General features: G+C 61.0%; 55 protein-coding genes and 1 pseudogene (1 of these 56 cut by a window edge). 39 read left to right on the plus strand and 17 right to left on the minus strand.

Going from position 1 to position 56,416, the window contains the following annotated elements; genetic code table 11:
* The coding region (locus EDC31_RS10035) for a DUF3363 domain-containing protein (RefSeq protein WP_132127027.1) at positions 1-348 on the plus strand (348 nt) is incomplete at its 5' end.
* A 180-nt stretch (positions 349-528) separates the two neighbouring features.
* Positions 529-942, plus strand: a complete 414-nt coding sequence (locus tag EDC31_RS10040) for a ribbon-helix-helix domain-containing protein (protein ID WP_456304091.1) — start codon at positions 529-531, stop codon at positions 940-942.
* A 366-nt stretch (positions 943-1,308) separates the two neighbouring features.
* Here EDC31_RS10040 and EDC31_RS10045 read toward each other — a convergent pair whose 3' ends face one another.
* From EDC31_RS10045 to EDC31_RS10055, 3 genes are all read right to left on the minus strand, one after another.
* Positions 1,309-1,758 (minus strand): phosphate-starvation-inducible PsiE family protein, encoded by a 450-nt coding sequence (locus EDC31_RS10045; RefSeq protein ID WP_042058427.1) that lies wholly within the window; start codon positions 1,756-1,758, stop codon positions 1,309-1,311.
* 149 nt (positions 1,759-1,907) lie between these two features.
* A complete protein-coding gene (locus EDC31_RS10050) occupies positions 1,908-3,830 on the minus strand; it encodes a potassium transporter Kup (RefSeq protein WP_052511878.1) in 1,923 nt (640 codons plus the stop codon).
* 91 nt (positions 3,831-3,921) lie between these two features.
* Positions 3,922-5,187, minus strand: a complete 1,266-nt coding sequence (locus EDC31_RS10055) for an outer membrane beta-barrel protein (protein ID WP_081797562.1) — start codon at positions 5,185-5,187, stop codon at positions 3,922-3,924.
* 362 nt (positions 5,188-5,549) lie between these two features.
* Here EDC31_RS10055 and EDC31_RS10060 point away from each other — a divergent pair, with 362 nt between their 5' ends.
* The 6 genes from EDC31_RS10060 to EDC31_RS10085 are packed head-to-tail and all read left to right on the plus strand — an operon-like array spanning position 5,550 to position 13,478.
* Positions 5,550-5,639 carry a K(+)-transporting ATPase subunit F gene (locus tag EDC31_RS10060; RefSeq protein ID WP_077813867.1) on the plus strand — a complete coding sequence of 30 codons (90 nt, stop codon included), beginning with the start codon at positions 5,550-5,552 and terminating at the stop codon, positions 5,637-5,639.
* Positions 5,640-5,642: 3 nt separating this feature from the next.
* On the plus strand, positions 5,643-7,349 hold the full coding sequence (gene kdpA, locus EDC31_RS10065; RefSeq protein WP_042058423.1) for a potassium-transporting ATPase subunit KdpA: 1,707 nt from the start codon (positions 5,643-5,645) through the stop codon (positions 7,347-7,349).
* Positions 7,350-7,382: 33 nt separating this feature from the next.
* A complete protein-coding gene (gene kdpB, locus EDC31_RS10070; RefSeq protein ID WP_042058420.1) occupies positions 7,383-9,482 on the plus strand; it encodes a potassium-transporting ATPase subunit KdpB in 2,100 nt (699 codons plus the stop codon).
* A gap of 13 nt (positions 9,483-9,495) precedes the next feature.
* Complete coding sequence (gene kdpC, locus EDC31_RS10075) at positions 9,496-10,110, plus strand: potassium-transporting ATPase subunit KdpC (RefSeq protein WP_042058417.1); 615 nt, start codon at positions 9,496-9,498, stop codon at positions 10,108-10,110.
* 3 nt (positions 10,111-10,113) lie between these two features.
* Positions 10,114-12,795 (plus strand): sensor histidine kinase, encoded by a 2,682-nt coding sequence (locus tag EDC31_RS10080; RefSeq protein ID WP_042058415.1) that lies wholly within the window; start codon positions 10,114-10,116, stop codon positions 12,793-12,795.
* A complete protein-coding gene (locus EDC31_RS10085) occupies positions 12,792-13,478 on the plus strand; it encodes a response regulator (protein ID WP_042058412.1) in 687 nt (228 codons plus the stop codon). Before EDC31_RS10080 ends, EDC31_RS10085 begins: the two co-directional genes overlap by 4 nt.
* 139 nt (positions 13,479-13,617) lie before the next feature.
* Here the strand turns inward: EDC31_RS10085 and EDC31_RS10090 are convergent, their stop codons facing one another.
* Both EDC31_RS10090 and EDC31_RS10095 read right to left on the minus strand, forming a co-directional pair.
* A complete protein-coding gene (locus EDC31_RS10090) occupies positions 13,618-15,312 on the minus strand; it encodes a recombinase family protein (protein WP_042058410.1) in 1,695 nt (564 codons plus the stop codon).
* A gap of 13 nt (positions 15,313-15,325) precedes the next feature.
* Positions 15,326-15,514 carry a hypothetical protein gene (locus EDC31_RS10095; RefSeq protein WP_042058432.1) on the minus strand — a complete coding sequence of 63 codons (189 nt, stop codon included), beginning with the start codon at positions 15,512-15,514 and terminating at the stop codon, positions 15,326-15,328.
* A gap of 241 nt (positions 15,515-15,755) precedes the next feature.
* Here EDC31_RS10095 and recD2 point away from each other — a divergent pair, with 241 nt between their 5' ends.
* Positions 15,756-17,942 (plus strand): SF1B family DNA helicase RecD2, encoded by a 2,187-nt coding sequence (gene recD2, locus EDC31_RS10100; RefSeq protein WP_132127029.1) that lies wholly within the window; start codon positions 15,756-15,758, stop codon positions 17,940-17,942.
* A 98-nt stretch (positions 17,943-18,040) separates the two neighbouring features.
* Here the strand turns inward: recD2 and EDC31_RS10105 are convergent, their stop codons facing one another.
* Both EDC31_RS10105 and EDC31_RS10110 read right to left on the minus strand, forming a co-directional pair.
* Entirely contained in the window at positions 18,041-20,155 is a 2,115-nt protein-coding gene (locus tag EDC31_RS10105; protein WP_081797785.1) for an AAA family ATPase, read from the minus strand.
* Positions 20,156-20,378: 223 nt separating this feature from the next.
* Positions 20,379-23,678, minus strand: coding sequence for a DEAD/DEAH box helicase (locus EDC31_RS10110; protein WP_042060798.1), 3,300 nt, complete (start codon positions 23,676-23,678; stop codon positions 20,379-20,381).
* A 318-nt stretch (positions 23,679-23,996) separates the two neighbouring features.
* Here EDC31_RS10110 and EDC31_RS10115 point away from each other — a divergent pair, with 318 nt between their 5' ends.
* The 4 genes from EDC31_RS10115 to EDC31_RS10130 all read left to right on the plus strand — a co-directional run bounded on the left by EDC31_RS10115 (position 23,997) and on the right by EDC31_RS10130 (position 26,071).
* Positions 23,997-24,677, plus strand: coding sequence for a DNA methyltransferase (locus EDC31_RS10115; protein WP_042062136.1), 681 nt, complete (start codon positions 23,997-23,999; stop codon positions 24,675-24,677).
* A gap of 153 nt (positions 24,678-24,830) precedes the next feature.
* Positions 24,831-25,124 carry a hypothetical protein gene (locus EDC31_RS10120; RefSeq protein ID WP_239641765.1) on the plus strand — a complete coding sequence of 98 codons (294 nt, stop codon included), beginning with the start codon at positions 24,831-24,833 and terminating at the stop codon, positions 25,122-25,124.
* Between the two features lie 393 nt (positions 25,125-25,517).
* Positions 25,518-25,757 (plus strand): hypothetical protein, encoded by a 240-nt coding sequence (locus EDC31_RS10125; RefSeq protein ID WP_243697800.1) that lies wholly within the window; start codon positions 25,518-25,520, stop codon positions 25,755-25,757.
* Positions 25,754-26,071 carry a DUF736 domain-containing protein gene (locus tag EDC31_RS10130; RefSeq protein WP_025861645.1) on the plus strand — a complete coding sequence of 106 codons (318 nt, stop codon included), beginning with the start codon at positions 25,754-25,756 and terminating at the stop codon, positions 26,069-26,071. Before EDC31_RS10125 ends, EDC31_RS10130 begins: the two co-directional genes overlap by 4 nt.
* 52 nt (positions 26,072-26,123) lie before the next feature.
* Here the strand turns inward: EDC31_RS10130 and EDC31_RS10135 are convergent, their stop codons facing one another.
* The gene (locus EDC31_RS10135) at positions 26,124-26,375 is read right to left on the minus strand and encodes a helix-turn-helix domain-containing protein (RefSeq protein ID WP_042062866.1); all 252 of its coding nucleotides are present in this window, start codon (positions 26,373-26,375) and stop codon (positions 26,124-26,126) included.
* Positions 26,376-26,645: 270 nt separating this feature from the next.
* Here EDC31_RS10135 and EDC31_RS10140 point away from each other — a divergent pair, with 270 nt between their 5' ends.
* The 12 genes and pseudogenes from EDC31_RS10140 to EDC31_RS10190 all read left to right on the plus strand — a co-directional run bounded on the left by EDC31_RS10140 (position 26,646) and on the right by EDC31_RS10190 (position 35,148).
* The gene (locus tag EDC31_RS10140; RefSeq protein WP_081797961.1) at positions 26,646-26,852 is read left to right on the plus strand and encodes a transcriptional regulator domain-containing protein; all 207 of its coding nucleotides are present in this window, start codon (positions 26,646-26,648) and stop codon (positions 26,850-26,852) included.
* Positions 26,853-26,910: 58 nt separating this feature from the next.
* Positions 26,911-27,432 carry a DUF2285 domain-containing protein gene (locus EDC31_RS10145; protein WP_239641779.1) on the plus strand — a complete coding sequence of 174 codons (522 nt, stop codon included), beginning with the start codon at positions 26,911-26,913 and terminating at the stop codon, positions 27,430-27,432.
* Between the two features lie 96 nt (positions 27,433-27,528).
* Positions 27,529-27,825 (plus strand): helix-turn-helix transcriptional regulator, encoded by a 297-nt coding sequence (locus EDC31_RS10150; RefSeq protein WP_012553482.1) that lies wholly within the window; start codon positions 27,529-27,531, stop codon positions 27,823-27,825.
* The gene (locus EDC31_RS10155) at positions 27,825-28,898 is read left to right on the plus strand and encodes a replication initiator protein A (RefSeq protein ID WP_243697802.1); all 1,074 of its coding nucleotides are present in this window, start codon (positions 27,825-27,827) and stop codon (positions 28,896-28,898) included. The genes EDC31_RS10150 and EDC31_RS10155 overlap by 1 nt, the downstream gene beginning before the upstream one ends.
* Positions 28,895-29,383 carry a DUF2840 domain-containing protein gene (locus tag EDC31_RS10160; RefSeq protein WP_042062872.1) on the plus strand — a complete coding sequence of 163 codons (489 nt, stop codon included), beginning with the start codon at positions 28,895-28,897 and terminating at the stop codon, positions 29,381-29,383. Before EDC31_RS10155 ends, EDC31_RS10160 begins: the two co-directional genes overlap by 4 nt.
* A gap of 17 nt (positions 29,384-29,400) precedes the next feature.
* A pseudogene (locus EDC31_RS18125) lies at positions 29,401-29,865 on the plus strand (DNA cytosine methyltransferase); the annotation flags it as partial.
* A gap of 22 nt (positions 29,866-29,887) precedes the next feature.
* Complete coding sequence (locus EDC31_RS18130) at positions 29,888-30,760, plus strand: hypothetical protein (RefSeq protein ID WP_243697803.1); 873 nt, start codon at positions 29,888-29,890, stop codon at positions 30,758-30,760.
* Positions 30,761-30,830: 70 nt separating this feature from the next.
* A complete protein-coding gene (locus tag EDC31_RS10170) occupies positions 30,831-31,460 on the plus strand; it encodes a S26 family signal peptidase (RefSeq protein ID WP_042062449.1) in 630 nt (209 codons plus the stop codon).
* Positions 31,461-31,518: 58 nt separating this feature from the next.
* Positions 31,519-31,860: a DUF736 domain-containing protein gene (locus EDC31_RS10175; RefSeq protein ID WP_042062451.1), complete on the plus strand. Its 342-nt coding sequence runs from the start codon at positions 31,519-31,521 to the stop codon at positions 31,858-31,860.
* Positions 31,857-32,528 (plus strand): lytic transglycosylase domain-containing protein, encoded by a 672-nt coding sequence (locus EDC31_RS10180; RefSeq protein ID WP_132127031.1) that lies wholly within the window; start codon positions 31,857-31,859, stop codon positions 32,526-32,528. Before EDC31_RS10175 ends, EDC31_RS10180 begins: the two co-directional genes overlap by 4 nt.
* Positions 32,529-32,721: 193 nt before the next feature.
* Positions 32,722-34,461, plus strand: a complete 1,740-nt coding sequence (locus EDC31_RS10185) for a relaxase/mobilization nuclease domain-containing protein (protein ID WP_042062332.1) — start codon at positions 32,722-32,724, stop codon at positions 34,459-34,461.
* 129 nt (positions 34,462-34,590) lie between these two features.
* On the plus strand, positions 34,591-35,148 hold the full coding sequence (locus EDC31_RS10190) for a flavin reductase family protein (RefSeq protein ID WP_042062330.1): 558 nt from the start codon (positions 34,591-34,593) through the stop codon (positions 35,146-35,148).
* Positions 35,149-35,159: 11 nt separating this feature from the next.
* Here the strand turns inward: EDC31_RS10190 and EDC31_RS10195 are convergent, their stop codons facing one another.
* On the minus strand, positions 35,160-35,591 hold the full coding sequence (locus tag EDC31_RS10195) for a hypothetical protein (protein WP_081797940.1): 432 nt from the start codon (positions 35,589-35,591) through the stop codon (positions 35,160-35,162).
* A 9-nt stretch (positions 35,592-35,600) separates the two neighbouring features.
* On the minus strand, positions 35,601-35,852 hold the full coding sequence (locus EDC31_RS10200; protein ID WP_042062328.1) for a type II toxin-antitoxin system Phd/YefM family antitoxin: 252 nt from the start codon (positions 35,850-35,852) through the stop codon (positions 35,601-35,603).
* A 188-nt stretch (positions 35,853-36,040) separates the two neighbouring features.
* On the opposite strand from EDC31_RS10200, the gene EDC31_RS10205 reads away from it, so the two are divergent.
* From EDC31_RS10205 to EDC31_RS10260, 12 genes are all read left to right on the plus strand, one after another.
* A complete protein-coding gene (locus EDC31_RS10205) occupies positions 36,041-38,038 on the plus strand; it encodes a conjugal transfer protein TraG (protein WP_042062339.1) in 1,998 nt (665 codons plus the stop codon).
* A gap of 7 nt (positions 38,039-38,045) precedes the next feature.
* Complete coding sequence (locus EDC31_RS10210; protein ID WP_042062325.1) at positions 38,046-38,477, plus strand: hypothetical protein; 432 nt, start codon at positions 38,046-38,048, stop codon at positions 38,475-38,477.
* 147 nt (positions 38,478-38,624) lie between these two features.
* Positions 38,625-39,629, plus strand: coding sequence for a P-type conjugative transfer ATPase TrbB (gene trbB, locus EDC31_RS10215; RefSeq protein ID WP_042062324.1), 1,005 nt, complete (start codon positions 38,625-38,627; stop codon positions 39,627-39,629).
* The gene (locus EDC31_RS10220; protein ID WP_186820010.1) at positions 39,626-39,994 is read left to right on the plus strand and encodes a TrbC/VirB2 family protein; all 369 of its coding nucleotides are present in this window, start codon (positions 39,626-39,628) and stop codon (positions 39,992-39,994) included. The genes trbB and EDC31_RS10220 overlap by 4 nt, the downstream gene beginning before the upstream one ends.
* Positions 39,994-40,272, plus strand: a complete 279-nt coding sequence (locus EDC31_RS10225) for a VirB3 family type IV secretion system protein (RefSeq protein WP_042062323.1) — start codon at positions 39,994-39,996, stop codon at positions 40,270-40,272. Before EDC31_RS10220 ends, EDC31_RS10225 begins: the two co-directional genes overlap by 1 nt.
* A gap of 11 nt (positions 40,273-40,283) precedes the next feature.
* The gene (gene trbE, locus EDC31_RS10230; RefSeq protein ID WP_132127032.1) at positions 40,284-42,719 is read left to right on the plus strand and encodes a conjugal transfer protein TrbE; all 2,436 of its coding nucleotides are present in this window, start codon (positions 40,284-40,286) and stop codon (positions 42,717-42,719) included.
* Entirely contained in the window at positions 42,716-43,519 is an 804-nt protein-coding gene (trbJ, locus tag EDC31_RS10235) for a P-type conjugative transfer protein TrbJ (RefSeq protein WP_132127033.1), read from the plus strand. The genes trbE and trbJ overlap by 4 nt, the downstream gene beginning before the upstream one ends.
* Before the next feature lie 5 nt (positions 43,520-43,524).
* The gene (gene trbL / locus EDC31_RS10240; RefSeq protein ID WP_042058531.1) at positions 43,525-44,943 is read left to right on the plus strand and encodes a P-type conjugative transfer protein TrbL; all 1,419 of its coding nucleotides are present in this window, start codon (positions 43,525-43,527) and stop codon (positions 44,941-44,943) included.
* Positions 44,943-45,626, plus strand: a complete 684-nt coding sequence (gene trbF / locus EDC31_RS10245; RefSeq protein WP_042058533.1) for a conjugal transfer protein TrbF — start codon at positions 44,943-44,945, stop codon at positions 45,624-45,626. Before trbL ends, trbF begins: the two co-directional genes overlap by 1 nt.
* Positions 45,623-46,624, plus strand: a complete 1,002-nt coding sequence (gene trbG, locus EDC31_RS10250; RefSeq protein ID WP_042058535.1) for a P-type conjugative transfer protein TrbG — start codon at positions 45,623-45,625, stop codon at positions 46,622-46,624. The genes trbF and trbG overlap by 4 nt, the downstream gene beginning before the upstream one ends.
* Positions 46,621-47,805: a TrbI/VirB10 family protein gene (locus EDC31_RS10255; protein WP_042058537.1), complete on the plus strand. Its 1,185-nt coding sequence runs from the start codon at positions 46,621-46,623 to the stop codon at positions 47,803-47,805. Before trbG ends, EDC31_RS10255 begins: the two co-directional genes overlap by 4 nt.
* Complete coding sequence (locus EDC31_RS10260) at positions 47,802-48,035, plus strand: DUF2274 domain-containing protein (RefSeq protein WP_042058539.1); 234 nt, start codon at positions 47,802-47,804, stop codon at positions 48,033-48,035. Before EDC31_RS10255 ends, EDC31_RS10260 begins: the two co-directional genes overlap by 4 nt.
* A gap of 2 nt (positions 48,036-48,037) precedes the next feature.
* Here the strand turns inward: EDC31_RS10260 and EDC31_RS10265 are convergent, their stop codons facing one another.
* From EDC31_RS10265 to EDC31_RS10285, 5 genes are all read right to left on the minus strand, one after another.
* Positions 48,038-48,952, minus strand: coding sequence for a LysR family transcriptional regulator (locus EDC31_RS10265; RefSeq protein ID WP_042058541.1), 915 nt, complete (start codon positions 48,950-48,952; stop codon positions 48,038-48,040).
* 46 nt (positions 48,953-48,998) lie between these two features.
* Positions 48,999-50,417, minus strand: coding sequence for an efflux transporter outer membrane subunit (locus tag EDC31_RS10270; RefSeq protein WP_042058543.1), 1,419 nt, complete (start codon positions 50,415-50,417; stop codon positions 48,999-49,001).
* Positions 50,414-51,967, minus strand: coding sequence for an MFS transporter (locus EDC31_RS10275; RefSeq protein WP_042058545.1), 1,554 nt, complete (start codon positions 51,965-51,967; stop codon positions 50,414-50,416). Before EDC31_RS10275 ends, EDC31_RS10270 begins: the two co-directional genes overlap by 4 nt.
* A complete protein-coding gene (locus EDC31_RS10280) occupies positions 51,964-53,043 on the minus strand; it encodes an HlyD family secretion protein (RefSeq protein WP_243697801.1) in 1,080 nt (359 codons plus the stop codon). The genes EDC31_RS10275 and EDC31_RS10280 overlap by 4 nt, the downstream gene beginning before the upstream one ends.
* Positions 53,044-53,106: 63 nt before the next feature.
* Positions 53,107-53,490 carry a carboxymuconolactone decarboxylase family protein gene (locus EDC31_RS10285; RefSeq protein WP_042058548.1) on the minus strand — a complete coding sequence of 128 codons (384 nt, stop codon included), beginning with the start codon at positions 53,488-53,490 and terminating at the stop codon, positions 53,107-53,109.
* A 178-nt stretch (positions 53,491-53,668) separates the two neighbouring features.
* Here EDC31_RS10285 and EDC31_RS10290 point away from each other — a divergent pair, with 178 nt between their 5' ends.
* On the plus strand, positions 53,669-54,436 hold the full coding sequence (locus EDC31_RS10290; protein WP_042058550.1) for a TetR/AcrR family transcriptional regulator: 768 nt from the start codon (positions 53,669-53,671) through the stop codon (positions 54,434-54,436).
* Here the strand turns inward: EDC31_RS10290 and EDC31_RS10295 are convergent.
* Both EDC31_RS10295 and EDC31_RS10300 read right to left on the minus strand, forming a co-directional pair.
* Positions 54,375-54,785, minus strand: a complete 411-nt coding sequence (locus tag EDC31_RS10295; RefSeq protein ID WP_186820009.1) for a GlcG/HbpS family heme-binding protein — start codon at positions 54,783-54,785, stop codon at positions 54,375-54,377. The genes EDC31_RS10290 and EDC31_RS10295 overlap by 62 nt on opposite strands.
* 122 nt (positions 54,786-54,907) lie before the next feature.
* The gene (locus tag EDC31_RS10300) at positions 54,908-55,786 is read right to left on the minus strand and encodes a LysR family transcriptional regulator (protein ID WP_042058552.1); all 879 of its coding nucleotides are present in this window, start codon (positions 55,784-55,786) and stop codon (positions 54,908-54,910) included.
* 101 nt (positions 55,787-55,887) lie between these two features.
* Between EDC31_RS10300 and EDC31_RS10305 the strand changes: the two genes are divergently transcribed.
* Positions 55,888-56,416, plus strand: the 5' portion of a protein-coding gene (locus EDC31_RS10305; protein ID WP_239641645.1) for a type 1 glutamine amidotransferase domain-containing protein. 275 nt of this gene lie beyond the right edge of the window; the window shows 529 of its 804 coding nt (coding positions 1-529); it begins with the start codon at positions 55,888-55,890; its stop codon lies beyond the right edge, outside the window.

Raw genomic sequence — 56,416 nt, forward strand, 5'->3', positions numbered from 1 at the left:
GACCGTGGGGATGCCAGCCTCACCCCGGAGGGCATGGTCCGCTATCGCAGGAACCTGCTGGCGACGCTGGAAGGGCGGGAGGTGGAACGGGTCGGACAGGTGATGGCCGAAAAGCGGGGGAAGTTATGGCGTCCGCTCGATCGCTTCGAGACCATTCAGGGCACGCTGAAAGGCCCGGTCGATCTGGCCAGCGGGCGCTTCGCGGTGCTGGAAAGCGGACATGAATTCTCGCTGGTGCCCTGGAGACCGGAGATCGGGAAACAGCGCCAGAAGGAGATGGCCATTTCCATGGACGAGCACGGTGGTATCTCGTGGGAGCTGGGTCGGGGCAGGGGGCTTGGCTTGTAGCAGGATGCCCCCGCGAGTCGTTTCGGAAGGCAGACAAACACCGACAAAAGCCGCCAATTTTACGCCAGGCTACGCCCCCGTACGATGCCGATCGAACAAGGGTTTGCGCCACAAAAATTCCGCGTCAATCTGTCATCGGACCTCCAGATCGGGAGCACGGCGATGGTCAGACGGCAGCGGATGAACGTATATTTCGAGCCGGGCCTGCTGAAGCAGGTCGAGGCGCTGGCCGAGCGCCGGAAAGTGTCGAAATCGGCGGTGATCGAGGCGGCGGTGCTGTCGCTCGTGTCCGGCGAGGACGATGGACGCCGGGATGCGGCCCTGTCGAAGCGCCTGGACCGGCTCGGGCGGCGGATCGACGATGTGGACGAGGCCGTCGCCGTGCTGGGGGAAGCGTTCGCGCTCTATACCCGTGCCTGGATGAGGCACCAGCTTCCCATCCCGGCGAACGAGAACGAGGCCGCGAAGGATCGGGGCGCGGAGATGTATGCCCGGTTCAACGAGGTATTGGTCCGGCGGCTGGCGAAGGGGCAGCGGTTCCTACATGATCGGGTAAGGGATGTCGCAGGGCAGAAAAGAGGAAACGATATGTAAATTGCTGCCAGCGCTCACGAGGCGTCCGCAAAATGATACCCGATAAGTTTCGCGACAGTTCCAGCGTGAGTTTGGGCGAGATCGTGATCCTCGCAGTTATTGACATGAAGGTTGGATAAAGGTGGGAGTTCGGTAAACTAGGCAATAGGCGATGCCCAGCGGCGATGCCACTAATAGGATCATTATCGCCTCCTAGCAGGAGCGTAGAAGCTTCGATCGACATTATCTGGTCTGAAAGATATTCCCCCGATGTCTGCGATCCATGATGCTGCACGCGGATATGCTCGATAATAATCCGTTCTCCATTTTGAGTCGCCAAGATCAGAGAACGGAACGAAAGCGTTTAGATTAGTGGACAGAATTAACTCAGAAATTGTCTGATTGCAAAGCAGGAGGCTGCGGTTGGTATCGAGGCTGTATAAACCAATAAACCAGGCCTAAGGAAAGAATGGCGGCGGAAAGGCCAAGCATTTCGTTGAAGTCGATTTCTTTTAGATCGAGAACGATAAACTTTCTGACGGTCGCCAATATGCCGATAAGGAGAATGGGCTCGATACGAATAATGCCATGCTGTTTTCCTGCTGACGGCGTAATAAATGATCTTTTGAATTCAAGTGCAATTAGAATTGTAAAGAACATTCCAAAAACTGCTTGAAGGTTCTCAGGTGTGGTCGAGTTTATTCCGCGATCGGCAAGAATTACTACGATCGACACGGTGAGATGAAGAAGGGAAACGCTCGCGATCAACATGATGATCGCGCTTAGTGTCGTCATCACACACTGTTCGAACAGATCAAAAATACGTTCTTTGAACATATTAGAAAAAATTCCTCTGATTTTCGACGGGAATACCTGCCTTTATTTCAGTCGAAGCAGGTCATGTTTCTCTTTAAATTTTTACTATATTTTCCATGCATCTTATTTTTTGTCGGTATACCGCGCCGTTTCATACGGCGCGGTGATCATCAGATACCGATACGGACGCCCAGTTCGACAACCCGATCGAGTGGTATACGCAAGAAGTCCGTGACGGGCGTTGCATTTCGCGTCATGAGAAGAAACAGCGCCATGCGCCAACGTGAGATCTGGGACGGCTGCGCACGGACCAGCAATTCACGCGACACGAAATAGGAGGCCTGCGGCAAGTCGAAACCGGTATCCCCAACCTGTAGTTGAGCAAGAGCCACCGGAAGATTCGGCATTTCCATGAAGCCATAACAAAGCATGACCCGATAAATGTTTGGCGCGATCTCGGTTACTTCGGCCCGCTGGTCGGGCGCCACCTGAGGAATGTTGACGTTCCTGACCGTGAGAAGAATAACGTGATCATGTAATACCTTGTTGTGTTTGAGATTATGAAGAAGCGATGTCGGAATGTATTCAGGATTTGCCGTCATGAACACACCCGTCCCTGGCACACGGATAATGCTCCGGGAATGAGGAAGACGCGCAATGAAAGTTCCTACCGGCATCGCATCATGCTGTTGCCGTGAGAGAACAAGGCTTCTCCCTTTTTTCCATGTGAACATCATCATGATCAAAACGGCTGCTAGCAGAACCGGCACCCATCCGCCTTCAATGATTTTCAGAGTGTTCGAGGCGAAAAAAATTCCGTCTATGATAAAGAAACCGCCGAACACGGTGATGGTCGCCCAAGCAGACCATTTGTACCGGTCTCGATAAACAACAGCAGCGAGAATACAGGTGCAGAGAAATGTGCCGGTTACGGCAATGCCATAGGCCGACGCCAGAGCCTCGGAACTACGGAACGCGATGACGAGAAGCAACGCGCCCACCATGAGCGAATGGTTGAGACCAGGCAGGTATATCTGGCTTTCTTCCGTGGGGTTTGTGTGCATGATCCGCATGCGCGGCACATAACCGAGTTGGATTAATTGTCGGCACAGGGAAAACCCTCCGGATATGCACGCCTGGCTGGCAATGACTGTGGCAATTGTCGATATGATGATCATAGGGATCTGAAGCCATTGCGGCCCCAGCAGAAAGAACGGATTGGAGATCGTTGCCGGATCAGAGATCAGCAATGCCCCTTGACCGAAATAATTGAGTGCCAGGCAGGGCAGGACAAAAAACAACCACGTTTCGCGAATGGGCCTGCGCCCAAAATGGCTCATATCGGCATAAAGGGCTTCGGCACCGGTCACGGCGAGGACTACGGAACCAAGGGCCAGGAACGACAGATAACCATGCCGGGCGATGAACATGATCGCATAGGTAGGTGAAAGTGCAAGCAGGATCGTAGGGTGGTGAAGGATGGCAAGAATGCCTAAAACCCCAATCATCAGAAACCAGAGTACCATCACCGGACCAAAAATGATGCCGATCTTGCCCGTGCCATGAAACTGGATCGAGAACAGTCCGATCAGAACGGCAATTGATAAAGGGACAACAAGATGGCTCGCGGCCGGAAACGAAACCTCGATGCCCTCGATTGCCGAGATGACCGAGACTGCTGGTGTAATGATGCCATCGCCAAAGAACAGGCAGGCCCCTATGACACCGATCATTCCAAGAAGCAGCTTGACGGATTTACGCTTCGCGTTCTGCTGCGCCAGAGACATCAGAGCGATAATGCCACCCTCGCCATTATAGTCGGCGCGCATGACAAGAATGACGTATTTTACCGTCACGACGAGCATGAGCGTCCAGAACAGGAGGCTTTCAACTCCCAGCACCTCGCTTGCGGAGATAGTTCCGTGATCCGATACGACTTGAGCTGTCGTGCGCAATGCATAAAGCGGGCTGGTACCGATGTCGCCGAACACGACCCCAAGCGCGCCTAATATCGCGGCAAAGCCGGCAGGACGAGCATCATGTCCCGCTGACCCCTTTCCGCCCTGAACGGCGACCGGTGCTGTTAAAGACACTATCTCATCTCCAGTAATATTGATTGATCAAGCCGAGTATTCCGTGCATGCTTTTTGATCTGTGCATCGCAGTGTGAAGAATTACCTGTCATTAAAAGCCGAGCACCGCATCTGCGCCAAAGGTGAACTGGCCTGTGTTGCGCAGGTCGTTGAAGGGCGTCGTGCCATTGAGGGAGCGATCGAAGCGTATTTCCGGGCGAATCTCGAACAGCTTGACGTGGTGTCCGAAGGCCGGATGCCAGTTCGCGCCGAGCGTGAGCGCGCCATAAGTCGTGGGTGGGGCAGACTGGGTATACGCGCTCTTGCCCAACGTGGCCCGGATATAGGAGGTGTCGCCAAGGAACGAGGTGACGAATAGGCCCGTATTATCGCGATAGATCTCGCCGCGATAGTTCAGCGTGAGGCTTGGTGTGATCTGATAGCTCACATAACTGACGAAGCTGTAAGCATCCGCGCGAAGGCCATCGTCATGCATATAGTTGAACTCGCCGGTCACGGAGAGCTTGTCGTTGATCTTGTACGTTCCGTTCAGGTCGTTCCAGAACCTCTGGGAAGAATTGGCCTGTTTGCCCAATGTCCGGATGGCGTCTTCCGGGCCGACGCGGCCGAGATAAGTAAAGGAAAATTTTCCGCCAAGCAGCCCGCTGCCATTGACGCCGAAATAGCCGGCTGCCGCGTGATTGTTGTCGCCTCCACCAAACGAGACCTGATTACCGGTATCGACACCGAAAAGCGCACTGAAATGGTCATCGACATGCCATTGGAACATCCCGCCGACATGTTCGAAGGTGGTGGAATACTGGGTCGTGTAGGATAGCGTGTAGAAGGGCCTCAGTGAGGGATCATAGGATTCCACACCCATTGGAGAAGTGAGGATACCTGCTTGCATATCCAGCCCGTGCCGGGTCAGCCAGGGCAGATGCAGGTCAAGATGCGCCTGGGGGAGGATGAACTGGTAGCGACTGGAAATCGCGTTCGAAGTAATCCCGGCTATCTGGAAGTAACGTGCATCGGCACCATACATACCCTGAAGAAAAAAACCGATCTGATAGTCATGTGCTGTCGTATCGACAGCGCGGTTGACCGTCAGAAGAATCTGGTCTAGCTGCGGTTGATTGGCGCGATCGCCGAAGAACTGGCCAAAATTGACGCCGTTATCGGGTCGGGCGGGATTGGCGTTGATGCCTCCTTCAATCTGTGCGCCGTAGGTGATGGACTTCGCCCAGCTTCCGAGATCGGAAGCGAAGGCACTGGGCACGGCCCAATGCGACGCTGCCAGCAAGATCATCGTGGCGAAACCGAGCCGACGGACCATGTCCCGGTTTGCCCCGACTTCAGATAGCTGCGGTGCAAGCATGATTTTTACGCTGCCCACCGAATAGAACGTCCCGCGCAATCGTCGGAGACGCTGCAGACTATAAGCCACATATTTCATATCAGCGATCATTCCCGGCTCGAGATTTTCTTAGCCGAGTAGGCATCGGGTCATGGGTCTGACAAGAGCAAGGGCCTTTCCGTCGCCCATTTTCACCCGAATTCCTATGAGATTCATATATTGCGGCGGCGAACGCCCTCTCTCTTTCCTATGCGGATGCTGCGATAACATGTTTTGGCAGAAGGAATGGATTTCTATGCTTGATGTTCTTTATTGCGGACTTGGAATCGTGGGTTTTTTGATTTCCCTGGGCTTCCTGTCCTTTTGTGAACGGATCTAGCGTCATGTCGCTTGATTTCATTTTAGGCGGCGCGGTGACCCTTGGCCTTCTGGTCTACGTCTTCTTTGCGCTGGTGCGTCCGGAAAGGTTCTGAGAAATGACGATCACTGGCTGGACGCTCATAGCCGCCTTCCTGGTCGCGACGGTTCTCCTCACTCCCGTTGCCGGTAATGCCATGACGCGTGTGATGGGCGCGTCCATGGGAGCCGTCGGACGCTTCTTCAGACCGTTGGAGGCAGGTCTCTACAGGCTTGCCGGGATAGATGCGGCCCGGGAACAAAGCTGGTGGGGCTACGCCCTCGCCATGCTGGTTTTCAAGCTGGTCTGTTTCCTAGTGGTCTACTCATTCTTGCGCTTGCAGGCGCATCTCCCCCTCAATCCGCTTGGTCTCGGCTCGCTGACACCGGATCTTGCTTACAATACCGCCATCAGTTTCATGACGAATACCAACTGGCAGAGTTACGCCGGCGAGACGACAATGAGTTATCTCAGCCAGATGGCGGCGCTGACGGTGCAGAATTTCACCTCGGCCGCCGCGGGTATCGCCATTGCGTTCGCCGTATTTCGGGGGTTCGCCCGGGGTAGTGCCAAGACGATCGGCAATTTCTGGGTCGATCTGACGCGGATCACGTTGTATGTGCTGGTCCCGGGAAGTGTAGTCCTGGCCTTATTCCTCGTATGGCAAGGCGTGCCGCAAACCTTCTCGAATAGCATTGCGGTCACCACGCTCGAAGGCGCGCACCAAACCATTGCTGTCGGGCCGGTCGCCTCGCAGGAAGCGATCAAGATGCTGGGAACCAACGGCGGCGGGTTCTTTAACACGAACTCGGCGCATCCGTTCGAGAATCCCACACCTCTTACGAATTTCATCGAGATGCTGGCAATTTTCGTGATCGGGGGGGGGCTGACCTCCGCTTTCGGGCGCATGGTGGGCGACAGGCGGCAGGGATGGGCGGTGTTCTCCGTCATGGCGGCGCTGTTCGTCGTGGGTGTGGCCGTGACTTACTGGGCCGAAGGGCACGCCAACCCGGCATTCGCGGCGCTTGGCGTTGATCCGGGCTTGGGCAACATGGAAGGCAAGGAAACGCGGTTCGGGATCGCGGCGTCCTCGCTGTTCGCCACTGTGACGACCGATGCTTCCTGCGGTGCGGTCAATGCCATGCACGAGAGCTTCCTGCCACTGGGCGGGATGGTTCCGCTGGTCAATATGATGCTTGGCGAGGTGATCTTCGGCGGCGTCGGCTCGGGAATGTACGGCTTCCTGCTGTTCGCGGTCGTCTCGGTGTTTATCGCAGGGCTGATGGTCGGGCGCACACCAGAGTATCTCGGCAAGAAAATCGAAGCGCGCGAGATCAAGATGACCATGCTGGGCATCCTGGTACCCCCCATGATGATCCTCACGATGACAGCCATCGCCATAGTTGTTGCTCCAGGCACCTCTGCAATGTCCGCCAGCGGTCCGCATGGCTTCACCGAGGTGCTGTATGAATACACGTCAGCCGGCGCTAATAACGGCAGCGCCTTTTCCGGTCTGACGGCCAACAGTTTCTGGAATATCACACTCGGAATCACGATGATGATCGGTCGGTTCTTCGTCATCATTCCCGCGCTGGCCCTCGCGGGTTCGCTCGCCGCCAAGAAGACGGTTGCACCCTCTGTTGGCACGTTTCCCACCCATGGCGGGCTGTTCATCGGTCTCGTGATCGGCGTGATCCTGATCGTGGGAGGCCTGACCTTTCTGCCTGCCCTCGCCCTCGGTCCTATCGTCGAGCATCTCGCGATGGGCGCCGGTACGCTCTATTGACGGGATAGCATCATCATGACTGTTCAATCTATAATGCCGGCTCATGATGGACCGGGCGGAAAAGAGAGTGGCCGCAATCCGGGCCGTTCGAGTCTTCTGCGTGCCGATCTTCTGGTGCCCGCGATCCGCGAGAGCTTTCGCAAGCTCGATCCGCGTGTCATGTGGCATAACCCGGTCATGTTCGTCGTAGAGATCGTTTCCACACTGACCACGATCCTGCTGCTCCGCGACCTTGCGACGGGAGCACCGCATATTGGCTTCGCCATCCAGATCAATCTTTGGCTCTGGTTTACGGTGCTGTTCGCGAATTTTGCCGAAGCCGTCGCAGAGGGGCGCGGGAAAGCTCAGGCGGCAAGTCTTCGCCGGGCACGGACGGATGCGACGGGTAAGCGGCTTCTGCCCACCGATACTGGCAAATGGTCCTATGCGGGTGTGTACGAAGAAGTGCCCGCGCCCGAGCTTCAGCCCGGCGACGTGGTGCTCGTCGAGGCGGGTGATTTCATGCCGAGTGACGGTGAGGTGATTGATGGTGTCGCCTCAATTGACGAGTCCGCGATTACTGGCGAGTCAGCGCCGGTTGTGCGGGAGAGCGGTGGCGATCGTTCTGCTGTCACTGGTGGCACACGCGTCCTGTCGGATTGGATTATCGTCAGAATTACCGCCGCGCAGGGCTCAACCTTCCTGGACCGCATGATCGGGCTTGTCGAGGGGGCGCAGCGACAGAAAACGCCCAATGAGATCGCTCTCAATATTCTGCTTGCGGGACTTACGCTCGTCTTCATCTTCGCGATTGCGACGATTCCGTCTTTCGCCGCCTATGCCGGCGGACAGATTCCCGTTCTTGTGCTGGTCGCGCTGTTCGTGACGCTCATTCCGACCACCATCGGCGCGCTGCTTTCGTCCATCGGCATCGCAGGCATGGATCGGCTGATCCGCTTCAATGTGCTCGCCATGTCCGGTCGAGCGGTGGAGGCAGCGGGTGATGTCGATACGCTGTTGTTGGACAAGACCGGTACGATCACCATAGGCAATCGTCAGGCCTCGGATTTTCTTCCGGTTCCGGGTGTGACGGAACAGGAACTCGCGGACGCGGCCCAACTTGCCTCGCTGGCCGATGAGACCCCGGAGGGGCGTTCAATCGTTGTGCTGGCGAAGGAGCGTTTCAACATCCGTGCCCGGGAAATGGCACAGGCCGGGATGCAGTTTGTTCCGTTTACCGCCCAGACCCGCATGAGCGGCGTTGACATCGGCGAGCGTTGCATCCGCAAGGGAGCCGTGGACAGTGTGCTGGCCTATCTTGGCAATCCGGCAGATGCTTCCGCCCAGGCGGCGATTGCGAACGCGGACACCGTGGGACGCGCCGGGGGCACGCCGCTGGCCGTGGTGGACGACGACAGGTTGCTCGGGATCGTGGCGCTCAAGGACGTCGTCAAGGGTGGCATTCGTGAGCGTTTCGCCGAATTGCGCCGTATGGGTATCCGCACGGTCATGATAACGGGCGACAATCCTCTCACGGCCGCTGCGATCGCTGCCGAAAGTGGCGTGGACGATTTTCTTGCTCAAGCCACGCCAGAAGCCAAGCTCGCATTGATTCGCAAGGAACAGGCTGAAGGCAAGCTTGTGGCCATGTGCGGCGACGGTACCAACGATGCTCCCGCCCTGGCGCAGGCGGATGTCGGTGTGGCGATGAACACCGGCACAATGGCTGCCCGCGAAGCCGGAAACATGGTCGATCTCGACAGCGATCCGACGAAGCTGATCGAGATCGTGGGGATCGGCAAACAGCTCCTGATGACACGCGGCGCGCTGACCACGTTCTCAATCGCCAACGACGTGGCGAAATATTTCGCCATCATCCCGGCCATGTTCATAGGCTTTTATCCGCAGCTCTCGGCGTTGAACGTCATGCGCCTAGGCACGCCGCAGAGCGCCATCCTGTCAGCGATCATCTTCAACGCCCTCATCATCATCTTTCTTATTCCCCTTTCGCTCACGGGGGTGCGCTATCGCCCCGTCGGGGCGGCCGCGCTCCTGCGACGCAATCTTCTCGCTTTCGGTGTTGGCGGTGTCGTGGCGCCGTTCGTCGGCATCAAGCTGATCGACCTGCTCGTCAACGCGCTTGGCATCGCCTGAAGGAAAAAGTTCCATGCTTCGCGAACTGAGACCCGCCCTCGTCCTGTTTCTCTTCCTTTCCGTTGTCACTGGCGTGCTCTATCCGCTGGCCATCACAGGGGCCGCAAGCGTCCTTTTTCCGCGACAGGCGGGGGGAAGTCTCGTCCTTGTGGATGGCAAGCCGGTCGGCTCTGAACTCATCGGGCAGAATTTCACCTCGCCGCGCTATTTCCATCCCCGCCCCTCAGCTACCAGCGGTCCAGATCCGGTCGATGCGTCGAAATCGGGGCCGCTGCCCTACAATGCCGCAGCGTCCGTGGGCTCCAACCTCGGTCCGACCTCGAAATCTCTCGTGGACAGGGTCACGGCAAGCGTCGCCGCGCTACGGGCTGAAAATCCGGAGGCCGTCAGAGAGGGGCTTGCCATTCCGGCCGATCTGGTGACGACGTCGGGCAGCGGTCTGGACCCGGACATCTCACCCCAGGCCGCCCGGTTCCAGGTGTCCCGGATCGCTGCGGCCCGGAAACTTCCTGAGGAGAGGGTACACGACCTGATCCTGCGCATGACCCAGGCGCCGCTGGCGGGAGTGCTTGGAGAGCCGCGTATAAATGTCCTGCGGTTGAACTTGGCACTTGATGCTATGAAATAGCTGATGGAGGACCGTATCGACAGACCCGATCCTGATGCGCTTCTGCGCCAGACCACCCATGAAATGGGCGGGACGCGCGGTCGGCTAAAGATATTTGTCGGCGCGGCTCCCGGCGTGGGCAAAACCTTCGAGATGCTCACGACGGCGCACCGGCTCATAAGGGATGGCGTCGACGTCGTGGTGGGCATCGTCGAGACACACGGGCGATCCGAAACTGCGGCCCTGCTCGACGGTCTGGAGGTCGTGCCCCGTCGTGTCGTGGCTTACCGGGGCCAGATGCTGACTGAGATGGATCTGGACGCGATCCTCGCCCGTCAGCCCCGGCTGGTACTGGTCGATGAACTGGCGCATACGAATGGATCGGGCAGCCGTCATCCGAAACGCTGGATGGATGTCGAGGAGCTACTCGCTGTCGGAATTGATGTCTTCACCACGGTCAATATCCAGCATCTGGAGAGCCTGAACGACATCGTTGCCGGTATTACCCGGATTCGCGTACGTGAAACCGTGCCCGATACTGTGATTGACCGGGCCGACGAGATCGAGTTGATTGACCTGACGCCAGCCGACCTTTTGCAACGGCTGCGCGAAGGCAAGGTCTATACGGCGCCGGCGGCGGCGCGGGCGATGCGGAATTATTTCTCGCCGGGAAATCTGACCGCGTTGCGCGAACTTGCACTGCGACAGACCGCGCGGCAGGTCGACGCCCAGTTGATCGACCATATGCGCTCCAACGCGATCAACGGTCCATGGGCAGCGGGAGAGCGGATTCTTGTCTGCCTCACGCTTCAGGATATTGATGGAAGCCTGCTACGCTATGGACGGCGGCTCGCCGAACGGTTTCACGCACCCTGGACGGTGCTGCATGTGGAGACCAGCCGGGAAGCTGGTGTGACAATTCGTCAGCGCACGGCAAGCCAGATGCATCTCGCGCAGTCGATGGGTGCGGAGACGGTCACGATACCGGGCCAGGACGTTGCGGCCGAGACACTGGTCTGGGCGCGGCGCCACAATATCACGCAGATTGTCGCCGGACGTCCCGTAAGCAGTCCCTGGACAAACTGGCTGATGCCATGGGCTTGGGCATCGGTAACGCGTATTCTGGCCGACCGGGCTGGAGATATTCCGGTCCATGTCGTGGGGGCGACCGATGTTGATGGCGACGTAGAACAAAGGTCGGAAAAGCGCCCGCTCGCCTTCAGTCCCTATATCGCGGCGACCGGCATTGTGGCTGCCGCACTTGTTCTGTCTCTAGCGCTTCGTCATGGGATGGAGGTTCAGAATGTCTCGCTGACATTCTTGACAGCCGTGCTCGGTGTTGCTCTCGGCTTTGGCTTATGGCCCTCACTCTACGCCTCGGTCATGGCCGTGCTGTTGTTCAATTTTTTCTTTCTGCCGCCACTTTATACGTTCGTTATATCTTCGCCCGATAACATCGCGGCTCTCGTTTTTTTTTCCATAACCGCCGTCACGGCCAGTCACCTTGGCAATCGGGTCCGTGCGCAGGCGATCGTTGCGCGGCATCGGGCGGAGATTACCGAGTCATTGTACGAGTTCAGTCGTAAGCTCACCGGCATCACATCCATGGATGAGCTTTTGTGGACGACCTGTCGGCAGATCGCCGAAATGCTCGACCGGCAGATCGTCATTCTTCTGCCGCACGACGACAAACTCATCATCCGCGCCAGCGATCCGCCGGAAAAAAGTTTGGACTCTGCTGACCTCGCGGCGGCGACATGGGCGTGGCGACATGATCGTGCGGCGGGACGGGGCTCCGATAATCTTCCGGGTGCACGTCGGTTGTTTGTGCCATTGCGGACAGCACGTGGACCTATCGGGGTGATTGGTTTGGATTCTGATGGTCCCGGACTCCTGCTCGGGCAGGAGCAGCAGCGTCTCGTCGATGCGTTGGGCGATCAGACTGCACTCGCGATCGAGCGCATCGTCTTGTCACAGGATCTCGATCAGGCGCGTTTGCACGCGGAAACCGAACGTTTGCGTGGGGCGCTTCTTTCATCGATCTCGCACGACCTGCGCACACCGCTTTCCTCCATCCTCGGGGCGGCGTCCAGTCTCGATAGTTATGACGCTCTGCTGGATGACAAGGATCGGAAAGAGCTTCTGTCCACTATTCGTGAGGAAGCTGAACGCCTCTCGCGTTTCGTCGCTAACTTGCTCGACATGACGAGGCTGGAAGCCGGAGCTCTGACCCCCGCGCGACAACTCTGCGATCTGGGCGAGATTGCCGGAAGCGCGCTGGCGCGTGCTGCCGTGATTCTCCGGCATCATCACGTATCGCTCAAGGTCGCACCCGATCTGCCACTGGTCCCGCTGGATGACGTTCTCGTGGAGCAGGCATTATTCAATATTCTCGATAACGCCGCGAAATATACTCCCGAGGGCAGCATGGTGATGATCGAAATCGCACGAAAAGGGGGAAGTATCCGCCTGCGTCTGACCGACGAAGGCCCTGGTCTGCCCGCCGACAATCCTGAACGGGTATTCGACAAATTCACACGTATCCAATTCTCGGATCGGCAGCGACCGGGAACGGGACTTGGTCTCGCGATCGCTAAAGGATTTGTCGAAACTGCGGGTGGTTCGATCACGGCGGAAAACCGTCCTGATCGCACCGGTGCCGTGTTTACGATAAGTTTTCCGATTGTAGCGGAGGTATCAGGATGAGTGCGCCGCGTGTCCTCGTTGTCGATGACGAACCCGCCATCCGGCGTCTTCTGCGAACCAGTCTCGCGACCCAGGACTGGCGCGTGATCGAGGCTGGAAACGGCATGAGCGCGCTGGCGGCGGTGAAAGCCGAAGAGATCGATGTCGTGCTGCTTGATCTGGGACTTCCAGACATGGACGGTATCGAAGTCATTCGCCAGATACGCCTGACGTTGCCCACTTTGCCGATTGTCGTACTTTCGGTGCGCGATGACGAACGGGGCAAAGTGGCTGCCCTGGACCTAGGAGCGGATGATTATGTTACCAAACCTTTCGGCATGGCCGAGCTGATCGCCCGGCTGCGCGCCGCGCTCAGGCATGCCCTTCAGAAAGAAGGCACGATTCCGCTCTATGTCTCAGGTGATCTCAACGTGGATCTCGTTCGTCGAATTGTGACCCGTAGCGGCGATGAAGTCCATCTTTCGCCGCGAGAATGGGATATTCTACGACTCCTGATCCGTCATGCAGGACGTGTCCTGACCCATAAGCATATATTGGGGCAGCTTTGGGGGGCGAACGGAGATGTCCAGCAGTTAAGGGTGTATATTCGGCAACTGCGCCAGAAGTTGGAAATTAACCCTGAGAGGCCGCAGCACATTATCACAGAGACTGGGGTTGGGTACCGTCTGACCCTTGTGGAGTGAGGTCATTCGGACGCTGGGTAGCTTTGTGAGTAGATGTATAATTCTTGGGTAGTTGCTTCGCCTTCTTAGTATTAGCTTTCATAGGCCGCAAATAGACACTTGTCCGTATTTAAAGTGTTAAAACATTGAAATATCGTAATTATATTTTGATCTGAAGTGAATGTCGGTATCGGCCAAACCGTGCCCCCGCAACCATCTGAAATTGCGATACCAACGCGTCACGAACCCCAGGCCGGAAACAGCCTGGGGTTTTCGTTTGTCCGCTGCCCGACGCCATCGTCAGAATACCAGCCAGATCGCCCCGGACGTCGATCTGGAGGCCCTTGTCGGACGGCGTGAGGATGATCGCCTCGATCAGGGAGCGGATCACCTCGGCCGCCTCCTGTCGCTTCTCGTCCAGCTCCGAATGCAGCATATCGTGCAGGCGCGCGAGCTGTCGGTGGTAGAACTCCGCCATCTGCGGATGGAGCAGGGGAGGTGGTGCCTCAGCGGTCGCAAGGAACTCTGTCAACTCCGCCTTGCGGGCTTCGAGCTTGGATCCGCGCTCCTTGACCGTCGCGATCGAGATCGCTTCCGAGAGGTAGAGATCCATCAGTCGCTGGATGTCGCGCTCGACCCGCTTCAGTTCTGATTCCGCCGCGCCGATGTCGGCGGAGGCTTCCATGCGCAGCCGGTTCATCTCGGTGGTGAAGGCCGTGCAGAATTCGGCAAATAGCTCAGGATCCATGAGATGGTGGCGCAGGGCGTCGAGCACGCGCCGCTCCAGCTCATCGCGCCGCATGTTGGTCCGGTTGTCGCAGGTGCCCTTGTTGCGGGCCGTTGAGCAGCCGAGCAAGGTGCCGGAGATCATCGAATAGCCGCCACCGCAGCAGCCGCATTTGCTCAGGCCGGAGAACAGGTAGCGTGGACGGCGTTTCTCGCGGAAATGGTCGGGCGATGACGTGTCGCGCGTGTCCCGGCTGGCGCTGACGCTGGCCTGCCGCGCCTTGACTGCATCCCACAGGTCCTGGTCGACGATCCGCAGATCCGGCACCTCCTGGATCACCCATTCGGAGGCCGGATTGGGGCGGGCCTGTCGCTTGCCGGTGTCGGGATCCTTGATGAAGCGCTGCCGGTTCCACACCAGCCTTCCCACGTACATCTCATTATTGAGGATACCGATGCCGCGCGCCCGGTTGCCAGTGATGGTCGAGAAGCCCCACGCACCACCGCCCGGTGCCGGGATGTCCTCGTCGTTGAGGCGGAAGGCGATGGCGCGCGGCCCCAGTCCGGCCGCGAAGTCTCGGAAGATGCGACGGACAACGTCCGCCTCATACGGGTTGATGGTACGGTCGCCCCGGATCGGCTCGCCATTGGCGTCGAGTTTCCGCACCACATCATAACCATAGGCGTTGCCGCCGCCCGACTTGCCCTGTTCGACACGGCCGCGCAGGCCGCGATGGGTCTTCTCGGCGAGGTCCTTCAGGAACAGGGCATTCATCGTGCCCTTGAGGCCGACATGCAGGTGCGACACCTCTCCCTCGGAGAGGGTGACGATCCGCACGCCGGCATAGTTCATACGTTTGAAGACGCCAGCGATATCTTCCTGGTCGCGGGACAGGCGATCCATGGCCTCGGCCAGCACGATCTGGAACCGTCCGCGCTGTGCGTCGGCGATCAGCGCCTGAATACCGGGCCGCATCAGGGAGGCGCCCGAGATAGCGTGATCGGTATACTCCTCGACGATGGTCCAGCCCTGTTTTTCCGCGTGGGTGCGACAGACCCGAAGCTGATCGGCGATCGAGGCGTCGCGCTGGTTGTCGGACGAATAGCGGGCGTAGAGCGCGACCTTCATGGCGAGGTATCCCTTACGGTCCGGAGCGGCGGCGCTGCTCCTGTTGCTGCGACCGGAACCAGTCTCGTGCGGCACGACGGGCCATGAGGCGGACCAGCGCTATCAGGCGCGGGTCGGGGGCATCGGGTCGCAGGACGAGCCGCAACTCGGGCTCGGGCGGCCGATACGCCGGGGCAATGGACTGGCTGGGTCTGTCCGTCATCGTTGCTCTCTTCCGACCGTATGGCAAGGAAAACAGGCACACGATCCGGACAGATGACTGTTATTTCAATGGAAAACCGTAATATGGAAGATCGCGTCGGTGCGTGCTCTAGAGTACGGAATCGTAGTTATGGGTAGTCCCGGAAAGATGCGCGTCGTACAAATACTGGCTTACGGCGGCGGCACGAGAGGGGAGGGCGAGTCATGAGCGAGACGGGAGTGCCGTTCTTCTGGCAGGCCGGATGAGCGGACGCGCCACCGACTCTTCGCCCATGGAAGCGCTGGCCGGCCTCGTGGAGCGGGTGACGTTCCACAATGCCGAGAACGGCTTCTGCGTTCTGCGGGTGAAGGTGCGGGGGCAGCGCGATCTGGTCACTGTTGTCGGCCATGCCGCCATGATCTCGGCGGGCGAGTTCGTGCAGATGTCGGGCCGCTGGTTCAACGATCACACCCACGGGCTCCAGTTCAAGGCGGAGTTCCTCAAGGCCAGCCCTCCCACCACGGTTGAGGGCATCGAACGCTATCTCGGTTCGGGCATGATCCGGGGCATTGGTCCCGTCTATGCGAAGAAGCTGGTGAAAGCGTTCGGTGAGGCCGTGTTCGATCTGATCGAACAGGAGCCCGGCCGTCTCCGGGAAGTGACGGGCATCGGCCCGAAACGCGCTGAAAGGATCGTCGCGGGCTGGGCGGATCAGAAGGTGATCCGCGAGATCATGCTGTTCCTGCATAGCAATGGCGTCGGCACGTCGCGGGCGGTCCGGATCTTCAAGACCTACGGGCAGGACGCGGTCAGACTGATCAGCGAGAACCCCTATCGGCTGGCGAAGGACATTCGGGGTATCGGATTCAAAACCGCTGACCAGATTGCCCGGAAGATGGGGATCGCATCCGACGCGATGATCCGGGTGAGAGCCGGGATCTCCTACGCGATTGGCGAGGCGATGGATGAAGGGCATTGCGGTCTGCCGGTCGGGGAACTGCTGACCAGCACCGCCGAACTGCTGGAGGTTGCCGTCCCTCTGATCGAGACGGCCCTCGCGCTGGAGCTGGAAGCGGGCGACGTTATTGCCGACAGTGTTGGCAAGACGGGCTGTCTCTTTCTTGCTGGTCTCTATCGCGCGGAGCAGAGCATCGCCGAGCGGTTGCGTGCCTGCGCCGTGGGTCGGGCGCCCTGGCCGGAGATCGATGCTGAAAAGGCCATGACCTGGGTGGAAACGAAGACCGGGCTTGCGCTCGCGCCCAGCCAGCAGGAGGCGGTGCGCCTGGCCTTGCGCAGCAAGGTGCTGGTGATCACCGGCGGTCCCGGTGTGGGCAAGACAACGCTGGTCAACGCCATCCTGAAGATTGTGACGGCCAAGGGTACGGATGTGCAGCTTTGTGCGCCGACGGGACGGGCAGCGAAACGCCTCTCGGAAAGCACCGGACTGGAGGGCAAGACCATCCATCGGCTGCTGGAGACCGATCCGGCCAATGGCAGTTTCAAGCGGGATGACACTAACCCGCTGACCTGCGATCTGCTGGTCGTGGACGAGGCCAGTATGGTCGACGTGCTTCTGATGCGGTCCCTGCTGCGCGCGTTGCCTGACAGCGCAGCGCTGCTGATTGTCGGCGATGTAGACCAGTTGCCGTCGGTCGGGCCGGGGCAGGTGCTGGCCGATATCATCGGCTCGGGCGCCGTACCGGTGGTGCGGCTGACCGAGGTGTTCCGTCAGGCGGCGCAGAGCCGGATCATTACCAACGCGCACCGGATCAATGAAGGGAAGATGCCTGAACTGAGCGCGGAAGAGGGATCGGATTTCTACTTCGTGGAGGCGGCCGACCCAGAGATCGGACTGCGCAAGCTGCTGGCTGTGGTGAGGGACCGCATTCCGGCACGGTTCGGGGTGGACCCGGTTCGGGACGTGCAGGTGCTCTGCCCGATGAACCGGGGTGGACTTGGCGCACGGTCGCTGAATATCGAATTGCAGCAGGCGCTGAACCCACCAGGCGAGGTGAAGGTCGAGCGGTTTGGCTGGACCTATGGGCCAGGCGACAAGGTGATGCAGATCGCCAACGATTATGACCGGGATGTCTTCAACGGAGATCTTGGCGTCATCGACAGGATCGATATTGAAGAAGGCGAACTGACGGTTTCATTCGATGGACGTGAGGTCGTGTATGGTTTCGGGGAACTGGATGAACTGGTGCTGGCCTACGCCACGACCATCCACAAGAGTCAGGGATCGGAATATCCGGCGGTGGTGATCCCGCTGGTGACGCAGCATTACGCCATGCTCGCGAGGAACCTGCTCTACACGGGGGTGACACGTGGCCGGAAACTCGTCGTGCTGGTGGGCCAGAAGAAGGCGCTGGCCATCGCCGTGCGTAATCAGGGCGGAAGGCGACGATGGTCAAAGCTGAAAGAGTGGCTGGCGGATAGCGCCGCATGATGGAGCTGTATTTCCAAGTCTATTTTGTATGAAAGAAGAACTTCCAGCATCCACATTTTTCTCACGCATTGAAGACGTCCGCTCACCTGGTCGCGGAATCAGCCTGCTCCAGATGTGCCTTTTTTTGCCGTCGAGGCCGCGATTACTTCAAACAGTGAGGTCCAACGAGCCAAAGTCTCTGTATCGAACGTGGTGGAAGGTAAAAGTGCACGTTCTTTGGCACGCCGTGCGACCTCAACCTTCCAGCCGGATGGTAGTTCGATTTCATTCTCCTGCGCCCACGCCTCAATCTGCGGAACAATGGGAGCGCCTGCGCGAACAAAATCTGAAAACGACGTCTCAGGTCGTCGCTCCCATCGATCAATAACACCTGCCAGAAATTCGGAAGAAAAAAGATCCTCAATTTCAGAGTTGGGATATCCGACGAAGTGATCGGTAATTATAACGCGCGCCTTTGCAGATTGATAAACTCCATTCTGTAAATCACGAGACATTTTCTGTCCCGCTGCGTCGCCATCGAGCAATACGTAAGGTAGTTCTTCATTCCGTCCAGCGAGGACGCTGGCGATAACCTTTGCATTGTTCGCGCCGTGAGCTGGCGGGAAAACCAGTTCTCTCTTGGGAGAAATACATTTCTCGGCAATAAGTATAGTCTTAATTGCAGTCAGGTAGTGCTGATCTGAAGGGCCTTCGACGATCACGGGTAGACAGCCGAGCAAGATGCTTTCGGCAATCGACATATTTAAAGCAGAGTAGATCGCGTATGTCGCGCCTTGTTGGCGCGGGTCACTGTTTCCTCTCCGCAAATCTGCTGACGCCTTCGTAGAACCATCTTCCGACACAAACACTTTCCTAACTCTGTCAAGTCGATCGGCATCTACCATAAACGGAGAGTGTGTCGTGAAAATTAGCTGATTTGTGCGTGAGAGATTATCAAAAAAGTCAGATAGATCACGTTGTGCTAATGGATGAAGCGACAGTCCGGGTTCGTCAAGTAGCAAGATTGAGTTCTTATGTTCGCGCTGCCCTTCAACAAGGAAGACGAGATAAAAGCAAAGAAACCATTGTAGACCGGTACTGCGATCTTCTAACTCGACCTTTTCGGGCCGTTTGCCGTCACTTACCCAAATTCGAAAGTGATCGCCATCAGCTTGGAAGGAGAAGATGTAATCTCCTTGCTTCCACCAATCTGCAAAACTCTTTGTTAGGCGTGTTTCAGCGGAGTTAAGGAGATTTGTTCGTTCTCGCTTTTTCTCGGCGATTTCTGCAATCTCTTCGTCAGTCGGATGTCTTTGAGTATTTCGAAAATCACGGCCAAGCTCAAGGATTTCTTCTGGCTTTAAACCGACAAAATCAAACAGTACTCTCAGTGTACGGGCTTTGGCTTCTTCCTTTCCTCCTAAATCGCTTCGAGCTAAATTATCAACTACATGTGGAAGATAAATTTCCGCATCCAGATTGCCATAGTTGGAGTAATAAACAAATTTTGGTAGTGCCGCTAATATCTCTTTAAATACTTCTCCAGAACTTTCTGGAGGTGGAAAGCTGAGGGCGTTCTGATGACTACCCAACTCTTCAAGAAGATGTCGAAAACGCGGAACGATAATACTGGTTGCAGCAGCAAGATTGTCTGGATCGGCGGCACGCAACCGATCATTTGTCTCAACGAGCTGGTTCGCAGATATTTCTTCAAGTTTATTGATAATGTTTATTTCTGTGGCGATTGCATCGACAATGGCGTCTTTTTGCGACGCTTCACGTGCGCGAGCGGCCATACCGACGATTTCATCGTGAGCGTTCTGAAGAAGCGTTACGAGCGATGTAGAATGCAAATCTTTCGGTGGAACATATAATGGAAAATTGATTCGAAATGCGCCAGAGAAGTCTTTTGAGACTTGAGCAATTCGTAAATGCTCCACTTTGTGGCCGGAAATTTTCGCAAGATGATCAGCTAGGGGCCCTGTTTCGAATTCAGCGTTAATGAATATGTAATTTTTTGGATTTTTCCGAATGTCGGTGTAGTCGCCTTTTGGGTAATCTGAGTTTGGCTTGAGTTCTCCTTCTCCGGCCGGGTTAAGCTTCCAAAGTGGCAGGAGAAGATTCGTCTTTCCGGACTCGTTAATTCCAATGAGTGCTGTCACTCTATTGGCGTCGATCCACCCGCTGTCAGAGACCGAGCGGAAGTTGGTAACTCGATAGCGGATCAAATGCATTTTAGCCTCTCGGTCATTTGAGTAATTGTAACAAAAAAACTCAATGGAGCAAATGGGATCATTACTCGATTGAGCTGTTACAGGATTTTGACGTTGTCGAAGTGAGCATTGGCTTTATGCGGACCATAGGACATTGATGTGCGGAGGCAGTAGGCTATAATAGAATACATCTTGCGGTTTCTGTCAGAGAGTGCCTGCTTGTCATGCTTGTGGTGATCTCGTTTTACGAGACAGCTCCCAGTGTTTTTTGCCCGATCCATTCTTCGGGTGAAATATCGGGAAATGACTCGGCCGCACGTGCAAACACCCCGGCACCCCGCCACTCTTCGTGGTTTCCAACGATATAGAGCACACGTTTCGCCCGCGTCGCGGCAACATTGAGTAGGTTCGGCGTGCCGCCGGCCCACGTCCGTGATCCAGGCCGCGCGCCACGTCCAGCCCCCAGCATGAGGATGACGGCCTCGGCCTCCTTGCCTTGGAAGGTATGGACCGTGCCGATGTGACGCTCAATCCAGTTCTCCCGATCAGCTTGGCTCAACGCGGGTAAGACGCCTGGCGTCCGGGTTAGCAATTGCCGCAGACGCATCGCCGGCACACGGAACGGGGAAATGACATAGAGATCCGGCCCCTTGGGCTGCATACGGCAGAGTTCGGCAATCGCGGTGGTGATAAGCTGTCCCTCTGCCTCGACCCACTTGCCGCTGGAAGGGGCATCCACATCGACCCACGCGCTCGGTCCCAACCTCTCGCGGATAGCCGATCGACCTATGCCTGTGGCGTGGACCATGCGTTCGGCATAGGCGATCTGGTTGGCAAGATCGAACATCGGCTTCTCGCAACGGCGATGCACAAGGAGGGGCATGCCAGTGTCCCGGGTCATCGGACCTCCAGAAACTGGATTTTCAATCGGGAAACGCCCTTGGATTATGCTTGCGCGGTCAGCCAGAACCTGCGCCGAGACCTTCGGTGCCGCCCAGGGTTCCGCAAGCAGATCGTTGCCTTGGAAAATCAGGGCCGTCGTATATTCGGGTGTGGTTACCACCGGTTCGATTTGAAGCGGATCGCCGATCACCACGGCGCGCCGGGCGCGCCAGAGGGCTCCGACCGCCTGTTGCGGGGCAGCCTGGCCCGCCTCGTCGATCAGCAGCCAGCCGATCGACGCTTCTCGGAAGGTCTGGAACATCCGACCGATCGACGCAAAAGTCGAGGAAACAACAGGCACTAGCAGGAAGAAGTAACCCCAGTCCTGCGCGCTCGCATTTGCCGAGCCGTTGACGACCGTGTTCAACGCTCGCTTGAGAGGTTGGGCACCAGCAGCTACAAAGGCATGATGCAGACGAATTGACGCGACGAACAGTTCGTCGCGTGCCTGACGAAATCGCCCGCCATTCCATGGGCTGCTTTTCTGGAAGAGATCGTCTGGTTGTGACCAGAATCCAGGACTAGGGAAACAATCGCCAAGTTCTCGTCGACCGTCTTCCAGTCGCTGCCCGACCCGCGCCGCCTGGGCCAGCAGTGTTTCCAGACGACCTTCCGCTTCGGTATATCTTTTACCCAACTGCTTTTCTTCGGCGGTCGCAATATCGAGCCGTGCCTTGGCATCACGTGTCGTTCGTTGTGCTTCTTCCAGCCGAACAACCTGCTCGCGGATCCCGCTTTCATGCCTCTTCCACGCTTGGGTACGCAGCATTTTCGACAGAAAGGAGGGTTGAACAGAGGCTAGGGCGGTAAGTTTTGTAGCCTCAAGCCTTTCGAGCCGATCAGCTTCATCTACCTGATTTTGTGCTGCCATTGTCGCATGCGATGCGGCCTCGTGATCCAGCCGGAACTGCTCGCGCATCTCGCTAGCCTGTGGTAGTTCCGTCTCTGCCTCGCGCAAGGCATCTCCTGCTTGCGACAGCGCGACCAATTCGTCCCGCAGCCTTCGGCTACGGTCGCAAGCTTGACGGAACGCGTCCCTGGCTTCCCGCCATTGTGCCATGGCTTCTGGATTTCTTGGTGGCGGATCAATTTCTGCCAGTTTGCCAGGCTTGCGCTCCCTGAGATGCTGTGCATTCGGCCAGGCCGCGCGATTGAGCCAGTCGTTCAGGCCCCATTCCTCGTTCCACCAGACACGGTCGAAGAATTGATGCCGGTTTTTTGCCCGGCCCAGCCGGGCCGCGATCAGGCCCCAGGCCTGTTTCGCAGGTTCGGCGTCCTGCTTCAGTCCAAGCAGATGGGTGGCGGTATGCCCGAAATGATCGAGGCCTTCGTCCCGCCAGACAGATTCGTCGAGCGCTTTCTCGCGGACGGGTAGTTCGAGGCTGATATTCTCGACGGCAGCGTTGTTGCTGCTGGCGACGACGATGGCGAAATCCATCAGGTCGAGATCGCCGACACCCTCCGACGGCGTCTCGATATCAGCCAGCTTCTCGGCGCGCGCGACCATCACTTGTGCGACCAGATCGCGTAGCAGGGTTGTTTTCCCTGTGCCGGGAGGTCCGTTGATGGCCGCAAGACCTTCCGTTGCGAGGTCGCGGGTGACAGCGTTGACCGCTGCCTGTTGCAGGAGGGTAAGCGGATGTAGGCCGGGGCCGGGCCAGCGGCCGAGGGGAAAGAGGTCGGGCGAAAGGAGGGTCGCCAGCCGTGCGCGGTCGGTTAGCGCGTCCCAAGGTGCGGTAGGCGGGTGCAAGCCAAGATAGGCGGAGAGGGCAGGAGGAAGAGTGTCCGCATCGCGCAGGGCGCGGCCGAGGTCCGGCAGGTAGAAGCTGGAGAGCAGGTCGCCATTCGGCGCATTGACTTTCTCGCTCTCGATCACGCACGGTACGGGGATCCAGAGATCCTTCGGGACACATAACGCCTCCGCGAGTTCATCGGCGACGCCATGTAGATCCGTCCAGGTCAGGGAGCGCGGCTGCCCGCCGGACCCTGGTGGGGTGAGGAGGTCGGCAAAACGAGACTGCAGATCCTCTGCCTCACGATCCCATTCCGCGAGGCCGGAAGGACTGCCGCCGCTGAGAATATGGCCAACACCCCAGGCAAAACTGGCGATGGCCAGCGTGTCGGGCACTATGATACCCCATTCGTCGAGCACAACGCTGGCGGCGATCACGTTGCCCTTCTTGGTGGATCGGTCGGTCTTGTCTTCCTCGTCAGGGTCGTTTTCGCCAATGGCGGTGTTCAAGCGCTCGAAGGATGCGCGGGTAGGCATGGCACCAAGAATGACGTTGTACCAGCGCCGTTTAACACGCTCCTTTTTCGAGGTTTGTGATTCCGACGGTTTCTTCGGATCATTCTCGACGGAGGCGATCGGCGGCTTTGGAGGGGGATCGGGCAGGATCGGCCAAGGCGTGGAGTCGTCCGGCCGAGGCGGGTGCCAGAGGTCCGGACCGTCGGTCGCGTCGGTTCTCCGGTTCCTGATGCGGCCTTCGCGATCCGCAGCCACGTCGTTCCAGCCGGACTCTCGCGTGGCTTGCGGGGTCAGGACTTCCAGCGCGATCCAGGAGCGCAGGACACGGTGTACGGTGTCTGGTGTAACGGACATGAATGCATCTTCACCCCCGTAACGCAATGAAACAAGTCACATATGGCTGTCGAGGGATATTTGGTCAGGTGATCTGAATTGCATCCGAAATCGATCAAGGGAGAAAAAGGGCTAATGGCTCTGCCCTCGCGCCGGCAAGGGTGCGCGTCAGCAGGCTGACGCCGCCCGACGGGGTGTCCCCGATCTTCCTGCGCTACGCTCCGTGCAGATCTGGCGATACCCCTCCCCATCGGTCGCCCTTGCCGTTGCTACCCCGCTGCTCGCCGCGAGGCAGAGGAACAGCGGGGGCTGTTCCTCGCGGAACAAAGGGCAAAGACCATGACCGGCAACACCAACACGGCGACCGATTTCCGCAATGCCATCCTTAACGGTGACAGCGTGCAGTTGATGCGCGCGCTTCCTCGCAATGCGGTGGATTTCATCCTGACAGACCCGCCTTACCTGGTGAATTATCAGGGCAGGGACGGGCGGAAGGTGCGCAACGATGACAATGCACGCTGGCTCCGGCCAGGCTTCAACCAGATGCATCGTGTCCTGAAATGGGGCGGATTTGCCATCAGTTTTTACGGCTGGAACCGTATCGACCTGTTCGCCGATGCATGGAAGGCGGCGGGGTTCCGCATGGTCGGGCATATCGTTTTTCGCAAGTCCTATTCGTCATCTTCCCGATTTCTCCGGTATGAACATGAGAGCGCTTACCTGTTGGCTAAGGGCAACGTGGCACCGCCCGCAAAGCCCATCCCGGACGTGCTCGACATGCCCTATTCGGGCAATAAACTGCACCCGACGCAAAAGCCGGTGGCGGCACTTCTGCCTCTGGTGGAGGCGTTCTGCCCGCTGGGCGGTCTGGTGCTGGATCCGTTTGCGGGTTCCGGTTCGTCGCTGGTGGCGGCGCAGCATCTTGGGCGCGACTGGCTGGGTATGGAACTGGACCCGGAGCACGCGGCCACGGCGACCCGTCGGCTGGCCTGGCACGGGGCAGGGAGGGCGGCGGAGTAAGCCGCCCCTTTCTTTCTTCATGTTTACCGGGCGACCAGAAAGTCGCGCCGGTCCTTCAGGACCGGCGGTGGGAACGCGCTGCCCGCGCGTGCGGCGCTCGCCGGCACGCCCGCTCGCAAGGTTCAGTGAAACAGGGTGCTGGACCGGAGCCCTTTGCTCCACCCCAATGCTGTCAGTCCAACGCGCCGCGTTCCCGGCGCGAGCGGAAGACGCCGACAGGGGCGCCTCGGCCAGGCGATCCTCGTCTCCTCGCACGATCTTTTCCTGCGGGTTACGGTCTCGCTCCTGCTTGCTTTGCCAGCCGCGCTGGCGGGATTTGGCATGACGCTGGGTTTCAGCGGCCTGGGCGATATGGGTGCCATTCCGGCGTATATCTTCGCGACATTCGGGGCGCTGTGCGTCGGCGGTGCCGCATGGACGCGGCTATGCGCCATCCAGCCTGCCTGAAAGCCTGATCTTCCGGCAGGCAAGTGTAGGGCCGGGGCGGTCAGCCCCGTTGCGTGAGCAAGGCCGGCTCCATGTGGCGAGTGCGTGCGCCGTCTTTATCGAAAGGGCATGGACGGATGGATCGGGGGCCGGACTGTCCAGCTTCACGCTGAGATACACCTGTTCATACGGTGCAACGCAGGATCGGTGCGGCCCCTTGCTGTTTTCCTGTGCGGATGTGGGGATGACCAATAGCCACAGGCCCGCTGTTCGATACGTGGACTGGTAACGGCGCCGGATTGTCCCGAGCCGCCGAGAGACATCCCCATCAGACCCACGCCCCAGTCATGAAACACGACAGACTGCCCTGTCCCCACATAACGCTGACGGCGCCGCACACCATGGCCTCTCGATATGGCCGATCTGCCCGAAGACCGGCTTCGCCTCGCCCGGCTATGGCGCAACGGCGTCCCGCAACTTTCTTCCCCTGCCGGCTGCGCCGTCATTCCGCGCGGAGCAAGAAAGTTGCGGTCCTGCCGTCCTCCGCGTTGCTTCGGCCTGCCAGCAGATGCGCCGCCGGTCGTCTCCGGGCTGACGATGGCCATCGAGGCCACGGTGGTCGCGGCCCGATACAACCAGGAGACAGGACAATGATCATCGGTTCATTCAAGAAGGTCGGCGAGGGGTACGAAGGCGAAATCGTCACCCTGACACAGAAAATCCGGGGTATCCGCTTCGTGCCCGAAGCCAACCGGGCCAGCGACAATGTTCCCAACTTCCGGGTGCAGATCGGAAAACTGGAAGCCGGGGCCGCCTGGATCAAGCACACCACGGACTGGCGCGAATATCTCAGCGTGAAGCTGGACGATCCGACCCTTCCCGGTCCGATCTTCGCCAGCCTCTTCGAAGAGGAAGGTGGCGCCTACAACCTGGTCTGGAGCCGCCAGCGCCCGCGCAACGGGGACTGACTATCCCAGGCCCCTCCGGTTCGCCGGAGGGGCTTTTTTATCGCCAGGCCGGTTATGACTTTCCGTCGGCCGGTGCCGCTTCTGTAGCGACAGCGTGGCTTTCGTCCAGCAGCGCGGCGGGCCGCACGCCCAATGCCTGTGACGCATGCCATAGCGAAAGCAGCGTCACATTCTGGCGTCCGGTCTCGATCCAGCTGATATAGGCACGGTCCACGCCCATCTGTTCCGCCAGGGCCTCCTGGCTGAGACCGGCGGCGCGTCGCAGGCGCCTCACGTTCGCGCCGAAAAGTCCTCGGATGTCCATCCGCAGGATAGGAACGATTTGTGTATTATCGCGCTACGTATTATAATGCACGGAACACCAAGCGCCTTTCCGTGTGATGCGTCACGGGCATCACGTGATGTCGCGGAAACCGACCTTTTCGGCCCGTCTGGCGTCAATATCCCCCCGATATAGAAATAATCCCGAACTTATAGGATATGTTCGGGATCACCTCCCTGAGTCTTGGGGACTACCCGTTCTGGTTCTGTACCGGATACTGGGTCGAATCCATGACATATCGGGGGAGGGGGCGTGCCGACAATCCGGCCATGGGATGCCGCACCCCTTCGTCGCGCCTTCGCCGGGCTCGACCCTGCCGGTCTCGCCCAGGAATGGCTGCGGCATAATCCGGCCTATCGACACGATCATGCAGCAATAATTCGGATGGGCAAGGTTGACGCCGAGGCATGGCGCGCCTTCGCCCGTCGTTGGGGGTTGCGTTTTCCCTGTCGATCCTGATCTCCCCGCCTGGCTCGCCCCCGCGTTCTGGGATCCGGACATCGCGCCGGAGGTGGCCGTGCGTGGCGATGGGGGTGATATCCTGTCCCGCCTCGCGCCATGCGCGCGGGCACGACATGATGCTCCGGATGGCATCCATCTCGTGCTGGACAGCCCAGCAGACCCGCTGCGCCTTGCCATTGTCGTCGATCGACAGCCCGACGCACCAGGAACCTGGTTCATCATCGATGACGCGCACCTCACGACCCGTCTGGCCAGCGTTGCGCGCTTCGGTCGTCTGCTTGCCGGTCAGACGCCCGGTCCTCTTCCCTCTACGCTGCGCCTGAGTCCCCAGCAGAAACTGCGGCAGATCCGCATGCTCTGCATCGCCGAAGGTCGGCGCATGGGTGTGACAGTGCGCCGGATCGCGGCCGGCATCTACGGCGAGCATATCCTGCGCCTGTCCCGCAATGAATGGCGTGCCAGTGCATGGCACCGCGCCTTTTACCGCGATCTCGACGGTGCGGGGTTCTATCTGAACGGCGGCCACATCGCCCTCCTTCAGGGGCTGAAGCAGGGGGGTGACAGTCCGGCGGCCTGAACTTTGTCATCCCTCCCCACAGCCCATTCTCCGGCAGCGTCCTCCCATGAGCCGCGACAGTCCGCACGCGGCCCGATCCAACGGGAGGAAGACCTCATGCGTGTCCAGCCGACATTGCCACCGCGCTATCTGCGCACCCCGGATGCGGCCAATTTCGTTGGCCTGTCCATCCGCACCCTCGAAAAACATCGGAGTTGCGGCACCGGTCCGCTCTACCGCCAGCTTGGCGGCCGGATCGTCTATGCCGTCGAAGACCTCTGCGCCTGGGCCGATCTGAACGTCCGGCTGTCCACGGGTGACGGTGGTGGCATCCCCATGCCGTCCGATCCCCGCGCCTATATCATCCGCTTGCAGGCGAAGGCCCGCAAGGCGCAGCGGAGTGCCGGACGATGATGCCGTCTGCCGATAACTGGCGTCAGCCAGATCGCCGCTTTGCGGTCTCCGGGCCTGCCAGTCCGCGAGACATCCGCGACCTGATGGATCGTCCGCTCTTCGCACTCGGGAAAATGCCACGTCATGAGCCGATCCGTCATCGGTCGGGCTACAGCGAGGTTCACGTCATGTCCTCCGGCGACGCCGGGCTGGCGACACTCATGGATGCCGACGTGCTGCTCTGGCTTGCCGGACAGCTCAGGGGCGCGCTGAACGAGGGGCAATGGATTTCCCGTCATGTCCGTTTCACGCCCTGGCGTCTGTTCCAGGACCTCGGCTGGGATGCCGGCGCGCATCAGTACCGCCGTCTGCGTGGCGCACTGACACGTCTCGCGGCCACGACGGTGATGACGAATATCCGCAATGGCCCGGACTGGCGGGAACGGCCGTTCGCCTGGGTCAGTGATGTCCGTATCTCCCGCGACGATGGCGTCGCTCTGACCCTGCCGGACTGGTTCCTCGCCGCTGTCACTGAGCCCACACGCGTGTTGACCGTGCATCCGGCCTATTTCCACATGGGGAGCGGGATCGGACGCTGGCTCTACCGCTTCGCCCGGCGACGTGTCGGACGGCAGAAGGGACGATGGCTGTTCGATTTCACAGAATTGCATGGCCGTTCCGGCACTCTGATGCAACGATATGATTTCGCGCTCGCACTGGGAAAGATCGTTCGGGCGCAATCGCTTCCGGGATACCATCTTTCGACCTGCCTGCGACATGGCATCGACTATCTGCGGATCGAAGCAACGACGCCGTCCACAGGGCCTGTGGAGAAGCCTGCGGAACCACTCGTTGCCACAACGGTGGAAAAGCACGTTGGAACAGATACGGTTATATCGTTGGGTCGTTCAAAAAACCACTATGTAAACCATTGTTCTGGAAGAAAAACCGAGAGGCGTAACTTCTTAACTTATAAGTACAATACTATATGTAGTGATAAGAAGGACATTTTTCGCGACAATTCTGGCCTGTCCGGACAGGCCAGAAAAGAAGCTCGGGAAGCGGTCGCGGATCGCGGGGCAGGTGCGCCATGACCGCCCCGTCTTTCCGACCGGATGGCGATGCGCTCACCACGGTTGAACTGACGTGGATCGAGAAGCGCATCGAACACTGGATCCGCTTCGGCCATCCCGTCGAGGATCGCATTCTCGATCGTCGGCGCAGGCTGATGAGCTTCACGCCGGGCAGCGTGTTCGCGTTCATCCGCTGGGCCGCCAACGATTTCGGCACCGTAGTGTCCTGCATCGACATCGTGCGGGCCGTGGGCGCTCAGGAAGCCTGCCAGACCGTGCCGTTCGTGCGGCCCGGTGGGGAGAGCCTGCTGCGCCAAAGTGGCTGGCCAAAGGTGCGCCGGGTGCTGGAGTCCATCGACGGCGTAGAGGCGCTGGGGATCGATCCTGCCGCTGTTTGTCCCGATCATTGGCGCCATCTGCATCACCGTCTCACGGCAGCGCAGGAGCCACGTCCCTACACGCGCGAACGGCACCAGGCATGGTTGCGCCGGAGGGTTGTGGCATGACGCATGGTCATTCCCCCATGGGTGACATCTCACCCCGCACACTCTTCCGCGTGCTGGACCTATTCGCGGGGGCGGCCGGCGGCTGGACGCTGGGCCTGCACCGTGCGGGTTTCGTCACCGTTGCCGCCTGCGAGATCGTTCCATGGCGGCGCGTGCTCTACGCGGAGAACAATCCCCATGTCCGCCTCTACGACGACGTCCGGACCCTCACCGCAGGGCGACTTGTTTCCGACCTCGGCTTCCTGCCAGACCTCATCACGGGCAGCCCGCCGTGCCAGGATATCAGCAGCGCCAACACCAGGGGCAAAGGGATCGACGGCGCGCGGTCGGGCCTCTACCGTGAAGCTGTCCGCCTGGTCGGAGAGTGCCGCCCTCGCTGGTTCGCTTTTGAGAACAGCGCTAACCTCAGAACTCGCGGCGCTGACCGGCTGCTCGATGCGCTGGAGGCGTTCGGCTACGCCTGCGAACCGTGCGTGGTGGGTGCTGGAGACGTCGGCGCCTGCCATGTCCGCAAACGGTCCTGGCTCATCGGTTTCGACCCCCGGCAGCTTGCCTACACCGGTCTCGCAGTCGCAGCAGGGCGGGATGCGGATGGAAGGGGGAGCGGGCGCGCGGGCGGCGATGAAGGCGTCGGGCCTGTACGATGTGTTCCGCACGGATCGGATGGCGACGCCACGGGCGTCGGATGCCGCGAAGGGTGGTCGGGGCGACGTGCTGGCGCAGATGACGGGGCAGGAAAACCGTCATGCGGGGATGCTGGGAACCCCGACTGCCAACCCTGCGCCACGGGGCAGCATGTTGCGTCGGTGCAAGGGGCGGATGACATCGGAGCAGGACGATTTCAACCGCACGCCGACGATCGGGGAAACGCTGTATTTCGAGGAGCACCAGCCTCTCTGCGGGATGCTGCCCACACCGCTCGCGCCGAATGGAGGTCGCCGGCTGAGTGCGCGGGAGATCGGGACAGGCCGTCGGGCGAACGGATCCAAGGCCCAGATCGACACGCCGAACCTGCTCCGGCACGCGGATCTGGAAACGCTGCCGACACCCACGAAGCGGGACAGCCGGATGGACGGGTGGAGCGATGCCTACGACCGCCGCAAATCCCCGACGATGGACGCGGTGATGGATGGAGCGATGACGGGTCGGGCGCCCCCGGACCGCTGGGCGGGAGCGCGGGCGCTGGCGGCGTTACTGCGGAGCCATGGGCTGACTGGAACGGCGGCCCTGCCGCTCACCTACGGCTGGATGATGGGCTTTCCGCCTGGCTGGCTCGCACGCGCGTTGCACTCGGCGATGGACGCCGGGCGTCTGCCGCCAGCCTCGTCGTCGAAGCGTTCGGCGACGCGGTCGTCCCGGACATTCCCGAAGCCATAGGCAACGCCATCCTGCGGGTCGAACGCGCGCTCGACGCGGTCTTCGTGCGTGCGTTGTCAGGAGATGTATCATGACCCGGCGCGGCTGGTTCTTCGCCACGTATTTCGCCGTGCTCGGCGTGGGCGCTTCGCTGGCGTTTCATCCCGCGCCGCGCTGGGTCTGGAATGAAACGGCCAGCGTTCCTGTCGGGCTGTATCGCATCCAGTCAACGGTTCCGGTTCGCGTCGGCGACATCGTCGCCCTCCGCCTTCCCGAGCGCGAGGCGACACTGCTGGCGACGCGAGGTTACCTGCCGTTCGGTGTGCCTCTGCTCAAGCCTGTGGCAGCGCTGGCGGGGCAGAGTGTCTGCCGCAACGGCACCCACGTCACCATCGACGGCAAACCTGTCGGTGACGCAAAATCTGTCGATCATCGGGGCCGCAAGCTGCCGCTGTGGCAGGGTTGTCAGCGCCTCGGTCTGGGGCAGGTGTTCGTCATGAATGCCGCTGTGCCGACCAGTCTGGACGGACGATATTTCGGTGTCCTGCCGATGGACACCGTCATCGGTCGCGCTGTGCCGGTGCATGTGCGCACAGGCGAGGCCGAATTGCTTCCCCCGCATTTCGATCCCCTCCCGGATCTGCGTGATCCAGTGCGGGAACGGCCACTCATGGGACCGCCCATGGTGCCTGTGAAACAGAGCGAACCGCCGATCGAATGACGGTCGCAAGGCACACGGTTTTTCCATCACCTCTATCATTTCCGAAAGGATTTTTCTCATGAGCCAGATCGGATTTTTTACCCGCACCGCCGATGGATTTGCCGGGCGTGTGCGCACCCTGTCGCTGGACGCGGAACTGACCTTCGTGCCAGTGGAAAACAATGGCGCGGAGCATGCGCCGGATTATCGCATCCATCTCGGTGATGGAGACGCTGGGCCAGAGATCGGTGCCGGGTGGACCCGCACCGGGGAACGTGCTGGCGAGTATATTTCCATCGTGCTGGACGATCCCTCGTTCATGCAGCCGGTCCGGGCCACGCTGTTTCAGGCGGGACGCGGTGGGCGCGAATGGCAACTGGTGTGGAACCGGCCCACGAAACGTCCGGGAGGCCGGGAATGAGACGCCGGTTTTTCGTGTCTGGCAGCATGCTGGCCGTGCTCGCGCTGGCGCTCTCGCCGGCCGTTGTTCGGGCACAGGACTTTGATGATCTGGTACGGCAGGCGGCGGAACGGAACGCGATCCCGCCAGCGTGGGTGCGGGCGGTCCTGCAAGCCGAAAGTGCGGGTGATCCGCACGCGGTATCCGGTGCTGGTGCGATGGGGTTGATGCAGCTCATGCCGGGCACCTGGAAGGATGTCCGGCGCGTGCTCAATCTGGGCGCCGATCCCTTCGATCCGCGTGACAATATCGTGGCCGGGGCAGCCTATCTGCGATGGCTGCACGACCGCTATGGTGATGCCGGTTTTCTCGCCGCTTATAACGCTGGTCCCGGTCGTTATGACGATCATCTGGCGACTGGTAGGCCCTTACCTGCCGAGACGATTTCCTACGTGGAATTCGTCACACGGCTGATGAAAAACCGATCGTCTGACCTCCATCTTCCCGTTTCTTTTTTGTCCTTTCCGGCTCGCTCCTGGGTGACGGCCGCGCTCTTCGTTTCCGGCCAGCCCGATGCGTTTCGGACCACCACTTTACGTCGTGTCGCTGTTCCCGAGAACCTCTTCGCGGGGCATGTCGGGGAGAGGTCCGGCATGGTCCCGCTGCGAGGATCGGATCAGGTCCAGTGAGGCGTGAAACCCCCGGAAAACCAACAGAAAAGGGAGGGCTGGATAAAAGGCCGCACATCGCGGCTCGGTCGGGGTGGCTGTTTTCCGGGGTTTTTGAGGTCTTGTCGCGAGGTGCGTGGATTTTCCGAACCTCGCGACACGGTGTCATCTCATTGATCCGACGCGATCTTTCGCGCGGTGCAGGACATTTTTCATGAACAGGGACGAGGAATTCAGGGTTCGGCTAGGGCGTATCCGCTCTACCCGCGCCCGGCAGGCACGCCCCTTCGTGACGCAGGTGCTGGCGTCGGTGCAGCGGGCCGGTGGCCGGGTCTCCCGCGCGGGGAAAATCAGTGCCGGGCGTCGCTCCAGTTTCGGGCGCGGCCGGGCCGCTGCTCATGCCGCCAATCGCCTGCTGACCCGCCGTTCGCGGGGCGTCGTCATCAAGGCCCGCGTCGTGCGGCACGCACCGCGCGCCACACCACTGGCGGCACATCTCCGCTATCTCCGTCGGGAGGGCGTGACGCGGGACGGCGAGGATGCCCACCTGTTCGGGAAGGACAGCGACGACATCCGTGCCTCGGACTTCGCGGAACGATGCGATGGCGACCGCCATCATTTCCGCTTTATCGTGTCGCCAGAGGATGCGCCTGAGATGTCGGACCTGCGGGCCTTCGCCCGCGATCTGATGGGGCAGATGGAATCCGATCTTGGCACGAAACTCGACTGGGTTGCCGTCGATCACTGGAATATAGCGCATCCCCATCTGCATGTCATCGTCCGGGGTGTGGCGGAGGATGGGGCCGATCTGGTGATCGCGCGCGATTACATCCGCGAGGGGATGCGCGCCCGTGCGCAGGATCTGGTGACGCTGGAACTCGGGCCACGCACGGATCACGACATCCATCAGGCAGTCGAGCGGCAGGTGAATGCCGACCGCTGGACCCAGCTTGACCGGCAGCTTCAGAGGGACGCAGGAGAGGATGGCGTCATCGACCTCGGACGCGTGTCAGGGGAACAGCCGGACGCCTTTGCGACGGTGAAGCTTGGCCGATTGCGCCGTCTGGAAACTATGGGGCTGGCGCATCAGGTCGGGCCGGATCGGTGGCGGATGGACGAGAGTGCGGAAGCCACCCTGCGCGAGATCAGCGAGCGCAACGACATCATCAAACGGATCCACCGGGGGCTGGCGGAACAGAAGATCGACCGTGCTGCGTCCTCCTGGGTCATGGCCGCCGAGGACACTACCGATCCCGTCATCGGTCGGCTGGTCGATCGTGGCCTTGATGATGAACTGCGTGGCACGGCTTATGCTGTCGTCGATGGAATTGATGGGCGCACGCATCATATCCGTCTGTCGGACCTTGAAGCTGCTGGCGACGGAGCGGTCGGCTCCATCGTCGAACTGCGGCGTTTCACCGACAAGCGGGGGCGGGACCGTGTCGCGCTGGCCGTGCGTTCGGACGTCACGCTGGAGCGGCAGGTGACGGCGGAGGGCGCGACCTGGCTCGACCGGCAGGCCATCGCGCGGGAGCCTTTGCCTCTGGCATCCACCGGGTTCGGCACCGAGGTGAAAGAGGCGATGGAAAGGCGCACGGAGCATCTGGTGGAGCAGGGGTTGGCCAGCCGCGACGGCGGGAGCATCCGTTATGCCCGGAACCTGATCGCCACGCTGCGTCAGCGGGAGCTTGAGATGGTAGGATGGAACCTCAGCGGGAAATCAGGGATACCGTTCCGGCAGAGTGGGGAGGGCGATCCCGTCACCGGCACCTATCGCCAGCGTTTCAATCTGGCATCGGGCCGGTTTGCCATGATCGACGACGGGCTGGGCTTCGAGTTGGTACCATGGTCGCCCTCGCTGGAAAAGCAGCGGGGGCGGGAAGTGTCGGGGATCATGCGCGGGGATGGGGGGATCGACTGGTCGTTCGCGCGCAAACGGGGGCTTGGATTATAAAATCAGGTGTCCGTGTTTTTCTTCGCACATGCTGCCAGTTTCTCATGATACCGTCGACGCCGCGCAATACAGAATGCATGGAAGTCGTGCTATAAGATCTGGATCAGCGACAACCGGACGGAGACTGCCATGCAGCCGTTTCCCCTTGATCAGGCTTTTACGTTTCTGGAATCCGGGCCGGTAACGCTCTTGACCACGCATGACGGTGGGCGCGACAATGTCATGACGATCACCTGGACCATGGTGCTGGATTTCGACGCACGTTTCGCCATCACCACTGGTCCCTGGAATTACTCATGGGAAGCGATTGAGAAAACGCGGGAATGTGTACTCGCCATTCCATCCGCTGACATGCTCGACACAGTCGTGGGGATTGGTCTCTGCTCTGGCAGGGATACGGACAAGTTCGAAAAATTCGGTCTTGACCGCCGTAAGGCTGAGAGGGTGAAAGCACCACTTCTGACTGAATGTCTGGCGAACATTGAATGCCGCGTCATCGACATCATCGCGCCGTATGGCATCGTCATTCTTGAAGGGGTTGCGGTCCATGCCGACCCGCATCGCAAGGAACGCTCCTCCCTGCATGCCATTGGCGATGGCACCTTTGTGACCGACGGGCCTGTGCTGGATCGGCGCATGATGATGCGCTCGAAGCTACCACCGAGCGTCCTGACGCATAAATCATGATCTCCGCATGATCATTCCCGTGGGGTCTGCCGCAGGCTGCGGTCGCGCTGGTGGGCGACGATCCCACGTTTGACTGCCGCGAAAATCTCTACTGGCAGAAAGCCCCACGCAAAACAGTCGGGTTGGTTGCGTGAGACGGGCCGCAGATCATAGCCGGGCCATACGAAGCGGTTGAGTTCGGCTGTCACGATCCATGACGGTTCGTCATCCAGCCCAAGGCGTCGTTTGACGTTTGCCGGGAGAGCTACCGCATGAGGGTCGTCCGGTCTGGAATGGGTGATCGGTACGACATAAACCTGGCAGTCGCCGTCAGCATCGGCGGCAGCAACCACAATGGCACAGGGCCGTGCTTTCCGGCCTTCCTCGGCACCGGCGCGGTGCTGGTCATGCCAGAGATAGGAATAGGAAATGACCAGACCAGGTGCAGGTTCGGGAATAGACACGATGCGTGCTTATTGGCCCATGGTGTAGCGGTGCCCCTCGGGGATCTCCGCTGCCTCGATCAGGGCAATCTCATGATCGTTGAGATCGGTCGCAGCGATGGCTTCGCGCTGGGCCTGCTTCAGGGCGTGAAAGGTCTGCGCCGAGATGATATAAACCGTCTCCCGACCATATTTCGTGACCTTCACCGGTTCGGTGAGCGCGCGGTCATGATAGGCGCCGAAATTCTTCTGCACATCGGATGAAGTGACTGTGGTGGACATCGGAGCGTCCTTTCTTTTTGTCTATCTTCCGTAAGATACGGATTTCTGTTCAGCGGTGCAAGGCCGGAAACCGCAACGCGCCAGTATTTCTTCGCTCCTGCCCGCTCTGGTACGATGAGTGCCAGATCCTGCTTGCGTCCCAGAAAATCGCGGTTCTTCGCTATCTCCCATGACAAGGGGAGGACATGATGGACCAGCCGGGAACACGGATTCAGTGGGGGCAGGCATTCGTGGTCCTGTCCATGATCGTGCTGTCCTGGTGGACGGCGACACAATGGACGGCGTGGGAACTGGCGTTCCAGCCGGAACTCGGCCGACCGTGGTTCACGGTCCTGCACCGTTGGCCGGTCTATGCCCCGCCGCTGTTTTTCTGGTGGTGGTACGAGTTCGATGCCTACGCCCCAGCGGTGTTTGCCCGTGGGGCGTGGATCGCGGGTTCCGGCGGGGTGCTGGCTTTTAGCGCAGCCGTGGCGCTGTCAGTCTATCGTGCTCGCGAGGCGAAGCGGGCCGCGACCTATGGCTCTGCCCGCTGGGCCGAAGATGCGGAAATCTGCGCGGCGGGGCTGTTGGGCGAAAATGGCGTTGTGCTGGGCAAATACCGCCGGGCCTATCTCCGACATGATGGCCCCGAGCATGTCCTGATCTTCGCGCCGACGCGCACCGGCAAGGGGGTGGGCATGGTGATCCCCACACTTCTGACCTGGCCGGGTTCGGCCATCATTCATGACATCAAGGGCGAGAACTGGCAGATCACCGCCGGTTTCCGGAATCGCTTCGGGCGGGTGCTGCTGTTCGATCCCACCAATCCGGCCTCCTCGGCCTACAATCCGCTGCTGGAGGTCCGGCGCGGGGCGTCGGAGGTCCGCGACGTGCAGAACATCGCCGATATTCTGGTAGATCCCGAAGGATCGCTGGAACGGCGCAACCACTGGGAAAAGACCTCCCATGCCCTGCTGGTCGGGGCGATTCTGCATGTGCTTTACGCCGAGGACGACAAGACCCTCGCCGGGGTGGCGAAATTCCTCTCCGACCCGAAACGGTCGATCGAGGCGACCCTGTCCGCCATGATGCGCACGAACCATCTGGACGGGAAGGGGCCGCATCCCGTCGTGGCGTCGGCCGCGCGGGAACTGCTCAACAAATCGGACAACGAGCGCTCCGGCGTGCTGTCCACCGCCATGTCGTTTCTTGGTCTCTACCGTGATCCGGTGGTGGCGACGGTGACCAGTCGCTGCGAATGGCGGATCAGTGATCTGCTGGAGGGTGAACAGCCTGTCTCCCTGTATTTCGTCATCCCGCCCTCGGACATCAGCCGTACCAAGCCGCTGATCCGCCTGATCCTCAACCAGATCGGGCGACGGCTGACGGAGGATCTGTCCGGCCGGGAGGGGCGGCGTCGCCTGCTGCTGATGCTCGACGAGTTTCCTGCCCTTGGCCGGCTGGATTTCTTCGAGAGCGCTCTGGCCTTCATGGCAGGCTATGGGATCAAGGCGTTCCTGATCGCCCAGAGCCTGAATCAGATCGACAAGGCATACGGTCAGAACAACAGCATCCTGGATAATTGCCATGTCCGGGTCAGTTTCGCCACCAACGATGAGCGCACGGCAAAGCGGGTATCCGATGGTCTGGGGGTGGCCACAGAAATCCGGTCGCAGAAGAACTATGCCGGCCACCGGCTGTCGCCCTGGCTCGGGCATCTCATGGTGTCACGGCAGGAGAGCGCACGCCCCCTGATGACGGTCGGCGAGGTGATGCAGCTTCCGGCGCGCGATGAGGTGGTCATGGTGGCGGGCTGCCCGCCGATCAGGGCGCGGAAGGCGCGGTATTTCCGGGACCGCCGGTTCGTCGAGCGCGTGCTGCTACCGCCGGATCCCACGCAATTGCCACGGCCCGTGCGACCTGATGACTGGAGTGGCCGCACGCTTCCTGCCACCCCGCCGCCGGAGAAAACGTCGGCGGCGGAGCCTGACAGGCCCGACGATGCCGATAGCGATGAATCGCTCGGCACGGGGCGGAAATGGTCGCGCGAGCATGATCCGGCGCAGACCGGCAAACGCAAGCGGCGTACGGCACCGGACCTTTTTGGTGAGGAACCACCACAGGATCCAGAAGCGCGGGATCGTGCCGACCTGACGCGGATTGCCCGGCAGGCCGGGCTCGACCGTGGCAATGACCTTGGGTTGTGAGGGTGCAATGAGAATATCCCAGAAGAAGGTGCGGCTGTCGGTGTATCTGGAACCGAAACTGCTCGATGCCCTGACCGCGCACGCTACGCGGCGCGATCTCTCCCTTTCCCTGGTGGCGGAAGCGGCTATCGCATCCTTTCTGTCGCCCGATGCTGATGAGCGACGGGAAGCGGCGATGAGTCGCAGGCTGGATCGTCTAGACCGGCAGGTCGCCCGTATGGAGCGCGATCTTGGGATCAGCCTTGAGACGCTGGCTCTGTTCATCCGCTACTGGATGATGGTCAGCCCACCCTTGCCGGAACCGGCAGCTGCTGCCGCGCGGGCACAGGGGGCGGAACGCTACGAAGCGTTCGTGGCTGCCCTTGGCCGACGACTCAGTCGGGGACCGGTCTTTCGGCAGGAGATTCCCGACGATGTGCCTCCAGCGCCAGAAACCTGATCCCGCAATCCGCAAGTAAAAACCGCATCCCCTACGATTCTGTACGATCGTAGGAAAATACTGTTGAAATCGGGAGAAAGCAGCACTCTCTAATTGTCCCCGTCGTCGTCCGGAGAGGCCGGATGACCCGCAGAGGCGGGGATTTTCATGGCGGTCACATCGATTGAAAGTGGAGCCCGACAGCGTGGCATGTCCATGCTGCGCACGGCGATGGGACCGGCGATCGCGGGGCATCTTGCTGATCCTGCCGTGGTCGAGGTGATGCTTAATCCCGATGGACGGTTGTGGATCGACCGCCTGTCCGAGGGGCTGGGTGATACCGGGGAGACGATCACACCGGCTGACGCCGAACGCATCGTGCGACTGGTCGCACATCATGTCGGGGCGGAGGTGCATGAAGCGGCGCCGCGTGTTTCGGCGGAACTCCCGACGGGCGAGCGTTTCGAGGGTTTGCTCCCACCCGTAGTGACGGCACCGAGTTTTGCGATCCGCAAGCCCGCCGTCGCCGTGTTCACGCTCGACGATTATGTCGAAGCCGGGATCATGGAAGAAGGGCAGGCGGCATATCTTCGCCAGGCAGTCGCGGACCGTAAAAATATCCTGGTCGCGGGCGGCACATCCACAGGCAAGACCACGCTGGTCAACGCCCTGCTGGCCGAAGTTGCTAAAACCGACGACCGCGTGGTGCTGATCGAGGATACGCGCGAACTGCAATGCCGGGCGCCCAATCTCGTATCGCTGCGCACCCGTGATGGTGTCGTCACGTTGTCCGAACTGGTCCGCTCAGCGCTACGGCTGCGCCCTGACCGTATTCCCATCGGCGAGGTGCGTGGCCCGGAGGCGCTCGACCTCCTCAAGGCGTGGGGCACGGGGCATCCCGGTGGGATTGGCACGCTCCATGCTGGCACCGCCATCGGCGCGCTGCATCGCATGGAGCAACTGATTCAGGAAATCGTCGTCACCGTCCCGCGCGCCCTGATTGCGGAAACCATTGACGTCATCGCCGTGCTGTCCGGGCGTGGCACGGCGCGCCGCCTGTCCGAACTGGCCACAGTGGATGGCCTCGATCCCGTGACGGGAGCCTATCACATCCGGCCCGCCAGCCTTCCATCTTCCGAAACATCATTCTCTGACAATGGAGAGTCATCATGAGGACGCCTTCACGTCTGCGCGCCATCGTGTGCGCCGTTGCACGGCCTGATCGGCATGTGCCGGATATCCGCATGTTCGGAACGTCCACGCTTCTGTCGCTGTTTTTCGTATCGTCGGCCTGGGCGTCCGGCTCCGGCATGCCGTGGGAAAACCCGCTCAACGAGATCCTGGAATCCGTGCAGGGGCCGGTCGCTAAGATCGTCTCTGTGATCATCATCACCGTGACCGGTCTGACCCTGGCCTTCGGGGAAACATCCGGCGGGTTCCGTCGACTGATCCAGATTGTCTTTGGACTCAGCATCGCTTTTGCCGCCAGCTCGTTTTTTCTGTCCTTCTTCTCCTTCTCGGGCGGGGCGTTGATCTGATGGCCGCCGGATATGATGATGACGCGGTGTCGGGCTTTCATGTCCCGGTGCATCGCTCCCTGACCGACCCGATCCTGCTGGGCGGCGCTCCGCGTGCCGTCGCCATTGCCAATGGTACGCTGGCGGCTGCGATCGCACTGGGCCTGCGCCTGTGGCTGATCGGGGCCGTCTTCTGGGTCGTCGGGCACACGCTGGCGGTCTGGGGCGCCAAGCGCGATCCGTTCTTCATCGAGGTGGGGCGGCGGCATCTCCGCTACCCCGCCTGGCTGCGGGCATAGGGAGACCGGCCATGATGTCCCTTGGCGAATATCGTAACCGGAATTCCCTCCTATCGGATTTCCTTCCCTGGGCGGCGCTGGTCGAAAATGGGGTTGTCCTGAACAAGGACGGTTCCTTCCAGCGCACGGCACGTATCCGTGGTCCCGATCTGGATAGCGCAACACCTGCCGAACTGGTGGGTGTCACGGGGCGTCTGAACAATGCCCTGCGCCGGCTCGGTTCAGGTTGGGCCGTGTTCGTGGAAGCGCAGCGCGTCCCGGCAACGCTTTATCCCGAGAGCGATTTTCCCGACGCCGCTTCACAGATGGTCGACCTGGAGCGTCGGGAACAGTTTGAGGATGAGGGCGCGCATTTCGAGAGCCGGTATTTCCTGACCCTGGTGTGGCTGCCACCGGCGGAATCATCAGGTCGCGCCGAGCGTTTTCTTTATGAGGGTAGAGAACGCGAAGGGCCGGACCCGCATGGCATACTGAATTCTTTCATTGATCGCACCGATCGGATGCTGGCCCTGCTGGACGGGTTCATGCCCGAGGCGGCATGGCTGAACGATGGCGAAACGCTGACGTATCTCCATTCCACCATTTCGACACGGAACCAGCGCGTCAGGGTGCCAGAAATTCCGATGCACCTCGACGCCCTGCTGGTCGATCAGCCGCTCGTGGGTGGGCTGGAGCCGAAGCTCGGTGATGCCTATCTGAAAACTCTGACCATTACCGGTTTCCCATCGCGGACGTTTCCCGGAATCCTTGATGACCTGAACCGGTTGGCGATGCCCTATCGCTGGTCCACGCGGGCGATCCTGCTGGACAAGACCGATGCGACGAAGGTGCTGACGAAGATCCGGCGGCAGTGGTTCGCAAAACGCAAGAGTATTGTGGCCATTGTTCGGGAGGTCATGACCAACGAGGCCTCGGTTCTGGTGGACAATGACGCCGCCAACAAAGCGGCGGATGCCGATCTGGCGTTGCAATCTCTTGGTGCCGATGATGTCGGGCAGGCCTATATTACGGCGACCGTCACGGTGTGGGACGGTTCCGCCTCCATCGCCGCGGAGAAGCTGCGGCTGGTCGAGAAAATCATTCAGGGTCGCGACTTCACCTGCATGGCGGAAAGTCTCAACGCGGTGGAGGCGTGGCTCGGCTCCTTGCCCGGTCACGTCTACGCCAATGTCCGCCAGCCCCCGGTCTCGACCCTGAATCTGGCCCACATGATCCCGCTCTCCGCCGTGTGGGCGGGACCGGACCGGGATGTGCATTTCAAGGCGCCGCCGCTGTTCTACGGCAAGACCGCCGGGGCCACGCCGTTTCGGTTTTCTCTCCATGCCAGCGACGTGGGGCACACGCTGATCGCGGGACCGACCGGAGCAGGCAAGAGTGTGCTGCTGGCCCTGATGGCATTGCAGTTCCGCCGGTACGTGGGAGCGCAGATCTTCGCCTTCGATTTCGGTGGCTCCATGCGCGCCGCCACGCTCGGCATGGGCGGAGACTGGCACGATCTCGGGGGCGGTCTGACGAAGGATCAGGCTGATGGTGTTCCCGCCGTCTCGCTCCAGCCGCTGGCGCGGATCGATGATCCCGACGAGCGCAAATGGGCCAACGAATGGCTGGGGCAGATCCTTGTCGCAGAAGGGGTGACGCTGACCCCCGACGTCAAGGCGTATCTCTGGTCGGCGCTGAATTCCCTGGCGTCATCGCCGGTTCAGGAGCGGACCCTGTCCGGCCTGATAGCGTTGCTCCAGTCCAACGCCCTGAAACAGGCGTTGGCCCCATACTGCCTGGGTGGTCCGTATGGTCGCCTGCTGGATGCGGATGCCGAGCGGCTGGGTGATGCCGATGTGATGGTGTTCGAGACCGAGGGGCTGATTGGTTCCGGCGCTGCCTCTTCCGTTCTGTCCTACCTGTTTCATCGCATTGAGGGACGGCTGGACGGCCGCCCGACGCTACTGGTTATCGATGAGGGCTGGCTGGTGCTGGATGACGGGAATTTCTCCGGTCAGTTGCGGGAGTGGCTGAAAACGCTGCGTAAGAAAAACGCCAGCGTCATCTTCGCGACGCAGTCCCTGTCGGATATCGCCAATTCACCCATCGCCCCGGCCGTGGTGGAAAGTTGCCCGACGCGGATCTTCCTGCCGAACGAGCGCGCCATCGAACCGCAGATCATGGCGATTTATCGCGACTTCGGTCTGAATGACCGGCAGATCGCCATTATCTCGCGTGCCGCGTCGAAGCGGGAGTATTATTGCCAGACCCAGCGGGGAAACAGGCTGTTTGAACTCGGTCTTGGTCCGGTGGCGCTGGCGCTGTGCGCCGCGTCCGGCAAGGACGACCACAGGCTGATCGATGCGGTTCTGGCGGAACATGGGCGGGAGGACTTTCTCCCTGCCTGGTTCGAGGCGCGTGGTGTCATGTGGGCGGCTGACCTTCTGCGGGAAGGGGGTGTGCCATGACGGAAAAGTCTTTCCGGCCTTGGGCTGAATTTTTCGGTCGTGCGAGCGAAAAACATTTCCGACGGGGTGTTCTTCTGACGTCTGCAATGCTGGCGGTTTGCGGGACATTCTCTCCCTTGCATCCGGCCCATGCCCAATGGGCGGTATATGACGGCGCGAACCACATCCAGAACGTGCTGATCGCGGCCCGCACGCTCCAGCAGATCGACAACCAGATCACCTCTCTCGCCAATCAGGCCCAGATGCTCGTCAACCAGGGGCGCAATCTGGCGAGCCTGCCGCTGTCCACATTGTCGACGTTGCAATCGACGATTTCCCAGACCACGGCGCTCCTCGCGCAGGCGCAGCACATTGCCTACAGCGTCCAGTCCGTTGAGCAGCAGTATCAGCAGGCGTATACCTCCGTCTCTTCAGGCATGTCCGACGGCGCACTGTTTTCTCAGGCGCAGACCCGTTGGCAGAATTCCGTCGGTGGGTTTGAGGACGCCCTGAAGCTGCAGGCGCGGGTGGTGGGCAACATCCCCAGCGACAGTTTGGCCATGAGCCAGCTTGTGTCTTCCAGCCAGACCTCCACCGGGGCGTTGCAGGCTGCTCAGGCGGGCAATCAGCTTCTGGCCCTGCAATCACGCCAGCTTTCTGACATTCAGGCCGAACTTGCCGCCAATGGGCGGGCCTCGGCCCTGCAACAGGCGCGCGAGGCCGCAACGGAAGCGGAGAGCGAAGCGCAATACCAGCATTTCTCCCAGCATGACGCTTACGTGCCCGGCACCGTGTCGATGTTCGGCAGCAGCGGGAACTGACCGCCATGGCCACCAATGATGTCGGCGTTATCGATATCTTCCTGAACACTTTCACCTCCACCATCGACAGTGGGTTCGGCCTGGTGAAGGGCAACGTGATCTCACTGGCCGGAACACTGTCCGTGCTGGATATCGCTTTGGCCGGGTTGTTCTGGGCCTGGGCGGCGGATGAGGACATCATCCAGCGTCTGGTGAAGAAGACGCTGTATATCGGGTTCTTCGCCTGGGTCATCAACGATTTCGATGCGCTCTCGAAGATTGTCTTCGACAGCTTCGCGGTCCTCGGTCTGAAAGTCGGCGGTGGAACGCTGGCACTTTCGGATTTCCTGCGTCCCGGTCGTCTGGCCTCGACCGGTTTCGATGCGGCCCAGCCGCTTCTGGACTCTGTCCATAATCTTCTTGGCCCGGTCGCCTTCTTTACGAATTTCATCCAGATCTTCGTGCTCTGCCTGTCCTGGCTGATCGTGCTGGCGGCATTCTTTATTCTGGCCGTGCAGCTTTTTGTCGCCCTGATCGAATTCAAGCTGACCACGCTGGCAGGCTTCGTGCTGATCCCGTTCGCCCTGTTCAATCGCACCGCCTTTCTGGCCGAGAAGGTGCTGGGCAATGTTGTCTCGTCGGGTGTGAAGATCATGGTGCTGGCGGTGATCTCTGCCATCGCCTCGGTGCTCTTCAAACAGTTCACCATCTCCTACGGCAGCGATGTTCCCACGATCGGGCAATCTGTATCGGTGGTGCTGGCTTCGCTCGCGATTGTTGGGCTCTCCATTTTTGGTGGCAGCATCGCCAATGGGCTGATCTCCGGCGCACCCCAGCTTGGCGCGGGGGCCGCTGTCGGCACTGGGATGGCGGTGGGCGCCATGGGTGCTGCGGCGGTGGCGGGCGTTGGAGCCGTTGCCTCTGGCGGTGCCGCCGCCATCGGTGCGACCGCTGCTGCTGCGCGGGGAGGGGCCGCGATCGCCGGGGCGGCCACGTCCGCCTATTCGGCCGGAGCCGCCGGCGCCTCTGGTGGCGCGGGCAGCATGGCTGCCGGGATCGGAGGCATGGGCCGGGCTGTCGGCGGGAATATCGCGAAAGCCGCCAAAGGGGCGGCCTCGCGTGCAGGTTCCTCCCTGAAGGGAAGTTACGCCGCCGGCGGACGCTGGGCCGCGCGCGGGATGGGGGGCGACAGTCCAACGGGCGATGGCGGTGACGGCAGTTCATCCGGTGGTGGTGGTGACCCCACGGGTAGCGGCCCTGCCGGTTCTGGTCCGTCTGGTCCCGATGGCGGTTCCGGTCCGACAACCGGCGGCGAGCCACCGCGCTGGGCACGGAGCATGAAGCGCCGCAATGCCGCAGCCCATGCCGCCGAGGCTGCCCATGTTATCCGCTCCGCTGATGGTGGGGGCGGGGCGGCATCCATCGACCTCTCGGAGAAAGAATGATGTTCCGTCGCTCCACCATACGTTACGGGACCACGCCCGAGCCCGTGACACCCTATCAGAAAGCAGCACAGATCTGGGATGACCGCATCGGCTCCGCCCGCGTCCAGGCCCGCAACTGGCGGCTGATGGCCTTCAGCTCATTAGTCCTGTCCGCCGGACTTGGCGCGGGACTGATCTGGCAATCTATGCGGGGGACCGTTGTGCCCTGGGTCGTGCAGGTCGATCGGCTGGGGCAGGCGCAGGTCGTCGCTCCGGCGACAGCGGGTTATACGCCTGCCGACCCGCAGATCGCCTGGTATCTGGCGCAGTTCATTGGCGATGTCCGTGGTCTGTCGTCCGATGCCGTTGTGGTCCGGCACAACTGGCTGCGGGCCTATGACTTCACCACCACGTCGGGTGCGGTGGCATTGAACGATTATGCCCGTCTCAACGATCCGTTCTCGCGCATCGGACATGAACAGGTGGAGGTGGATATCGCCTCGGTGATCCGCGCCTCGCCCGGCAGTTTCCGTGTTGCCTGGACCGAGCGGCATTACCGCGATGGCGCCTTTACGGGCACGGAGCGATGGACAGCCATTGTGTCCATCGTGCTGCGTACGCCGCGTGATGCCGATCATCTCCGTAAAAACCCGCTGGGTATCTACGTGTCCGCCATCAACTGGTCGAAGGAGCTTGGTCAATGATTCGTATGGTCATGCGCGCGTTTCCAGTGGTGCTGCTCGCCCTGTCCGCCTGCGCGGGACAGTATCATCCACCTGTCATCCGTTATGACGATGCCGCACGCGCAACGAGACTTCCCGATCCACCGAAGCCGGTTCAGGTGGTGGAAGTCCCGAAAATCCTTCCCCTGCCGGGCCAGCTCAAGCCGCTGCCATCCCGGCGCACGGCCCATCCGGCCCCCGAAATCGTTGATCCGACCGTGCGCGTTACGCAGGCCAATCTGGCCGCCCGCATCCAGCCCACACGGGCCGGGTTCATCAACGCGGTGCAGGTCTATCCCTACAGTCCGGGCGCTCTCTATCAGGTCTACGCCTCGCCTGGAGAAATCACTGACATCATACTCCAGCAGGGTGAAAAGCTGGTGGGCACCGGACCGGTGGCGGCCGGGGATACGGTGCGCTGGATTATCGGTGATACCGAAAGCGGGGCAGGGACGACGAAACGCATCCATATTCTGGTCAAGCCCACGCGCCCGGATCTCACCACCAACCTGATCGTCAATACCGACCGACGGACCTATCTGGCGGAGCTGCGCTCCACGCCCGCGACCTACATGGCGTCGGTATCGTGGAATTACCCCGAGGATGGCCTGATCGCCCTGCATCGGCAGGACAGCGCGGCAGAGGACGAAGCGCCGGTGGATGCGGGCCTCACTCTCGACGCCCTGAATTTCCGCTACGCCATCCAGCCGGTAAAAGGGGGCACACCACCCTGGCTTCCCAACCGTGCCTTTGATGATGGTCACAGGGTCTATATCGCCTTTCCGGCCGGGATCGGGCAGGGCGAACTGCCGCCCCTGTTCGTGCTGGGGGCCGATGGCGGCCCTGAACTGGTCAATTATCGGGTTCGGCAGAATTGGATGGTCGTGGATCGGCTATTTGCCGCTGCCGAGCTGCGGCTGGGGGATAAACACTCCGAGCAGCGGGTGCGCATTGTCCGGACGGATGGCAGGAAGTCATGAGTGGGGAAACCCCGGCAGGCGAGGGTAATCCTGCCGCACCAGCAGCATCCCCGCCGCCCGATCTGCGCCTGCGGGCGGAACGCCCGCGTGTGGTGCGGCTGTCACGCACCGTGGTCTGGTCATTGGGAGGTGTGGGCATGATCGCGGTGGCGTTCGCTCTGGGCTACGCGCTGGAAAGCAGCCGTCAGACGGTTCCCCCGGCTGCGTCCCAGGATACGGATGCCCACCCGTCCGCCGATGGTCTGGCAGGGCTGCCGTCCGATTATGTCGGCAAAGACGTGCCGAAGCTGGGACCAGCTCTTCCCGGTGATCTGGGGCATACCATCCTGCACGCGCAGGAGCAGGGAAAGACCGTGTCAGGCGGCGATGACCGCCGTGCGCAACAGGAGATCGAAGCCGCGATCGCCAGCCGCCTGTTCGTGCAGACGGGCACAGGGAAACGGGACCAGGGCGGCGACCAGCCCGCTCCCGCCATGGCGGCCGCCTCCGGCTCTCAGGGGGCGGCGGTCCCTTCGGCGGACGCACAGACCGCCAACCGGGCGTTTCTGTCAGGCCAGCCAGATCGGCTGACCGTCAGCCCGGATCGCGTCATGCCGCCCGTCTCGCCCTATGTGCTCCAAGCCGGGACCGTGATCGCCGGCGCGCTGAACACGAAAATCAGTTCCGACCTTCCCGGCCAGATCGTCGGGCACGTCACCCAGAACGTCTATGACAGTCCGACCGGCCGTTACCTCCTGATCCCGCAGGGCGCCACGCTGTTCGGGGCCTATAACAGCAGCGTCTCCTTCGGGCAGCAGCGCACGCAGATCATCTGGACACGGCTGATCTTTCCGAACGGCGAGAGCCTCGTCCTGGAAAAGCTGCCGGGCGGCGACGCGATCGGCCAGTCCGGTCTGTCCGACGAGGTGAATAATCATTGGGGACAGCTTTTCAGGGCCGCGCTCGTGACCACGCTGCTCAGCGTGGGATCAGAGGCTGGAACCAGCCAGAGCGAGAACAATCTGGCCCAGGCCATCCGCAGCGGTGCCAGCAATGGCTTCTCGATGGTTGGCAATCGCCTGATCGATCGCAGCCTCAACGTCCAGCCAACGCTCACCGATCGGCCGGGGCTGCCGTTTACGATTCTTGTTGGACACGACCTGTTGCTCAAGCCTTACCAGAATGGAGGACGTCCACGATGACAGAGTTGAAGATCAGGGAGCTTCCCGACGAGAAACCGGTGAAAATGACTGTGGCGCTACCTCCCGATATTTATCGCGATCTGCTGGCTTATGCAGCACTTCTGTCCGGTAGTGACGGGGCAACGGATCCGGCCCGGCTGGTCGCGCCCATGCTCCGGCAGTTCATGATGTCGGATAAGGGGTTCGCTAGAGCACGGAGAAAGGAAAAAAGTCATCTGTCAGGAAAATAGTTTCATGGTCTGCGGGCTTCGATATATCGGGCGAAGCTCCGGGCGCAGGGATTCTCATTGTCGGGTCGCCAGACGATTCCGAATTCCAGATGAGAGGAACCGTTTGCGTCACGTATGTCCATGATTGCGACGTCGTGCCCATGCCGATCGCGGATCAGTGGCAACCACGAGGCGGGTAGCAGGGCGATGCCTTCGTTGTTCTGGACGAGTGCGACGATCCTGTTGCTGCCGATATCATGGCGTCGGATTTTTGGGCGGATCCCTGTCTCCCCGAGTTTGCGCTGGATAAGTGCCTCGAAGTCCTGACCCGCGTTGTCGCGTCCGATCAGGAACATCTGATGATTCAGGTCCGTCCAGGAGAGTTCTTGTCGTGCCGCCAATGGATGACCAGCCGGGAGAGCCGCCACGATGCGGTCGCTCCACAGAGGTGTGACCTGCAAGGCTGGCGCCAGATTGCGGCGCGTGACGACGGCGAAATCGATCTGCCCACGCTGGAGCCGTCGCAGCAATCTTTTGCCCGTGCCTTCGGAATATCGAAAGACGATATCAGGATGCGTGGTTCGGAACTCTGACGTGAAAGACAGGAGTCTTCCAGGCAGGACGCAGGTCTGGATGCCGATGGCGATCTGCCCGCTCTCGCCTTTACCTGTCCGGCGCGCACGAGCATTCATGCCGGCCACATTATCAAGGATCGTGTGGCTCCATCTGATGAATTCAAGACCGAATGTGGTGGGTGTGACACCGGCCGGGGAGCGGAGGAACAAGGTGACATTCAGTCGCTCCTCAAGGTTATGCAGGCATCGGCTGACGGCCGACTGCCTTGTGTTCAGGAATCGTGCCGCGCCGTGGATACTGCCGTGCTCCGCGATCGCCCGTACGCACAGCAGTTGCCACAGATCGAATGGTGGCCGTTTCATCCGGAGTTAACTTCGGATGGTGTGAAGAAGTCGCGATGCTGCGTCTTCATCCGCTGCCTCCCGAAAGGACGGGACGCCAACCACCCCCCAGTGCTTTATAGAGTGCGATGCTGACCAGAACTGTTTCTTGCTGGGTCGTCAATCCCTGATCGTGAATTCTGTCCGACGTAATGCCTTGCACAAGATATGGTGCCAGATCGTCCTCTCCATCTCGGTATTGTCGTTGAGCATGCAGGAGCTTTTCCTGGGCCGCGTGCAATTCGAGGCCTACGGACGAGAGCCGACTTTCGTTATCGCCTATCGTGGCGAGCCGGTCTTCCACATCGCGCAGCGCATTGAGCACGGCCTGCCGGTAACCCAGCCAGGCCGCGTCACGTTGCAGGCGCGCCGCGTCGATCTGCGCGGTGCGACGCCCTCCGGCGTAGATCGTCTCGCCGGCCGTGACGCCGAGTTGCCACAGAAGGCTGGCAGTGGTGAATGCCTGATGCAGCGTGCTGGTCGTCACCCCGAAATCCAGTGGGATCGCGACTTTCGGGTACAGGGAGGCGACCGCGACCCCGATCTCCGCACTGTCCCGCGCATAGCGGAATGTCGCGGCCTGGATATCCGGCCGGCGCGTCAGCACTTCGGAGGGAAGTGACGGCGGCCGCGCTGGCGGTAGAGGGATGGAAAGGTCCGCGCGCGGCGTCAACTGCATGGCCTCGGGTGTCGTCGCGGTCAGGATCGCGAGGGCGTTCTTCATCTCCGTGGCCTGCGCGAGAAGGGGCGGTACAGTCTGTTGGGCGGCGGCGAGATCCGCTTCGGCCTGATCCACATCGGCGTGGCCGCGCGCACCGGCGTGCCACTCATGTGTCACGAGATCACGCTGGCGAGCGACAAGGGCGATGCGGTCCTTCGCGACCTGAAGCCGGGCCAGGGCTGCGCACCACGTCACATAATCCGCGCCTACCTCCGCAAGCAGGCGCAGGCGCAGCCCGTCGAGTTCGGCTGCCATTTCGGCCTGCGATGCCCGTGCGGCTTCCGTCCGGCGCCGCGTCATCCCGAACAGGTCCAGTTCCCATGAACCGTCGAACCCGAGAGACCAGTACCGGTAATCTCCCGCACTCGCTCTAGGAGGCCACTGGATCGTCTGCGACTGACGTCTGTTCTCGGCGATACCGCCAAGGCCGATGACGGGTGACGACGCCGCCGCTTCGATCCGGATCTGGTCGCGCGCGGCCTCGACGCGTTTCTCTGCGGCGGCGAGGTCATTGTTGCGTGTCAGCGCCTCATGGATGAGGCGGCTCAGTTGCGGGTCGTGGAATCCGGCCCACCAGAGTTCATCCGGAACCGACAGGCTTGGGACGCCGGGCCGGCCCACCCATTGGGCCGGTCCCTCCGCATGGGGCGCGACATAATCCGGCCCGACGGTGCAGCCGGCGACGACCATGAGCGCAAGGATGGAGGCCGCACGCGCCATGTTCATGATCGCTCTCCCGGCCGATCGGCACCGGCCGGGGGCATGCAGGCAGCAATGACACAGGTTGCGGCCAGCATCAGCGCGAGGTCGGCCAGCAGCGTCGAAAAGCCGATGACGATCGATTGGTGTCGTACGAGTGCGCCGACCACCGATCGCGCACGGTGGTCCAGCAGGACCCGATCTGGCGTCGTCCAGGGCAGGGCGCCCAAGCCATTCCACGCTGCGAGCGTGCGGTGGTGTGGCTGGAGGCCGGTGCTGGCGAGCAGTTCGCCATAGCGTCCCTCAGCCCGCAGCCGCAGCCCGGTTGCCGCCCACGCGGTCGCGACGGTGCCGGCAAGGCTGCGCGCCACGTTGAAGATGGCGGCGGCATAAAGCCCCTCACTCGGCACCACGTCGCCCACGAACAGCATCAGCAAGGGTAGGAGAATCCACGGCAGGCCGATCCCCTGGAGGATCTGCCCCACGACAAAATTGTCGGGAATCCAGTCGCTGGTGACGTTGAGGTCGAGCAGGCAGGCCAGTGCGTTCAGTCCGAAGCCCAACACGAGAAAGGTCCGGGCTTCCATCCATCCGTAGCGCAGCGTCACGATGCAGGCCGGGTACGCAACGGCCTGCGGCCAGAACGCCGCGTCCAGCACCGGCGCGATCTGCTCTGGTCGGTAACCGGGTATATCGACGAGGAATGCCGGTACCAGACCACCGGAAAGGACCGATGCGAACTGATAGGGAATGGCGATCAGTGCGCCGAGCAGGGCATTGCGGCGGGTCAGCAATCGCGTCATCAGGATAGGGTGAACGACCCGGCGTCCCCCGAGCCAGAATGCTCCGAGCAGGAGTGCTGCACCGATGATGACGGCGGACAGGATCAGCGGCGTCTCCGACCAGTGCAGCCGGTTTCCCTGACTGAGGCCTCCACCAAGCAAAATGGTCCCCATTGAAAACAGCGTGACCACCCGCAGGTCGGCACGCGCGAACAACAGCCAGCGAATCCGCTCCCGCCATAGCCCGAGATATCCACAGACGAACGCGACCATTCCCAGCAGGATCGCGATCCAGAAGATCGCCGGCGTTCCCCAGCGTTCGACGAGCCAGACATCCAGCGATGCGGCGGCCTGCGGCGCCATCGTCGCCGCCGAGGCATAGAGCCCGATCGCCAGCGCGCGCCATGTCGGGGGGAAGGTCCGCAACTCGGTGATGATGGCGAGCGGAATGATGATTCCGGCGGCGAGCCCCATGCCCGATCGCGCCAGGATCATCACTGTCAAGTCATGCGTCATGGCCGCGATGGCGGACGAGGTCGCGAATAGCGTGATCGCGAGGAGCATGATCCGGCGCAGAGAGAAGATCACGGCGAGCCAGCATCCCAGGCCGACACCGACCGGCTCGAAGGCCAGATACCCTGCGGTCAGCCATGATCCTTCATCCGGGCCGATCCCCAGCGTGCCTTCGATATCCGGCAGCGACAGCGCGAAGAACCGCGTCGACATCATGACCATCCAGGCCGCGCAGACACCGCAGCTTCCCGTGAGAAGCTGTCCTCGCATCTCGGACGTCATGGCGCATCTCTCCGTATGGCGACGAGAGTCCGCACCGAGACGTGTGAGGACATACCGGGTCGCAGGAGGTCGATGCCCGCCTGATCCGGCTCGATGACGATCTTGACGGGAAATCTCTGAACGATATGGGTGAAATTGCCGGTAGCGTTGTCGGGTGGCAGCAGGGCCGTCTCGGCGCCCGACACGGGTCCGATGCTGTCCACATGCCCGCGAAAGGTGGCGCCGGGGAAGGCATCGATCGTGATCGACGCGGTCTGTCCGACTTGCATATGTGTCAGCTGCACCTCGCGGAAGTTCGCGACGATCCAGACGTCCGGCAGTGGCGCGACCCGTGCCACCTGGGTGCCGATACCGACATATTCGCCGACATAGACCATCCGCGCGGTGACCTGACCGGAGACAGGGCTGGCGATCCGCGTGTAGCCGAGGTCGATTGCGGCGAGTTCGCGCGCCGATACGGCTGCCGAGACGTCTTCTTGTGCCTGCACGCGTTTGGCGCGCAGCACGTCCTGAGCCCGGCGGGCCGCATCCACAAGGGCGGCGTCGCGATCCCGCTGCGCCGACAGACGGGCCAGATCGGCGTCCGCGATTTCGAGGTCGCGATGGGACGTGCTGCCGTCGGTAATGAGATCGTGCTGACGCCGTCGTTCCAGACGCCGTTGCGCGACATCGGCTTCCGCCATGCGTAATGCGGCTTCCGCCCCCGCGATCTGCGCCGTCTCCATCCCGATTTGCCGTTGCACGACCTCCAGCGCCGCTCTGGCCGCACCGAGCATGGCGTCCCTTTCGGCGAGATGGGCTCGATAATCATCGTCCTGGATCGTCACGAGGGTCTGGCTGGCATTGACCCGTGCGTTGTCCGCGACCGGAACCCGCGTGACGTATCCGGCGACGTGGGCGGAGAGCACGACCGTATCCGCATGCACGAAGGCGTCATTCGTGCTTTCGCAGTGCAGGCAGAGATCGATCGCGTCGCCATGCAGCCTCATCCGGGTCGCGAGGACCGCCCCGGATGCAACAAGGATCAGGCCCAGCGCCAAGATCCGCCCCCATCCGGCGGGCAGAACATGCTTCATCAGTCTGAACGGAAGCAGTCGTGCGCGATGCGTGCCGCCCGTGCCGGAAAAGCGGGGCAGGGCTTATCCTTCCGGCGTTCCGGCGAACACCTCGCCCGCAATCTGCAACGCGGCCAGGGCCGAGGGAACGCCGGCGATGATGCCTGTCTGCACGCAGATATCGGCGATTTCCCGGCGCGTCAGGCCCGCGCGCAGAGCCGAGCCGACACGCAGACGCAGCACGCCCGCCGCTGTGGCGCCAAGCGCCGCGCACGCGGCGATCATCACCGCTTCACGCAGTCGCGCATCCAGCCGCGTCTGGCCGTAAACATCGGCGAATTCCCATTCCATGACGAAACGGCCCAGTTCGGGTGCCGTCGTTGCCAGTGAATCGAGGAAGGCGGAGGCCGGTACGCCGGTGATCTCCTCGAAGGCGCGCTTGCCCTCAGTGAAACGTTCGTCTGACATGTGGTCTGTCTCCGATAATCGTTGAACTGGCCAAAAAGGCCGTCGTCGCGGCGCAAATCACTAATGACCGGACGGTAACTAAAATGCAGATACCAGGGGTCGTTCGTCAAGCGTATTTGCCGATCGGTCATCTGTTTCGCTAGAATGGTTCGCACAGGCGGGGGGAGGCGGCGCCAGCATGGCGGATGATAACGGATCGGATGCTGGCGTCGTGCGCGCGCCGAAAGGGGTGCGATCAGCCTCGCCGCAACGGAAGCGGCGTCGCCTCGATCCGGAAGACCGTGAGCGTGAGATCGTCGATGGCGCCGTCGCGTTCTTCGCCGAGGTCGGATTCGACGGCGGGTTGCGCGATCTGGCGAAACGGTTGGGTATCACGCACCAGAATCTCTTCCGCTACTTCCCGACCAAGGAGGCCCTGATCGACCGGGTCTATGAGGAAGTCTATCTCGGACGCTGGCAGGTTGAATGGGAGGTCTTGCTCGCCGACCGCACCATCGCACTCGAGCAGCGTCTTACACAGTTCTACCGGGCCTATCTTCAGGCGATCTTCCGCTATGACTGGGTCAGGATCTTCGTGTTCGCCGGCCTGAAAGGAGTCGGTATTACCCAGCGTTATCTGGAACTGGTCCAGGCAAGGGTCGTCGAGCCATTGGCACGGGAGTTGCGGGTGACGACTGGTCTTCCCGACACCGCTGAAGTTCCTCTTCTGCCGGAGGAAACCGAAATGGCCTGGGGGCTGCACGGCGAACTGTTTTATCTGGCGGTTCGTCGTTGGGTCTACGAGATGAAAGTCCCCGACGACCTCGATACGGTCGTCAGGGTTGCGGTGGTCAGGTTCCTTGCCGGAGCACCCAGTGCCATGCGGCTACTCCATGAAGGCACTCTCAGAGCGCCTGCACCCCGGTCTGGGCGACGCGCTCGTCCTGCTCGCCGGAACCCCCGCTGATTCCGATCGCGCCGACAATCTGTTCACCGCGCCGCAGCAGCACCCCGCCAGCAAAGATTATCACGCGCCCGTTGTTCGAGCTGTGAATGCCGAAGAACGGGCCTCCAGGCTGACTATGCTCGGCGAGGTCGGCCGTGCTCATGTCGAACGCCCGGGCTGTGAACGCCTTGTTGATGGCTATGTCGATCGCACCGATCCGTGCGCCATCCATCCGGGCATGCGCGACGAGATGTCCGCCTGCATCGACCACGGCGATGTTCATGGGCTGGCCGATCGTCAGGGCTTCGGTTTCGGCTGCGGCGATGACACGTCTGGCGTCTTCAAGGGAGCAGGTCATGAGCACCTCCATAAGTGACCGACCGGTAAATAGAGAAAAGGGACGCTTCCGTCAAGCTTGGCGGAGTTCGCATGGTCGTGGATTTGGAAAGTGAAGTCGTTTGGATAGAGAATATTATGCTCGATAACAGAACGTTATTCGGACAGTACCGCCAGTAATGCCTCCCGGGCGAAAGCCACGCGGGGGTGTCGCAGCGCGGTGCGCGCCCATACCAGGTGAAATGCGTTGCGCGGAACGGCTTTCGGTGCCGCGATCTCTCGTAGGGTGCCGGCCTGCCGCTGCTCCCGCGTCAGATAGTCGGGCAGGACCGACCAGCCGATGCCCGCCATAAGCATCGCGCGCAATACGCGCATATCCGGAGCGGTCGCGACAGGGGGCCGATCGACGGCAAGGTCGTTCGCACTCAGCCAGGTGCGAAGCAGCGGGCGTTCGAGATCGTAGGCAATATGTGGCACCACGCGCAGTCCGTCCTTCAGGCCGAGATGATGGATGCGGTCGGTGATGTCCGGGATGGCCACGGCTTGCAGCGTTTCGATTCCGAGTTGCGCCCAGTTCAGGCGTGGATCCTCCGGGAGGGACGCCGTCAGTCCCAGATCGACGGTGTCCGACAACAGCCAGTCGTACAAGGCGTCGCGACCGCCGATATGCAGGCGCAGGTCCAGTCCGGCTTCGATCAGGGGTGCAAGACGCGGCGCCACATACTCGCCCAGATACTCCGCCGGCGCCGCGAGATGCAGTGTCCCGGTGAGATCGGCCGATCGGGCCTTCGCCGCCGCCAATGCTGTTTCAGCCCGGTCGAGACTGTCTCCGATTGTCATCGCCAGATCGTCCGCAGCGGCGGTGGGCCTTACACCGCGCGTATGGCGGACGAACAATGCCCGCCCCAGTTGTGCTTCCAGTGATGCGATATGTTGCGAAACGGCCGGCTGGGTCAGCGACAATGCCCGTGCGGCTTCGCTGATCGAACGACATCTGTGGACTTCGACAAAGGTGCGCAGGTGCAAAAGCGACATGGGCTACCTATAACAAAAATTATGGCAGCCCGCCTGTCTTCTTTGATGTCGTGATGGCTGTGAGGGCTTAGGTTCCTGTTTTCAAAAGGGAGAAAACGGCCATGCGCGGTCGCCGGGAACTGATGCTGGGTGCAGGTGTCGCGTGGTTCGCAGCCCACGGGTCGAGCATCGCCCAGACGCGGCGACGCGACGCGCCGGAGAAACAGGGAGGCAAAACACGGATGAACATCCTCATGATCGCGACGTCTGCGGACAAGCTGGGGCAGAGCGGCCATGCGACCGGCGTGTGGCTGGAGGAGCTGACGACGCCGTTCTATGCGTTCCGGGATGGGGGCGGCGAGGTCACGCTTGCCTCCATCGAAGGGGGCGCCATACCGATCGATACACGGAGCGTGAAAGAAGCCGGCCAGAACGAGGCATCGGTGGAACGCTATCTGTCAGACCCGGCGTTCAGGCATAGGGTCGCCGATACTCCGAAATTCACGAATATCGATCTCAGCGGCTTTGACGCGGTGTTTCTTCCTGGGGGACACGGAACGATGACGGACTATCCGGAGAATTCCGCGCTCGCGCGTCTGATCGAACAGTTCGACCGAAGTGGCCGGATCGTGTCGGCGGTCTGCCACGGCC

This window comes from Acidomonas methanolica (genome assembly GCF_004346035.1).
In the GTDB taxonomy this organism is placed as follows: domain Bacteria; phylum Pseudomonadota; class Alphaproteobacteria; order Acetobacterales; family Acetobacteraceae; genus Acidomonas; species Acidomonas methanolica.

Bases quoted from the DNA above. Each gene is read 5' to 3' on its own strand.
- EDC31_RS10040 (WP_456304091.1), top strand. From the start codon at position 529: ATGAACGTATATTTCGAGCCGGGCCTGCTGAAGCAGGTCGAGGCGCTG.
- EDC31_RS10045 (WP_042058427.1), bottom strand. From the start codon at position 1,758: ATGTTCAAAGAACGTATTTTTGATCTGTTCGAACAGTGTGTGATGACG.
- EDC31_RS10055 (WP_081797562.1), bottom strand. From the start codon at position 5,187: ATGCTTGCACCGCAGCTATCTGAAGTCGGGGCAAACCGGGACATGGTC.
- EDC31_RS10060 (WP_077813867.1), top strand. From the start codon at position 5,550: ATGTCGCTTGATTTCATTTTAGGCGGCGCGGTGACCCTTGGCCTTCTG.
- kdpA (WP_042058423.1), top strand. From the start codon at position 5,643: ATGACGATCACTGGCTGGACGCTCATAGCCGCCTTCCTGGTCGCGACG.
- kdpB (WP_042058420.1), top strand. From the start codon at position 7,383: ATGCCGGCTCATGATGGACCGGGCGGAAAAGAGAGTGGCCGCAATCCG.
- kdpC (WP_042058417.1), top strand. From the start codon at position 9,496: ATGCTTCGCGAACTGAGACCCGCCCTCGTCCTGTTTCTCTTCCTTTCC.
- EDC31_RS10080 (WP_042058415.1), top strand. From the start codon at position 10,114: ATGGAGGACCGTATCGACAGACCCGATCCTGATGCGCTTCTGCGCCAG.
- EDC31_RS10085 (WP_042058412.1), top strand. From the start codon at position 12,792: ATGAGTGCGCCGCGTGTCCTCGTTGTCGATGACGAACCCGCCATCCGG.
- EDC31_RS10090 (WP_042058410.1), bottom strand. From the start codon at position 15,312: ATGAAGGTCGCGCTCTACGCCCGCTATTCGTCCGACAACCAGCGCGAC.
- EDC31_RS10095 (WP_042058432.1), bottom strand. From the start codon at position 15,514: ATGACGGACAGACCCAGCCAGTCCATTGCCCCGGCGTATCGGCCGCCC.
- recD2 (WP_132127029.1), top strand. From the start codon at position 15,756: ATGAGCGGACGCGCCACCGACTCTTCGCCCATGGAAGCGCTGGCCGGC.
- EDC31_RS10105 (WP_081797785.1), bottom strand. From the start codon at position 20,155: ATGCATTTGATCCGCTATCGAGTTACCAACTTCCGCTCGGTCTCTGAC.
- EDC31_RS10110 (WP_042060798.1), bottom strand. From the start codon at position 23,678: ATGTCCGTTACACCAGACACCGTACACCGTGTCCTGCGCTCCTGGATC.
- EDC31_RS10115 (WP_042062136.1), top strand. From the start codon at position 23,997: ATGACCGGCAACACCAACACGGCGACCGATTTCCGCAATGCCATCCTT.
- EDC31_RS10125 (WP_243697800.1), top strand. From the start codon at position 25,518: ATGGCCGATCTGCCCGAAGACCGGCTTCGCCTCGCCCGGCTATGGCGC.
- EDC31_RS10130 (WP_025861645.1), top strand. From the start codon at position 25,754: ATGATCATCGGTTCATTCAAGAAGGTCGGCGAGGGGTACGAAGGCGAA.
- EDC31_RS10135 (WP_042062866.1), bottom strand. From the start codon at position 26,375: ATGGACATCCGAGGACTTTTCGGCGCGAACGTGAGGCGCCTGCGACGC.
- EDC31_RS10150 (WP_012553482.1), top strand. From the start codon at position 27,529: ATGCGTGTCCAGCCGACATTGCCACCGCGCTATCTGCGCACCCCGGAT.
- EDC31_RS10155 (WP_243697802.1), top strand. From the start codon at position 27,825: ATGCCGTCTGCCGATAACTGGCGTCAGCCAGATCGCCGCTTTGCGGTC.
- EDC31_RS10160 (WP_042062872.1), top strand. From the start codon at position 28,895: ATGACCGCCCCGTCTTTCCGACCGGATGGCGATGCGCTCACCACGGTT.
- EDC31_RS18130 (WP_243697803.1), top strand. From the start codon at position 29,888: ATGTCCGCAAACGGTCCTGGCTCATCGGTTTCGACCCCCGGCAGCTTG.
- EDC31_RS10170 (WP_042062449.1), top strand. From the start codon at position 30,831: ATGACCCGGCGCGGCTGGTTCTTCGCCACGTATTTCGCCGTGCTCGGC.
- EDC31_RS10175 (WP_042062451.1), top strand. From the start codon at position 31,519: ATGAGCCAGATCGGATTTTTTACCCGCACCGCCGATGGATTTGCCGGG.
- EDC31_RS10180 (WP_132127031.1), top strand. From the start codon at position 31,857: ATGAGACGCCGGTTTTTCGTGTCTGGCAGCATGCTGGCCGTGCTCGCG.
- EDC31_RS10185 (WP_042062332.1), top strand. From the start codon at position 32,722: ATGAACAGGGACGAGGAATTCAGGGTTCGGCTAGGGCGTATCCGCTCT.
- EDC31_RS10190 (WP_042062330.1), top strand. From the start codon at position 34,591: ATGCAGCCGTTTCCCCTTGATCAGGCTTTTACGTTTCTGGAATCCGGG.
- EDC31_RS10200 (WP_042062328.1), bottom strand. From the start codon at position 35,852: ATGTCCACCACAGTCACTTCATCCGATGTGCAGAAGAATTTCGGCGCC.
- EDC31_RS10205 (WP_042062339.1), top strand. From the start codon at position 36,041: ATGGACCAGCCGGGAACACGGATTCAGTGGGGGCAGGCATTCGTGGTC.
- EDC31_RS10210 (WP_042062325.1), top strand. From the start codon at position 38,046: ATGAGAATATCCCAGAAGAAGGTGCGGCTGTCGGTGTATCTGGAACCG.
- trbB (WP_042062324.1), top strand. From the start codon at position 38,625: ATGGCGGTCACATCGATTGAAAGTGGAGCCCGACAGCGTGGCATGTCC.
- EDC31_RS10220 (WP_186820010.1), top strand. From the start codon at position 39,626: ATGAGGACGCCTTCACGTCTGCGCGCCATCGTGTGCGCCGTTGCACGG.
- EDC31_RS10225 (WP_042062323.1), top strand. From the start codon at position 39,994: ATGGCCGCCGGATATGATGATGACGCGGTGTCGGGCTTTCATGTCCCG.
- trbE (WP_132127032.1), top strand. From the start codon at position 40,284: ATGATGTCCCTTGGCGAATATCGTAACCGGAATTCCCTCCTATCGGAT.
- trbJ (WP_132127033.1), top strand. From the start codon at position 42,716: ATGACGGAAAAGTCTTTCCGGCCTTGGGCTGAATTTTTCGGTCGTGCG.
- trbL (WP_042058531.1), top strand. From the start codon at position 43,525: ATGGCCACCAATGATGTCGGCGTTATCGATATCTTCCTGAACACTTTC.
- trbF (WP_042058533.1), top strand. From the start codon at position 44,943: ATGTTCCGTCGCTCCACCATACGTTACGGGACCACGCCCGAGCCCGTG.
- trbG (WP_042058535.1), top strand. From the start codon at position 45,623: ATGATTCGTATGGTCATGCGCGCGTTTCCAGTGGTGCTGCTCGCCCTG.
- EDC31_RS10255 (WP_042058537.1), top strand. From the start codon at position 46,621: ATGAGTGGGGAAACCCCGGCAGGCGAGGGTAATCCTGCCGCACCAGCA.
- EDC31_RS10260 (WP_042058539.1), top strand. From the start codon at position 47,802: ATGACAGAGTTGAAGATCAGGGAGCTTCCCGACGAGAAACCGGTGAAA.
- EDC31_RS10265 (WP_042058541.1), bottom strand. From the start codon at position 48,952: ATGAAACGGCCACCATTCGATCTGTGGCAACTGCTGTGCGTACGGGCG.
- EDC31_RS10270 (WP_042058543.1), bottom strand. From the start codon at position 50,417: ATGAACATGGCGCGTGCGGCCTCCATCCTTGCGCTCATGGTCGTCGCC.
- EDC31_RS10275 (WP_042058545.1), bottom strand. From the start codon at position 51,967: ATGACGTCCGAGATGCGAGGACAGCTTCTCACGGGAAGCTGCGGTGTC.
- EDC31_RS10280 (WP_243697801.1), bottom strand. From the start codon at position 53,043: ATGAAGCATGTTCTGCCCGCCGGATGGGGGCGGATCTTGGCGCTGGGC.
- EDC31_RS10285 (WP_042058548.1), bottom strand. From the start codon at position 53,490: ATGTCAGACGAACGTTTCACTGAGGGCAAGCGCGCCTTCGAGGAGATC.
- EDC31_RS10290 (WP_042058550.1), top strand. From the start codon at position 53,669: ATGGCGGATGATAACGGATCGGATGCTGGCGTCGTGCGCGCGCCGAAA.
- EDC31_RS10295 (WP_186820009.1), bottom strand. From the start codon at position 54,785: ATGGAGGTGCTCATGACCTGCTCCCTTGAAGACGCCAGACGTGTCATC.
- EDC31_RS10300 (WP_042058552.1), bottom strand. From the start codon at position 55,786: ATGTCGCTTTTGCACCTGCGCACCTTTGTCGAAGTCCACAGATGTCGT.